51 protein-coding genes and 1 pseudogene (2 of these 52 running past the window's edge) are annotated in these 56262 nt (G+C 66.2%); 29 read left to right on the forward strand and 23 right to left on the reverse strand.

Annotated features, from left to right (window positions below):
• The 4 genes in view from AC1DW9_RS04060 to AC1DW9_RS04075 are tightly spaced (at most 12 nt apart) and all read left to right on the forward strand, a layout consistent with a single transcriptional unit that may run on beyond the window.
• Positions 1-667: the 3' portion of a carbohydrate ABC transporter permease gene (locus tag AC1DW9_RS04060; RefSeq protein ID WP_476775961.1), read on the forward strand. 209 nt of this gene lie to the left of the window's left edge; 667 of the gene's 876 nt are visible here — the last part of the coding sequence; its start codon lies beyond the left edge, outside the window; it ends in the stop codon at positions 665-667.
• Positions 664-1488: a carbohydrate ABC transporter permease gene (locus AC1DW9_RS04065; protein WP_476775962.1), complete on the forward strand. Its 825-nt coding sequence runs from the start codon at positions 664-666 to the stop codon at positions 1486-1488. The genes AC1DW9_RS04060 and AC1DW9_RS04065 overlap by 4 nt, the downstream gene beginning before the upstream one ends.
• Before the next feature lie 7 nt (positions 1489-1495).
• Positions 1496-2275 carry a metallophosphoesterase gene (locus tag AC1DW9_RS04070; protein ID WP_476775963.1) on the forward strand — a complete coding sequence of 260 codons (780 nt, stop codon included), beginning with the start codon at positions 1496-1498 and terminating at the stop codon, positions 2273-2275.
• Positions 2276-2287: 12 nt separating this feature from the next.
• Complete coding sequence (locus AC1DW9_RS04075; protein ID WP_476775964.1) at positions 2288-3058, forward strand: inositol monophosphatase family protein; 771 nt, start codon at positions 2288-2290, stop codon at positions 3056-3058.
• Between the two features lie 97 nt (positions 3059-3155).
• Here the strand turns inward: AC1DW9_RS04075 and AC1DW9_RS04080 are convergent, their stop codons facing one another.
• The 6 genes from AC1DW9_RS04080 to AC1DW9_RS04105 form a co-directional block, all read right to left on the reverse strand.
• Positions 3156-3875 (reverse strand): class II aldolase/adducin family protein, encoded by a 720-nt coding sequence (locus AC1DW9_RS04080; RefSeq protein ID WP_476775965.1) that lies wholly within the window; start codon positions 3873-3875, stop codon positions 3156-3158.
• Entirely contained in the window at positions 3868-5562 is a 1695-nt protein-coding gene (locus tag AC1DW9_RS04085; protein ID WP_476775966.1) for an ABC transporter permease, read from the reverse strand. Before AC1DW9_RS04085 ends, AC1DW9_RS04080 begins: the two co-directional genes overlap by 8 nt.
• On the reverse strand, positions 5562-6644 hold the full coding sequence (locus AC1DW9_RS04090) for an ABC transporter ATP-binding protein (protein ID WP_476775967.1): 1083 nt from the start codon (positions 6642-6644) through the stop codon (positions 5562-5564). Before AC1DW9_RS04090 ends, AC1DW9_RS04085 begins: the two co-directional genes overlap by 1 nt.
• An 82-nt stretch (positions 6645-6726) precedes the next feature.
• The gene (locus AC1DW9_RS04095; protein ID WP_476775968.1) at positions 6727-7737 is read right to left on the reverse strand and encodes an extracellular solute-binding protein; all 1011 of its coding nucleotides are present in this window, start codon (positions 7735-7737) and stop codon (positions 6727-6729) included.
• An 81-nt stretch (positions 7738-7818) separates the two neighbouring features.
• Positions 7819-9117 (reverse strand): L-rhamnose catabolism isomerase, encoded by a 1299-nt coding sequence (gene rhaI, locus AC1DW9_RS04100; RefSeq protein ID WP_476775969.1) that lies wholly within the window; start codon positions 9115-9117, stop codon positions 7819-7821.
• A gap of 3 nt (positions 9118-9120) precedes the next feature.
• On the reverse strand, positions 9121-11235 hold the full coding sequence (locus AC1DW9_RS04105; RefSeq protein ID WP_476775970.1) for a bifunctional rhamnulose-1-phosphate aldolase/short-chain dehydrogenase: 2115 nt from the start codon (positions 11233-11235) through the stop codon (positions 9121-9123).
• 227 nt (positions 11236-11462) lie between these two features.
• Between AC1DW9_RS04105 and AC1DW9_RS04110 the strand changes: the two genes are divergently transcribed.
• Positions 11463-12278 carry a DeoR/GlpR family DNA-binding transcription regulator gene (locus AC1DW9_RS04110; RefSeq protein WP_476775971.1) on the forward strand — a complete coding sequence of 272 codons (816 nt, stop codon included), beginning with the start codon at positions 11463-11465 and terminating at the stop codon, positions 12276-12278.
• Here the strand turns inward: AC1DW9_RS04110 and AC1DW9_RS04115 are convergent.
• Both AC1DW9_RS04115 and AC1DW9_RS04120 read right to left on the reverse strand, forming a co-directional pair.
• On the reverse strand, positions 12273-13640 hold the full coding sequence (locus tag AC1DW9_RS04115) for an FGGY-family carbohydrate kinase (RefSeq protein WP_476775972.1): 1368 nt from the start codon (positions 13638-13640) through the stop codon (positions 12273-12275). The genes AC1DW9_RS04110 and AC1DW9_RS04115 overlap by 6 nt on opposite strands.
• 296 nt (positions 13641-13936) lie before the next feature.
• Positions 13937-14842 carry a LysR family transcriptional regulator gene (locus AC1DW9_RS04120; RefSeq protein ID WP_476775973.1) on the reverse strand — a complete coding sequence of 302 codons (906 nt, stop codon included), beginning with the start codon at positions 14840-14842 and terminating at the stop codon, positions 13937-13939.
• 209 nt (positions 14843-15051) lie between these two features.
• Here AC1DW9_RS04120 and AC1DW9_RS04125 point away from each other — a divergent pair, with 209 nt between their 5' ends.
• The 6 genes from AC1DW9_RS04125 to AC1DW9_RS04150 all read left to right on the forward strand — a co-directional run bounded on the left by AC1DW9_RS04125 (position 15052) and on the right by AC1DW9_RS04150 (position 20942).
• Positions 15052-16647: an ABC transporter substrate-binding protein gene (locus AC1DW9_RS04125; protein ID WP_476775974.1), complete on the forward strand. Its 1596-nt coding sequence runs from the start codon at positions 15052-15054 to the stop codon at positions 16645-16647.
• A gap of 44 nt (positions 16648-16691) precedes the next feature.
• Positions 16692-17537, forward strand: coding sequence for an ABC transporter ATP-binding protein (locus tag AC1DW9_RS04130; RefSeq protein ID WP_476775975.1), 846 nt, complete (start codon positions 16692-16694; stop codon positions 17535-17537).
• A gap of 3 nt (positions 17538-17540) precedes the next feature.
• Entirely contained in the window at positions 17541-18512 is a 972-nt protein-coding gene (locus tag AC1DW9_RS04135) for an ABC transporter permease (RefSeq protein WP_476775976.1), read from the forward strand.
• Positions 18513-18514: 2 nt separating this feature from the next.
• Positions 18515-19378, forward strand: a complete 864-nt coding sequence (locus AC1DW9_RS04140; protein WP_476775977.1) for an ABC transporter permease — start codon at positions 18515-18517, stop codon at positions 19376-19378.
• Positions 19379-19382: 4 nt separating this feature from the next.
• A complete protein-coding gene (locus AC1DW9_RS04145) occupies positions 19383-20420 on the forward strand; it encodes an ABC transporter ATP-binding protein (protein ID WP_476775978.1) in 1038 nt (345 codons plus the stop codon).
• A gap of 78 nt (positions 20421-20498) precedes the next feature.
• The gene (locus AC1DW9_RS04150) at positions 20499-20942 is read left to right on the forward strand and encodes a gamma-glutamylcyclotransferase family protein (protein WP_476775979.1); all 444 of its coding nucleotides are present in this window, start codon (positions 20499-20501) and stop codon (positions 20940-20942) included.
• A gap of 144 nt (positions 20943-21086) precedes the next feature.
• On the opposite strand, the gene AC1DW9_RS04155 is transcribed toward AC1DW9_RS04150, so the two are convergent.
• From AC1DW9_RS04155 to AC1DW9_RS04180, 6 genes are read right to left on the reverse strand one after another with little or no spacing between them, the layout of a single operon-like run.
• A complete protein-coding gene (locus AC1DW9_RS04155; RefSeq protein ID WP_113511875.1) occupies positions 21087-21968 on the reverse strand; it encodes an ABC transporter permease in 882 nt (293 codons plus the stop codon).
• Between the two features lie 3 nt (positions 21969-21971).
• Positions 21972-22913 carry an ABC transporter permease gene (locus AC1DW9_RS04160; protein ID WP_476775980.1) on the reverse strand — a complete coding sequence of 314 codons (942 nt, stop codon included), beginning with the start codon at positions 22911-22913 and terminating at the stop codon, positions 21972-21974.
• A gap of 3 nt (positions 22914-22916) precedes the next feature.
• Complete coding sequence (locus AC1DW9_RS04165; protein WP_441507366.1) at positions 22917-24038, reverse strand: ABC transporter ATP-binding protein; 1122 nt, start codon at positions 24036-24038, stop codon at positions 22917-22919.
• Positions 24035-25051, reverse strand: coding sequence for an ABC transporter ATP-binding protein (locus AC1DW9_RS04170; RefSeq protein ID WP_441507365.1), 1017 nt, complete (start codon positions 25049-25051; stop codon positions 24035-24037). Before AC1DW9_RS04170 ends, AC1DW9_RS04165 begins: the two co-directional genes overlap by 4 nt.
• Positions 25052-25106: 55 nt before the next feature.
• Positions 25107-26627: an ABC transporter substrate-binding protein gene (locus AC1DW9_RS04175; RefSeq protein ID WP_476775981.1), complete on the reverse strand. Its 1521-nt coding sequence runs from the start codon at positions 26625-26627 to the stop codon at positions 25107-25109.
• Positions 26628-26684: 57 nt separating this feature from the next.
• Positions 26685-28517 (reverse strand): gamma-glutamyltransferase family protein, encoded by a 1833-nt coding sequence (locus tag AC1DW9_RS04180; protein WP_476775982.1) that lies wholly within the window; start codon positions 28515-28517, stop codon positions 26685-26687.
• A gap of 209 nt (positions 28518-28726) precedes the next feature.
• Between AC1DW9_RS04180 and AC1DW9_RS04185 the strand changes: the two genes are divergently transcribed.
• Positions 28727-29440, forward strand: a complete 714-nt coding sequence (locus AC1DW9_RS04185; RefSeq protein WP_441507362.1) for a GntR family transcriptional regulator — start codon at positions 28727-28729, stop codon at positions 29438-29440.
• A 24-nt stretch (positions 29441-29464) separates the two neighbouring features.
• Positions 29465-29881, forward strand: coding sequence for a nuclear transport factor 2 family protein (locus tag AC1DW9_RS04190; protein WP_476775983.1), 417 nt, complete (start codon positions 29465-29467; stop codon positions 29879-29881).
• A 72-nt stretch (positions 29882-29953) separates the two neighbouring features.
• Here the strand turns inward: AC1DW9_RS04190 and AC1DW9_RS04195 are convergent, their stop codons facing one another.
• Positions 29954-30655 carry a L,D-transpeptidase gene (locus AC1DW9_RS04195; protein WP_476775984.1) on the reverse strand — a complete coding sequence of 234 codons (702 nt, stop codon included), beginning with the start codon at positions 30653-30655 and terminating at the stop codon, positions 29954-29956.
• Positions 30656-30896: 241 nt separating this feature from the next.
• Between AC1DW9_RS04195 and AC1DW9_RS04200 the strand changes: the two genes are divergently transcribed.
• Genes AC1DW9_RS04200 through AC1DW9_RS04215 form a run of 4 tightly spaced genes read left to right on the forward strand, consistent with a single transcriptional unit; the run spans position 30897 to position 34639 of the window.
• Complete coding sequence (locus AC1DW9_RS04200; RefSeq protein WP_476775985.1) at positions 30897-31949, forward strand: ABC transporter substrate-binding protein; 1053 nt, start codon at positions 30897-30899, stop codon at positions 31947-31949.
• A 20-nt stretch (positions 31950-31969) separates the two neighbouring features.
• On the forward strand, positions 31970-32989 hold the full coding sequence (locus AC1DW9_RS04205) for a FecCD family ABC transporter permease (protein WP_476775986.1): 1020 nt from the start codon (positions 31970-31972) through the stop codon (positions 32987-32989).
• The gene (locus AC1DW9_RS04210; protein WP_476775987.1) at positions 32982-33848 is read left to right on the forward strand and encodes an ABC transporter ATP-binding protein; all 867 of its coding nucleotides are present in this window, start codon (positions 32982-32984) and stop codon (positions 33846-33848) included. Before AC1DW9_RS04205 ends, AC1DW9_RS04210 begins: the two co-directional genes overlap by 8 nt.
• A 29-nt stretch (positions 33849-33877) precedes the next feature.
• Positions 33878-34639: a substrate-binding domain-containing protein gene (locus tag AC1DW9_RS04215; protein ID WP_476775988.1), complete on the forward strand. Its 762-nt coding sequence runs from the start codon at positions 33878-33880 to the stop codon at positions 34637-34639.
• Positions 34640-35262: 623 nt separating this feature from the next.
• On the opposite strand, the gene AC1DW9_RS04220 is transcribed toward AC1DW9_RS04215, so the two are convergent.
• Positions 35263-35811, reverse strand: coding sequence for a GNAT family N-acetyltransferase (locus AC1DW9_RS04220; protein ID WP_476775989.1), 549 nt, complete (start codon positions 35809-35811; stop codon positions 35263-35265).
• 401 nt (positions 35812-36212) lie between these two features.
• Between AC1DW9_RS04220 and AC1DW9_RS04225 the strand changes: the two genes are divergently transcribed.
• The 6 genes and pseudogenes from AC1DW9_RS04225 to ltaE all read left to right on the forward strand — a co-directional run bounded on the left by AC1DW9_RS04225 (position 36213) and on the right by ltaE (position 43171).
• The gene (locus tag AC1DW9_RS04225; RefSeq protein ID WP_476775990.1) at positions 36213-36887 is read left to right on the forward strand and encodes an NAD(P)H-binding protein; all 675 of its coding nucleotides are present in this window, start codon (positions 36213-36215) and stop codon (positions 36885-36887) included.
• Positions 36888-37231: 344 nt separating this feature from the next.
• Positions 37232-37750, forward strand: a complete 519-nt coding sequence (locus tag AC1DW9_RS04230) for an alpha/beta hydrolase (RefSeq protein WP_476775991.1) — start codon at positions 37232-37234, stop codon at positions 37748-37750.
• 481 nt (positions 37751-38231) lie between these two features.
• Positions 38232-39464, forward strand: a complete 1233-nt coding sequence (locus tag AC1DW9_RS04235) for an HlyD family secretion protein (RefSeq protein ID WP_476775992.1) — start codon at positions 38232-38234, stop codon at positions 39462-39464.
• Between the two features lie 520 nt (positions 39465-39984).
• Complete coding sequence (locus AC1DW9_RS04240) at positions 39985-41637, forward strand: arylsulfatase (RefSeq protein ID WP_476775993.1); 1653 nt, start codon at positions 39985-39987, stop codon at positions 41635-41637.
• A gap of 177 nt (positions 41638-41814) precedes the next feature.
• Positions 41815-41965 (forward strand): annotated as a pseudogene (locus tag AC1DW9_RS04245) (L-serine ammonia-lyase); the annotation flags it as partial.
• Between the two features lie 159 nt (positions 41966-42124).
• Positions 42125-43171, forward strand: a complete 1047-nt coding sequence (ltaE, locus tag AC1DW9_RS04250; protein WP_476775994.1) for a low-specificity L-threonine aldolase — start codon at positions 42125-42127, stop codon at positions 43169-43171.
• A 523-nt stretch (positions 43172-43694) separates the two neighbouring features.
• On the opposite strand, the gene AC1DW9_RS04255 is transcribed toward ltaE, so the two are convergent.
• A complete protein-coding gene (locus AC1DW9_RS04255) occupies positions 43695-44165 on the reverse strand; it encodes an NUDIX hydrolase (RefSeq protein ID WP_441507349.1) in 471 nt (156 codons plus the stop codon).
• Positions 44166-44459: 294 nt separating this feature from the next.
• Between AC1DW9_RS04255 and AC1DW9_RS04260 the strand changes: the two genes are divergently transcribed.
• Both AC1DW9_RS04260 and AC1DW9_RS04265 read left to right on the forward strand, forming a co-directional pair.
• Positions 44460-45368, forward strand: a complete 909-nt coding sequence (locus tag AC1DW9_RS04260; RefSeq protein WP_476775995.1) for a universal stress protein — start codon at positions 44460-44462, stop codon at positions 45366-45368.
• A gap of 100 nt (positions 45369-45468) precedes the next feature.
• A complete protein-coding gene (locus AC1DW9_RS04265) occupies positions 45469-46329 on the forward strand; it encodes an ABC transporter ATP-binding protein (RefSeq protein WP_476775996.1) in 861 nt (286 codons plus the stop codon).
• Between the two features lie 167 nt (positions 46330-46496).
• Here AC1DW9_RS04265 and AC1DW9_RS04270 read toward each other — a convergent pair whose 3' ends face one another.
• From AC1DW9_RS04270 to AC1DW9_RS04295, 6 genes are all read right to left on the reverse strand, one after another.
• Positions 46497-47174: an N-acetyltransferase family protein gene (locus tag AC1DW9_RS04270; protein WP_476775997.1), complete on the reverse strand. Its 678-nt coding sequence runs from the start codon at positions 47172-47174 to the stop codon at positions 46497-46499.
• Positions 47175-47699: 525 nt separating this feature from the next.
• A complete protein-coding gene (locus AC1DW9_RS04275; protein ID WP_441507345.1) occupies positions 47700-48239 on the reverse strand; it encodes a GNAT family N-acetyltransferase in 540 nt (179 codons plus the stop codon).
• A 499-nt stretch (positions 48240-48738) separates the two neighbouring features.
• Positions 48739-50316, reverse strand: coding sequence for a bifunctional aminoglycoside phosphotransferase/ATP-binding protein (locus tag AC1DW9_RS04280; RefSeq protein ID WP_476775999.1), 1578 nt, complete (start codon positions 50314-50316; stop codon positions 48739-48741).
• Positions 50317-50823: 507 nt separating this feature from the next.
• Positions 50824-51519, reverse strand: coding sequence for an RES family NAD+ phosphorylase (locus AC1DW9_RS04285; protein WP_441507343.1), 696 nt, complete (start codon positions 51517-51519; stop codon positions 50824-50826).
• Positions 51513-51923 carry an MbcA/ParS/Xre antitoxin family protein gene (locus tag AC1DW9_RS04290; protein WP_441507342.1) on the reverse strand — a complete coding sequence of 137 codons (411 nt, stop codon included), beginning with the start codon at positions 51921-51923 and terminating at the stop codon, positions 51513-51515. Before AC1DW9_RS04290 ends, AC1DW9_RS04285 begins: the two co-directional genes overlap by 7 nt.
• A gap of 115 nt (positions 51924-52038) precedes the next feature.
• Positions 52039-53058, reverse strand: coding sequence for a GlxA family transcriptional regulator (locus AC1DW9_RS04295; protein ID WP_476776000.1), 1020 nt, complete (start codon positions 53056-53058; stop codon positions 52039-52041).
• A gap of 105 nt (positions 53059-53163) precedes the next feature.
• Here AC1DW9_RS04295 and AC1DW9_RS04300 point away from each other — a divergent pair, with 105 nt between their 5' ends.
• The 4 genes in view from AC1DW9_RS04300 to AC1DW9_RS04315 are tightly spaced (at most 46 nt apart) and all read left to right on the forward strand, a layout consistent with a single transcriptional unit that may run on beyond the window.
• Complete coding sequence (locus AC1DW9_RS04300; RefSeq protein WP_476776001.1) at positions 53164-54207, forward strand: ABC transporter substrate-binding protein; 1044 nt, start codon at positions 53164-53166, stop codon at positions 54205-54207.
• Positions 54208-54253: 46 nt separating this feature from the next.
• Positions 54254-55312 (forward strand): ABC transporter ATP-binding protein, encoded by a 1059-nt coding sequence (locus tag AC1DW9_RS04305; protein ID WP_476776002.1) that lies wholly within the window; start codon positions 54254-54256, stop codon positions 55310-55312.
• Positions 55312-56145, forward strand: coding sequence for an ABC transporter permease (locus AC1DW9_RS04310; protein WP_441491285.1), 834 nt, complete (start codon positions 55312-55314; stop codon positions 56143-56145). The genes AC1DW9_RS04305 and AC1DW9_RS04310 overlap by 1 nt, the downstream gene beginning before the upstream one ends.
• A gap of 1 nt (position 56146) precedes the next feature.
• Positions 56147-56262, forward strand: partial view of an ABC transporter permease gene (locus tag AC1DW9_RS04315; protein ID WP_441507337.1) — the 5' end (the start) only. Its footprint extends 670 nt past the window's final position; 116 of the gene's 786 nt are visible here — the first part of the coding sequence; its start codon is at positions 56147-56149; the stop codon falls past the right edge of the window.

The raw sequence follows: 56262 nt of genomic DNA on the forward strand, positions 1-56262 counted from the left end.
CAATGCGATCTATGCGCTGACGACGATCCCGCTCTCGATGGCGCTCGCGCTGGCGATGGCGCTGTTCGTCAATGCCAATCTGCGCGGCCAGGGCCTGGTCCGGATGGCCTATTTCACCCCGACCGTGCTGCCGATGGTCGCCGTCGCCAATATCTGGATGTTCTTCTACGCCCCCGACTATGGGCTGGTCGACCAGGTGCTCGACCTGGTCGGGGCTGGGGGCAACAATTTGCTCGGCAGCAAGGAGACCGCGCTCGGCGCCCTGATCGTCATCACGATCTGGAAGGAGGCCGGGTTCTTCATGATCTTCTACCTCGCCGCCCTGCAGCAGATCTCGCCGACGCTGATCGAGGCGGCCGAGCTCGAAGGCGCCAGCCGCAGCCAGATCTTCCGGCGGGTCACGCTGCCACTGCTGATGCCGACGACGCTGTTCATTTCGATCAACGCCGTCATCGGCGCCGTGCGGCTCGTCGACCATGTCATCGCCATGACCAAGGGCGGCCCCGACAACGCAACGGTGCTCCTGCTGTTCTACGTCTACCAGGTCGGCTTCGCCTTCTGGGACACCGGCTATGCCGCGGCGCTGACGGCGGTCCTGCTCGTCATGCTGGCGCTGATCGCGCTCTTCCAGTTCGGCTATGCCGACAAGCGGGTCCACTATCGATGAGCCTGCAGCATCGCACCCCCTCACTGACGCTGCTGGTGACGCTTGGCGCCTGGCTGCTCGCCATCCTCTGGGTCTCGCCTCTGCTCTATGCGGTCTGGACGGCGTTCCATCCGCCGGCCTACGCGGCGCGCTTCGAGCTGTTCGCGCCGCTGACGCTCGACAATTTCGCCCGCGTCTGGAACGCGGCGCCGTTCGCGCACTATTTCCTCAACACCTTCATGCTGGTGACGCTGATCCTCGTCTGCCAGTTCGTGGTCTGCACGATGGCCGCCTACGCCTTCGTCTGCTTCCCGTTCCGCGGCTCGAACGTGCTGTTCATGGTCGTGCTGCTGCAGCTGATGATCATGCCGGAAGTGCTGCTGGTCGAGAACTACCGCACGCTCTCCAAGCTCGGCCTGCTCGACACCATCACGGGCATGGCCCTGCCCTATCTCGCCTCGGCTTTCGGCATCTTCCTGTTCCGCCAGACCTTCAAGAGCGTGCCGAAGGAGCTGGAGGAAGCCGCGAGGCTGGAAGGCGCCGCCCCGATCCAGATCCTGCTGCGCGTCTTCGTCCCGATCGCCAAGCCGACCTATGTCGCCTACGGCCTGGTGACAGTGAGCTACCACTGGAACAACTTCCTCTGGCCCCTCGTCGTCTCCAACTCCGTGCAGACCCGCCCGATCACGGTCGGCCTCCAGGTCTTCGCCACCGTCGAGCAAGGCATCGACTGGAGCCTGGTGACAGCGGCGACGATGCTCTCGGTCGCGCCGCTCCTTATCGCCTTCCTGATCTTCCAGCGCCAATTCGTGCAGAGCTTCGTGCGCGCGGGCATTCGTTGAGGACACCATGCTGATCGCGCATATCTCTGACCTTCATGTCTTCGCCGACAGCAAGGAAACCTCGCTGGTCCGCGACGATGCCGAACGGACGGCGCGCGCCGTGATCGCCGACATCGCGGCGCTGCCGGTGCGGCTCGATGCCGTGGTGATCAGCGGCGATCTGGCCGATGGCGGCTCGGAGCGCGATTATGCGCTGCTGCGCCAGATTCTTGCGCCGCTGTCGATGCCCCTTGTCGTCTCGCCCGGCAATCACGACAAGCGCCAGACCATGCGCGCCGCTTTCGGCGACATCGTGCCCTTCGAGCCCGGGCCCTATCTCCACTACGAGACCATGATCGCGGGCCTGCGCGTGCTGGCGCTCGACACGCTGTACGACGGCCATGTCGCCGGCAGGCTCTGCCCCGCGCGCCAGGCCTACGCGCGCGACCGGCTGTCGCGCCGGCTGGACGAGCCGCTGCTCCTGACCATGCACCACCCGCCCTTCGCCTCGGGCATGACCGCGCTCGACGACAACGCGCTGGTCGAGGGCCGCGAGCTGCTGGGCGAGCTCGTCGGCCAGCGCCGCGCACCGACCCGTATCCTGTGCGGCCATATCCACCGGCCCTACCAGTCGCTCTGGCATGGCGCGCTCGCCGCGGTCGGCGGCAGCCCGGCCTTCCAGGTCGGCCTGGAGCTGACGGGCGCCCATCACGAGCCCGGGCTCGTCAGCGAACCCTATGCTTACTTCATCCACCGCATCGAAGCGCAGGGCGGCGGCGCCGTACACACGCGCTACGTCTCACTCTGAGGACATGAAGCCATGCAACGCGACATCAAGGCCCTCGCCGAAGAGGCGGGCGAGATCGCATTACGCCATTTCAAGGAACTCAGCCCCAATGCGGTCGAGACCAAGGGTCATCTCGACCTCGTCACCGCCGCCGACCGTGAGGTCGAGCATTTCCTGACCGAGCGGCTGCACGCGCTCTATCCGGACGATGGCATCTTCGGCGAGGAAGGTGCGGCGATCGAGGGGCGCTCTGGCCGGCTCTGGGTGATCGATCCGATCGACGGCACCTTCAACTTCGTGCGCGGCGGCGACCAGTGGGCGATCTCGATCGGGTTGTTCGAAAACCGGCAACCGCGCTTCGGCGTCGTCAATGCGCCAGTGCGCCGGCAGATGCTGGTCGGCGGCGACGGGGTTGCGCCCACCATGAACGAGGCGCTGCTCGAACGCGGACCCCGTTTCGACCTGAAGCGTGGCTGCATCGGCGTCGGGCTGCATCCTGCGGTCTCGCCGGGGGATCAGCACGCGGTGCTGGATTTCATCATGGCGCAGCGCATGGTGTTCCGGTGCTGCGGTTCCTCGACGATCTCGCTGATCGAACTCGCCCTTGGCCATGTCGACGGCTATATCGGCCTCGGCGAGGCAAGCTGGGACGTGATGGCGTGCCTGCCGATCCTGAGCGCGCTCGGGATCGAGAATACGGTCGACTGGCGCAGTGCCAAGCTCGACGAGAAGCTTCGCTATGCGGCGGGGTCGCCGGCGTTCCTCGCCCTGCTCGAGCCGGATCTGCTCATGGCGGATGCCTGACGGCTGCGCCTGCGGTCGAAGGCCGTTCGGCCTCAGGTTCCGCCGGCGTGCCGGAACCTGACACGCCCGCATCTCGGCGGAGACGCGCCCGCCCCTCCTAGAGAGTTGCCGTTTCCGGCAGGCGTTCGTCCATGCGCGAAAGCTCGTCATCGGGGAAGTCGGGCGTGCCGTAGCTGGCGAACAGGCCGAGCACGCCCGCCATCTCGTCCTCGTCCAGCGTCCCCGGGGAGCCGGCAGAGCGTGCGAGCAGGTAGGTGGCGGCCAGTTCCTCCACTTCTCGGGCGAGGACGAGGGCCTTTTCCGGCGTCGCGGCCAGCACGATCATGCCGTGATGGGCGAGCAGGCAGGCCTTGCGCGCGTCGAGGGCTTCGAGCGCCAGGTCCGAGAGAGCCTTGGTTCCGAAGCGCGCATAGGGCGCGCAGCGGATCGACGAGCCGCCTGCGACCGCAACCATGTAGTGAAAGGCCGGGATACCTTCGCCGAGGCAGGCCAATGCGGTCGCGTGGCGCGAATGCGTGTGCAGGATCGCGCCGGCATCGGGCCTGGCCCGCAGGATGTCGGCATGGAAGCGCCATTCGCTGGACGGTCGCAGCGGCCCGCGCCAGCGCCCGTCTTGCGCCAGGATGGCGATGTCGGCAGGCGCCATCGCGTCATAGGCGACGCCGGACGGCGTGATCAGGCAATGGTCTTGGTCGAGCCGGACACTGAGATTGCCGGAGGTGCCACGGTTGAGGCCGCCCGTATTCATCGCCCGGCAGGCTGCGACCATGCGCAGCCGCATATCATGTTCGAAGGGGGCGGCCCACGGATCAGACAAGGGCTTCATCCTTTTTCCCGAGCAGCGTGAACAGCACGACCAGCGGCAGGAAGGTCAGCAGGATGAGCACGGTGCCCAGCGCCGATGCCACGCCGAAATTGCCATTCACGACCTCGTTGAAGATCTCGATCGCGACCGTCGCCGTCGTCCCCGACTGCAGGATCAGCGTCGCGCTGAGCTCGCGGATCGTGTTCGACCAGGTCAGGAGCGCGCCCGACAGGATCGCGGTGGCCAGCAGAGGCACGGTGATCTTGACGAAGGTCCGCCCCGGACCGGCGCCCAGATTGATCGAGGCATCCTCGGTATCGCGCGAGACCTGCTGCAGCATGCTCACCGAGGACCGGACCGAGAAGGGCAGCCGGCGGATGAAATAGGCCAGGATGAGGATGGTCGCGGTGCCGGTCAGGGCGAAGGGCGGCTCGTGATAGGTCACCACCAGGCCCACGCCCAGGACGATGCCCGGAACCGCGTAGGAGAACATCACCACCGTATCGAGCACGCTCGAGACCGGCCCGGGACGGCGCACGATGATATAGGCGACCGCGGTTCCGACGACCGCGCAGAGCAGCGTGGCGACCGTGGTGTAGAACAGCGTGTTCCACAGCGGCAGCGAGATGCGGTCCATGATGCGGGCGTAGTTGTCCAGCGTGAAGCTTGCGACCAGCACCGGGCCGTTCGACTTCAGGAAGGACGAGACGACGATGTTGACGAGCGGCAGCAGAGAAAAGCCAATCAGCAGGAAGACGAAGGCCGTCGCGGCGATGCGCTTGCCGAGCGGCTGTTCCTGGACCTGCAGCGGGCGGATCGCGGCGGTCGCATAGGAAAACCGCGCCGAGAGCCAACGCTGGAGCAGCAGCGCTCCCGTGGTGACGAGCAGGAGCAGCACGGAAAGCGCGCTGGCGAGGACCGGCCGGCCGCCGAACTCGTTGACGAACTCGCCATAGATCAACACGGGCAGGACGCGGAAGCGCTCGCCCAGGATGATCGGCGTCCCCAGGTCGGTGAAGGACGCGACGAAGACGAGCAGCGCGCCCGTCGTGATCGAAGGCACCAGAAGCGGCGCGATCGCGGTGCGGAAAGTGCGGAACTCGCCGGAGCCGAGATTGCGCGCGGCGTCCTCGACGCTCTGGTCGATCGATTTCAGGCCCGACGAGACGAGCAGGAAAACGAAGGGGAAGAACTGCAGCGTGAAGACGAAGATGATGCCCGGCGCACCGTAGATCGAGGGCAGCGGCACGCCGATGGAGTTGAACAACTGGGTCAGGACGCCGCTGCGCCCGAACAGGACGACCCAGGAATAGGAGCCGATGAAGGGCGGCGAGACGAAGGTCAGCACCACGGCGGCGCGCACGAAACCGCGTCCCCAGATATCGTAGCGGTTGACGAAATAGGCCGCGGGGACGCCGAGGCAGACGGCGAAGATCATCGCCCAGATGCTGACCCAGAAGCTGTTCAGCAGCGTCTGGTAGTAGAAGCGTTCCGAGAAGAAATTGACGTAGCTCTCGAAGATGCTGCCGGTCTTGGCCCCGGCCGAGAGGCTGACGCCGACGATATTGCCGACGGGCACCAGCAGGAGCCCGACGATCAGCACGAGCACGATGCCCGTGACCACCGGCCAGAAGCCGAAATGGCGGGAGAACCCGGAGCCGCGCCGCGGCGGGCCGGCTGTCACGGTGATGGCGCTCATCAGGCGGCCTCGGGCGCGAACAGGGCGATGGCCGCCGGCGACACGCCGAGACGATGGCGCGTTCCGATTTCGGGAAGCGTAACGCCGGTGCGGCTCGAGCCCGCGACCTGGACGAGATGCCCACCCCCGAGATCGATGGCGTAGCGCACGGTGCCGCCGAGGAACTGGATGTCGGTCAGGGTTCCGACAAGCCCGTCGCCCTCCCCGTCGAGCGGCCGCAGTTCGATATCCTGCGGCCGGAAGGCAGCGTCCATCGCGCCGCCCGGCATCTCGCCGCGCAGCTTGACGGTGAACTGACCGCCGGGCAGTTCGATCCGGACATGGCCGGGATCGGCATGGCCACGATGCACCGCCGGCAAGAAGTTGTTCTCGCCGATGAAGCTCGCCACGAAGCGCGTGCTCGGCTTGTTGTAGATGTCGTGCGGGCTGGCCACCTGCTCCAGCCGGCCGCCGCGCATCACCGCGATCCGGTCCGACATCAGCAGCGCCTCCTCCTGATCGTGCGTGACATAGATCGTGGTGACGCCGATCTTGCGCTGCAGGGCGCGGATCTCGGTGCGCAGGTGCATCCGCATCTCGGTGTCGAGATTGGACAAAGGCTCGTCCATGAGCAGCACGTCGGGCTCGATCACCATGGCGCGCGCCAGCACGACGCGCTGCTGCTGGCCGCCGGACAATTCGCGCGGCTTGCGGTGGCCCAGATGCGAGAGGCGCGTCAGCGCCAGATAGGTATCGACCTTGTGCTTGACCTCGGCCGCCTTCAGGCCGCGCGCCCGCAAGCCATAGGCGATGTTGTCGACCACGCTGAGATGCGGAAAGATCGCATAGCTCTGGAACACCATGCCCGTATTGCGGTGCTGCGGCGCCAGATCGTCGATGCAGGCATCGCCGAACAGGATGCGCCCGCTCGTCTGCTTCAGGAAGCCGGCGATGATGCGCAGCAGGGTCGTCTTCCCGCAGCCCGACGAGCCGAGCAGCGTGAAGAACTCGCCCTGGGCGATGTCGAGGGAGACACCGTCGACGGCGACGGAATCGCCATAGCGTTTCGTCACCGTATCGATACGGACGGAAGTGGAGGCCATCTGGAAACCCGGTCGCTCGAGCATGTCACGGGAGACGGGCGAGGCGTTGCGCCCTCGCCCGTCATCGGCTGAGCAGCAGCGGTTACTGCTGCGTCTTGACGATGATCTTCTGCATCCTGTCGAGCACTTCGGCGCGGCTGGAGGCGGCCCATTTCGAGTCGTAGTCGATGACCTTGAGATCGCCGGCGGCCTTCATCTCGGGATGCGTCTGGACGCCCATGCGGGTCGGGCGGCGGCCCGGGAACTTGGCGGTGAGTTCCTTCTGGGCCTCGGCCGAGAGCAGGAAATCCGCGAAGAGCTTCGAGGCCTTCGGATTCGGAGCGCCCTTGACGATGAACATGCCCTCCGGCTCCAGCAATGTGCCGTCGGCCGGGTAGACGATGCCGGCAGTGCCGGCGAGCACGTAGTTGATCGCGCCCTCCTCGTAGGTCACGCCGATCGGATATTCACCGCGGCCGACCTGCTGGAACACCAGGCTCGATTTGAGGATGATGTTCATATTTTTGGTCATGTCCTCGACCAGCGTCCACGCCTTCTCGTCGCGRCCGTAGATCAGTAGCCAGGTGTTGAGTGCAGCCAGCGCCGAGCTCGACTTGGACGGGTCGGCATGGACAATCTTGCCCTTCCATTCAGGCTTGGCGAGGTCGGCCCAGGTCTTCGGCGCCTGCTCCGGCTTCACCTGGCTCTTGTTGTACATGATGACCATGGTGCTGGCGGCGAACGGCGTGTTGTACCCGCTGGCATCGAGCATCTTGGGTTCGACATTGGCGAGCTCGGGCGAGCTGTACTTGTCGAACAGATCGGGCGCCGACCCGCCGGTATCGGAGAAGCCGCCCCACATGATGTCGGCGGCCGGACGGTTGCGCTCGGCGCGGATGCGGTTCAGCAGCTCGCCGGTGCCGGCCTTCACGGTGGTGACGCGAATGCCGTATTTGTCACCGAACATCTTGGTGAAATGGTCGACCATCTCGGACGGATGGGACGCGTAGACGACGAGCTTGCCCTCGGTGGCCGGGGCCTGCGCCAGTGCGGCCGCGCCCATCGCAAACGAGGCCATGGCTGCCGTGATGATCGACTTGAAGATCGGCTTCATTATTTCCCTCCGCTTACGTTCGTTTTTGAGTGGTGCGCCTGCCGGCCGAACGATCCGGCGGCGCTTCGGGTTCGATAGATCTCAGACGATGCCGCCGCCGCTCCCCGTGCTCTGCGGGCGCCGCGCGGCTGCGGCCTTGCGGTAGCCGGACAGGCGATAGGCGCCGACGGGGTCGATCGCGCCGCCCGCCCGGCGGCGGGCCTCGGCGAGAAGCGGCGTCACATCGGTGCGGAAGGCGACGCGCAGGGTTTCCGCCGCCATCGCGACGTCGTTCTGCGCCTGATAGTGCGAAAGCTGCTCCCGATCGACCAGGAGCGCCTGGGCATGGGCGCGCCTTGCGGCATCGGCGCTGAGCATCAGGCTCTCGATCGGGTCGGTGACGTTGTGCGACTGGTCGAGCATCAGCGCCGGCGCCTCGTCCCAGGCATGGCGCTGCTCGGCATCGACCAGCTCGTTGAAGACCAGGAAGAGCCGGAACGGATCGACCGAGCCGGCGTCGAGATCGTCGTCGCCGAAACGGGAATCGTTGAGGTGGAAGCCACCGAGCTTTCCCGCCGCGATCAACCGGGCGACGATCATCTCGATATTGGTCGAGGGGGCGTGATGGCCGAGATCGACCAGGCAGCGCGCGCGCGGGCCGACCGCCTGGGCCGCGAGCAGGCAGGACCCCCAGTCCTGCACCACGGTCGCGTAGAAGGCCGGCTCGAAATTCTTGTATTCGAGCAGCAGCAGCCAGCTGTCGTCGGGAAGAGCGGCCTCGATCTCGGCCACGGAGGCGATATAGCGTTCGAAGGCCCGCGCGAGATGGGACTGGCCGGCGAAGTTGCTGCCATCGGCGAGCCAGATCGTCAGTGCGCGCGCCCCCAGCGCCTGCCCCTTGCGGATGCAGTCGATATTATGCGCAACGGCCTGCGCCCGCACGGCCGCATCGGCATGGGAGAGAGAGCCGAACTTGTAGGAGAGCGCCTGGCCGGGCTGGTCCTGGAAGGTGTTGGAATTCACCGCATCGAAGCCGAGCCCGAGCGCCTCTCCGCGCGCCCTCACAGTCGCCATGTCGGCGACCGCGTCCCAGGGGAAATGCACCGAGACGCGCGGCGTCGCGCGGCCCAACTGCTGGATGACGGCGCAATCGTCGAGCTTGTCGAAGATATCGGCCGGCTCGCCCGGGCCGGGGAAGCGCGCGAAGCGCGTTCCGCCCGTGCCGACGCCCCATGACGGCACCGCGATGTCCAGCGCCGAGACGCGGGCCAGGATCGCTTCGCCATCGATGCCGCGCCGCGAAAGGGAGCGCGACAGCGCCTCGTAATCCTGCGCGAGCGCTTCACCGGCTCGCCGGTTATGCGCTTCGACGAGCGCGGGATCGATCAGGGGCTCAGCCATCGCCTATCTCGTGAAGGCGGGCGCATGCCCGGCATCGACATTGAGGATATTGCCGGTGGATTTCGCCGAGAGGTCGGAGGCGAAGAAATACACCGCTTCGGCGATATCCTCCGGGAAGACGTTGAGCTTCAGCATGCTGCGCTGCCGATAGACCTCGTCCAGATCGTCGGGAGCGACGTTGTAGGCGCCGGCGCGCTGCGCGCGCCATTCGCCCTCCCAGATCCGCGAGCCGCGCAAGACGGCGTCGGGGTTGACCACATTGGCGCGGATGCCGTGTGGGGCGCCTTCGAGGGCGAGGCAGCGGGCAAGCTGGATCTCGGCAGCTTTCGCTGTGCAATAGGCCGAGGCGTTGGGAGAGGCGACCAGCGCGTTCTTCGACGCGATGAAGACGATGGAACCGCCGCGCGCCTGCACCTTCATGAGCCGGAACGCCTCGCGCGAGACCAGGAAATAGCCGGTGGCGAGAATGTCGATATTGCGCTGCCAGAGGGCGAGGCTGGTGTCCTCGAGCGGTGCGGCCGAAGCGATGCCCGCATTGGAGACCAGGATGTCGAGCCCGCCGAACGCAAGCGCGGCCTCGCTGAACAGGGCGATGACGGTCTGCTCGTCGGTCACGTCGACCGGGAAGGCAGCGACACGGTCGCGGCCATGGCTCCCGACCAGAGCCGTCTCGGCCTCGCCCAACGCGGACCTGTCGATGTCGCAGATCACGACGCAGGCGCCTTCGCCGAGCAGCCTTTTCGCGGTGGCCAGGCCGATGCCGCCGGCCCCACCGGTGACTAGAGCGACGCGGCCCTCGAGCGGCTTGCCCTTGGGCAGGCGCTGCAGCTTGGCCTCCTCGAGCAACCAGTACTCGATGTCGAAGGCCTCCTGCTCGAGCAGGCCGACATAGGTCGACGCGGCGGAGGCGCCGCGCATGACATTGATGGCGTTGACGTAGAACTCGCCGGCGATGCGGGCCGTGGCCTTGTCGGCGGCGAAGGTGAACATGCCGATGCCGGGAACCAGGATCACGACCGGGTTGGTGTCGCGCACCGGCGGCGAATCCGAGCGCCTGCAACGCTGGTAATAGCCGAGGTAATCGGCCCGGTAGGCTGCGATGGCCTGCCGGAGCGCCGGGACGAGATCGTCGGCATCCAGGCGCGAGGCATCGATGTCCAGCACCAGCGGGCGGATCTTCGTGCGCAGGAAATGGTCGGGACAGGAGGTGCCGAGCGGCGCCAGCGCGGCGAGATCCCGGCTGCAGACGAAGTCGAGCACCGCGGCCTGGTCGTCGAAATGGCCGATTTTGGCCCGCCCTTCCGAGACGAGCCCCCGCAGGATCGGCATCAGCCGGGCAGCCGCCGCGCGCCGCTGCTCCGGCGCGCACGCCTCGACCGCTGCGCCGCCGAAGGCCGGCTTTCCGGCCTCGCGCCCGGCCAGCCAGGAGATCGCGCGGTTGATCACCTCGACGGTCGTCTCGTAGCAGCCGCGCTGCGTGTCGCCCCAGGTGAACAGGCCGTGGCTGCCAAGAATCACCCCGCGCGCGGCCGGATTGCGGCGCACGAAGCCCTCCAGCATCAGCCCAAGTTCGAAGCCCGGCCGCCGCCAGGGCAGCCAGCCGATATCGTCGCCGAAGATCTCGCGGGTGATCGCCTCGCCATCGACGGCCGCGGCGATGGCGATGATCGCGTCGGGATGGACATGGTCGACATGGGGACGGTCAATCAGTCCGTGAAGCGGGGTATCGATGCTGGCGGCGCGCGGATTCAGGCCGAAGGTGCAATGCGGATAGAGCGCAACGACATCGTCCTCCATCGCCGGCCCGGTATAGCCCTGCCGGACGCTGCGGAAGCGGGCCATATCGAGGGTCGCGAAACCGTCGCGCCGGATCGAGCCGAGATCACCGCCGGAGCCCTTGACCCACAGCACGTCGACCGGGGCGCCGGTCAGCGGGTCCGCCATCTCCAGCTTGGACGAGGTGTTGCCGCCGCCGAAATTGGTGATCCGCTTGTCGGCCCCGAGCAGGTTGGAGCGGTAGACCAGCAGGTCCTGCGGCGACAGCGTCTCCGCCAGCCTCTGGTCCCAGGCACTGGCAAGCAGACGCGACGAACCGCCCGCGATGGCGTGATCGGCCATGATATCCTCGACTTCGACGTTTCCTGCAGATGGCTCGTTTCGGCCACCTTGCGACGATCTGACCGCAAACGATCAACAAATGTCAAGTTCGATCAAATTCCGCCATATGCTTGCAAGCATCATTGAAATGCGCGCGAAAAAATGGAGGATGCGTCTGGTATGGCCAGCGCCAACGCCAAGAGGATCTCCGAGAATCGGTCGGGGACAGGTGCCAGGAAACGAGAACGATGCTCGAGCGCGAACGGCACAGGCTGATCGTCAAGCTGACCAATGAGCGCTCGATCATCGCGCTCTCCGATCTCGTCGACATGCTCGATGCCTCGGAGGCGACGATCCGGCGCGATATCGCGGCGCTCGACCGCAATGGCGAGCTGCGCCGGGTTCGCGGCGGCGCCGAAGCGCTGCGGCCGCGTCACCAGCACCATCTCGCCGGCGTCCCCTTCGCCATGAGCCGCGACGTCAATGTCGCGCAAAAGGAGGCGATTGCGCGCGAGGCGGCCAGGCTGGTCGAGGACGGCATGAGCGTGATCCTCAATGCCGGCACGACAACGTTCGAACTGGCGCGCCTGCTGCGCGGACGCAGCCTGGACGTGCTGACGAATTCCTTCTCGATCGCGGGGGAACTGCTCTCGGTGCGTCCGGGCTGCCGCGTGACGATTCCGAGCGGCACGGTCTATCCCGAGCACAACATCATCCTGAGTTCCTTCGAGCATGACGGCACCGAGAGCTTCGCCGGCGATGTGCTGTTCATGAGCTGCTACGGGCTCGGCCGCGCCGGAGCGACCGAGATGGACCCGCTGGTCGCGCGTGCCGCGCAAAAGCTGGCGCGCAGGGCCGAGCGCGTCGTGGTGCTGGCCGACAGCGCCAAGCTCAAGGTGCGCTCCTCGATGGTCGTCGCCCCGCTCGAGGCTATCGATGTCATCATCACCGATAGCGGCGCCGGCGCCTCCGAGATCGAACTGCTGCGCAGCCTTTGCCCCGATGTGCGGATCGTCGAGCCGGTCAGTACCAGCGAGCCGCCGGTGCTTCGTTCCGCCTCATGACGCCGGCTGCTCCGTGATCATTTCACGCCAGGTCTGGCGATAGGGTTCAAGGTCGAGGTCGAGCGGCGCGATATCCTGCACTGCGAGCGCATAGTCCGGCAGTTGCCCGCTCTCCGCCGGCCAATGGGCGAGCAGCGCCGCGCCGACGCCCGTGCCATGCTCGGCATGCGAGGCCTGCACGCGTACGTCCGGCAGGAGCGTGGCGAGCGCCCCGAGATAAAGCACATTCCTGGCGAAAGGGCCGTCGACATAGAGCCTGCGAACGGGGCCGGTGAGCGCGAGGCATTCGCAGGTCATCAGCGCGCAGTAGAGCGCAGCCAGCGCCGCACTCTGCGCCTCGCCTGAAGGCGCACCCAGAATGACGCCCTTGCTTCCGGGAAACGGGCCGCCGGCCGCGAAGGACGGCAGCGCGACAATCCCGGCAGCCACGAGCGCACGCAGATCCGCGATGCCGGCTTGCGCGCCCAATCCCGCCGCCCCGGCGATCTCGGCATAGTCCCGCCCGCCCATAAAACGGGCCGATGCGACGGGCCGGCCGAGCACGTCGACATTCGCCAGCGTGTCGCGCGTGGCCGAAAGGCCTTGGAGATGCCCTGCCGTATTGAAGCAGACGAACCAGGTGCCGGTGCTGACCAGCGCGAAAGGGTCTCGCGATCCGGCGAGATAGCGCACGAATGAGGCGTTGCTGTCATGGACGCCGGTCAGGATCCGGCACGAGCCGGGCAGGCCGAGCGCCGGCGTCGCCTCGCCCAGCGTGCTCCAGGCGGGCGCGACCGGCGGCATCAGGCGGTCCCAGCCCATCGCGGCGGAGAGCGAAGACGGGGCCGCTTTCAACGGAGCCCAGAGATCGGTGTGGCAGCCGAGCGACGAGACTTCCGAGGCCATCTCGCCGCCGAGCTTCCAGGCCCAGTATTGCGGATAGGCGATCAGCGCCTGCGCTTGGCCGAAGAGATGCGGGACGGCACGATCGAGCGCGAAGAGCTGCCGCCCGGCATTGAGTCCCAGCGGCAGGTTCGGCGAAAAACTCTCCGCGAAATCCGGCCGCAGCCTGTCATATTCTGCCGAAACGGCGTCGGGAACAGGCTGTTCGTAGTCGACGATCGCGTGGGCGAGCCCGCCTTTCCCGATGACGGCGAAGGCCGCGCCATGCGTGGTCGGGACGATCGCGGACAGGCCGAACCGCGCCGCGATCTCCTTCAGACTCGCCAGGACGAACTCCCAGCAGCGCGCCGTGTCGAGGCGCCCGCCAGCGCTGGTCGAGGCCATGCCATGGGCAGCGACGAGGGTGAGATCGGGGGCGAAGGCCAGGACCTTGCTGTTGGTCTTGCCGATATCCAGCACTGCTGTGACGCCGGAGCGCATGATCACTGTCCCCCACGGCATCAGGCCGGCTATCGCACTCTGTCCCACGCACCGTTCTGCTTGCGAATCGGGGCTTGCGAAGACCGACCATCGCGCATATCGCAGCCGATTCTCGAGGCTCCATCGGCACTTATCCGCGCCACGGGATCATTGCAGCGATTGTGACGGCGCAAATATACGCTCGTCAACGGCGGGGACATCGGCCAGGGGCCACCCCCAACGACGTGCGCAGAGCAGCCCTCCCCTGATCTGCGCTGGCCCGCATCCGACGTCGGTTCGTCGTCGCCCCCGCGCGCTCAGGTCGCCCCATCGTTGTAGACGCCGGCTTCGTCGCGGATCCACTCGACGAAGGCCTGAACGTTGACGTTCTCGTCGAAGCGCTTGGGGTAGACGACGAAATAGGCGTCCTCGCAGCGCATCCTGTGCGGACTGGCGACCACGAGCGCGCCCGACTGGATTTCCTCCCGCACCAGGAAGTCCGGAAGGATCGCGACGCCGATCCCGGCGATCGCGGCCTGGATGACCAGCGAGTAATATTCGAATTTCGGCCCGGCGATGCCGTTGACGCCGCTGGCTCCGGCATCGGCCAGCCAGTCACGCCAGAGATAGGGGCGCGTGGTGTGCTGCAGCAGCGGCAGCCGGGCAAAGCCCTCGGGGCTCGCCAGGGCCCTCCCCCCGATCAGCGTGGGCGCACAGACCGGGATCACATGCTCGTCCATCAGGTGGTGGATGCGGGCGCCTGGCCAGGTCGGGCTGCCGAAATGGATCGCGGCATGCGCCTTCTCCTCCTCGAAGCTGAACGGCCTGATCTTCGAGATCAGGTTGATGTCGACGGTCGGATGCTGGGCGATGAACCGGGCCAGCCGTGGCACCAGCCAGCGCGAGCCGAAGGTCGGCAGGCAGGCGACGGTAAGCACGCCGCCCTTGCGCCCATGCGACAGGAGCCGCGTGGTCGCGACTTCGACCCGGTTCAACAGGCTGCGCAGCTCCTCGGCATATTCCTCGGCTGCAACGGTCGGGGTGAGCCGCTGCTTGTCGCGCAGGAACAGATTTTGGCCGAGCAGCTCTTCGAGCGCGGCCAGCCGGCGGCTGACGGCGCTCTGGGTCAGGTTGAGCTCGGCTGCGGCGCGCGTCACGCTGCGATGGCGCGCGACGGCTTCGAAACAGGCGAGATCCCGGGTCGGCGGCAATGTCCTGCGCAAGGTCTCTCTCCGGATCGCTCATTCCAATTTGGAATGATCTGCATCGGAAAACAGCAATGGGCAAGCTGTGCGACCGGCCCTAGCCTTCCCCTAATGGAATGCAGCAGCGCCGACACCCACGCCCCCAGAACGGCGTGGGGCTGCTTGCAGGTGAAACAAGAACGAGGGGGAAAGACGATGAGGCTGGCGACGGCATTCGCAGGCAGCTGATGGGGCTCGGCGGTCTCCTGGTCACCGGCACGACAGCGGCCCTGGCACAAGGGCAGCCGGTTCCCGAGATCAAGCTGCTGACCTGGCCCGCCGCCAAGTACCAGCACTATTTCGAGACCTCGAACTATGTCGCCGAGGGCTGGCGCAAGCTCGGCCTCAAGGTCACGCTCAACCCGCAGCCCTTTCCCAGCCCGATGCTGTCGAAATGGTTCAAGGAGCATGATTTCGACGTGGTGATGTCGGTGCTGTCCGGCTCGCCGCAGCGTTCGGAGCCGGACTTCTTCACCAACGCCCAGTTCAATTCGCGCAACAGCGCGCCAGGCGATTCCAATGTCGGCTCCTTCTCCAGCGCGAAGGTCGACGAGCTCGGCGCCAGGCAGCTCGCGCTCTATGACGCACAGGAGCGCCGCAAGGTGATCCATGAAATGCAGCGCGTCCTGGCCGACGAGCAGCCCGAGGCGGTGGTCGCCTATGTCGTCAACACCTTCGCCATGAATGCGGCCAAGGTCGACATCCCCGGCTACGAGGACACCTCCGACGGCCCGCGCTCGCTCTGGAACATGCTGCGCCTGACCTCCAAGTCCGGCGCGGCGGTCAGGATCGGCCGGACGATCGATCAGGGCACCTTCAACCCGCTGGCGGCGACGATCGTCGAGGACTTCAACACGCTGAGCCTGGTCTACGACAAGCTCGTCGAGCTCGGCCCCGACGGCTCGCCGCGCATGTGGCTGGCGCAGTCGCTCGCGGTGGTCGATCCGACCACCGTGGTGGTGAAGCTCCGGCAGGGCCACAGCTTCAGCGACGGCAAGCCGGTCACCGCCGAGGACGTGAAGTTCTCCTTCGACTACTTGAAGCGCTGGGATGCGGTCTATTTCAAGAAGTACCTGGAGAAGCTCGCCTCGGTCGAGATCGTCGATCCGGAGACGCTGCGCTTCACGCTGACCGAAGCCTATGCGCCCTTCATCATCAACACGCTCGGCCAGGTGCCGGTCCTGCCGAAGCATGTCTGGGCGGACGTGGTCGAGAAGACCGGCATCGCCAAGCCGCAGGACTTCCGCAACATGCCGCTCGTCGGCAGCGGTCCCTATGTGCTGCGCTACTGGCGCGAGGGCCAGGAAATCTCGCTGCAGCGCCGCGCCGACCACTTCGCCAAGCCGGCTTCCGACCTGCTGATCATCGTCTTCGGCTCGGCCGAGCTCGTCGGCGCCTCTCTGAAGAAGGGCGATATCGACGTCTCCTTCCAGCCGATCGTGCCGACGGTGGTCAAGGAGTTCGCGGCCGAGAAGAACATCAAGCTCATCCAGGCGCGTTCGAACGGCCATATGTCGATGCGCTACAACACGGCGCGCCCGGCCCTCGCCAACCGGGCGCTGCGCCAGGCCATGGCGCATGCCATCCCCTATGAGGCGATCATCGAGGACGTGCTGGGCGGCGATGCCGGCCGCAGCGCCACGCCGATCGTGCCGGTCAACGCCTTCTGGCATGACAGCTCGATCCCGCTGCCCGCCTATGACATCGACAAGGCGAAGGCGATCCTGAAGGCGGCCGGCTTCAGCTGGGGGCCGGACGGCGCCCTGCGCATGCCCGCCAAGTGATGCGGCCGACTGACACGACAGCCGGATCCGTGAGCCTTCCCGCGATGATCGACGTCAGGGACCTGACCAAGCATTACGCTGCGGCCGCCGGCCTGCGCTCGCTGCTGCCCGGCCGGGGCCGCGAGGTCACCCCGGCGGTCGAGGGCGTCAGCTTCGCGATCGGCGCCGGCGAGGTGCTCGGCCTCGTCGGGGAATCCGGCAGCGGCAAGTCGACCACCGGTCGCCTGCTGGTCGGGCTGGAGACGCCGACCTCGGGCTCGATGCGGATCGACGGCAGCGACAGCGCCGCCGCCCGCGCCCGCGACAAGAAGGCCTTCCACCGCCAGGTCCAGATGATCTTCCAGGACCCGTATGGCGCCCTCAACCCGCAGCATACCGTCGAGGACCTGGTCGGGCGGCCGCTGCTCTATCAAGGGGTGCGCGATCGCGCCGCCATCGCGGCCAGCGTTCGCGCCGTCCTCGCCGAGGTCGGTCTTACCCCGGTGGAGAGCTATCTCGGCAAGCACCCGCACCAGCTCAGCGGCGGCCAGCGCCAGCGCGTCTGCATCGCCAGGGCCATCATCCTGGAGCCGCGCCTCCTGGTCGCCGACGAACCGGTCTCGATGCTCGACGTCTCGATCAAATGGGACATCGTGCGCCTGCTGAAGCGCCTCGCCCGCCAGCGCGGCATCGCGATGCTCTACATCACCCATGACCTCGCCACCGTCGGCGCCGTCTGCGACCGGCTCGCGATCATGTATCGCGGCCGCATCGTCGAGACCGGCCCGGTCGAGCAGGTGATGGCCGCACCGGTCGATCCCTATACGCGCACCCTGATCGCCGCGATCCCCTCCGCCGATCCCGATGCCGTGCGGGTGCCGCGCCCCATCCTCGTGCAAGGGCTGGGTTGAACCATGGCCGGCTATCTCCTGCGCCGCTTCTGGCACATGGTCCTGACGCTGTTCGCCATGGCGACGCTGATGTTCTTCCTGTTCCGGCTCCTGCCCGGCGACCCGACCGCGACGGTGATAAGCCCGTCGCTCTATCCCAAGGCGCAGGAGGCGATGCGCCAGCAATTCGGGCTCGATCGGCCGCTCTTCGAGCAATACCTGCTTTATCTGCGCAATCTCCTGGTCCTCGATTTCGGCTTCTCGTTCCAGACCAACCGGCCGGTCTTCGAGATGATCCAGGGCCGGCTGCTCAATACGCTGCTGCTGATCCTGCCCTCCATGCTCGCGGCCTATGTGCTCGGCGCGGTCGTCGGCGCCATCGCAGCCTGGAAGCGCGGCAGCGCCGGGGAGGTCAGCCTCGTCTTTACCGCGACCGCACTGCAATCGGCCCCGCTGTTCTGGCTCGGCATGCTCGCGATCCTGCTGTTCTCGATCAAGCTCGACCTCTTCCCGATCGGCCATATCGTCACGCCTGGCCTGTTTCCCGAGCAGGACTGGCGGATGTATCTCTCGGCCGACTTCCTGCATCACCTGATGCTGCCCTTCCTCGTCAATACGCTCTACCAGCTCTGCTTCCCGCTGCTGCTGATGCGCTCGACGATGCTGTCGACCATCGGCGAGGACTATATCGAACTCGCCCGCATGAAGGGGCTGAGCGAGCGCCGCGTGCTCTTCGGCCATGCCGCCCGCAACGCCTTGCTGCCGCTGGCGACGACGCTGCCGATGATCCTCGGCTGGGCGGTCGCGGGCTCGGTGGTGATCGAGACGGTGTTCTCCTGGCCGGGGCTGGGCCTCTTGATGGTCGAGGCGATCAGCCGCGCCGATTATCCGGTGGCGCAGGCCGCCTTCCTGCTCATCGCGGTTTTAACCGTGTTCGGCACCTTCATCGCCGACCTGCTCTGCGGTCTGCTCGATCCACGCATCGTCTACACCTGATCATGCCGACCATCATCCTCGACTTCTTTCGCGCCGTCTGGCGCGGCCCCTTCGGCCCCACGGGCCTGGTGATCCTCGGGATCTGCCTCGCGCTCGCCATCCTGGGGCCGACGATCGCGCCCTATGATCCGGTCGCGCGCAATTACGACGCCGCCGGCAAGCTGCTGCGCCTGGCCTCGCCCTCCTGGCAGCACTGGCTCGGCACCACCCTGCTCGGCCGCGACGTGCTCAGCCAGATGCTGGTCGGCGCCCGTCCGGCGCTGCTCGTCGGCGGGCTGACGGCGCTCGGCACCGTTCTCATCGGGGTCAATATCGGCCTGATCGCCGGCTATTTCGGTGGTCGCATCGACTCCTTCCTGATGCGGCTGACCGACATGTTCCTCGGCCTGCCCTTCCTGCCCTTCATCATCATCGTGCTCTCGCTCACCGGCCGCAGCCTGACGACGATGGTCATCGCCATGACACTGGTGATGTGGCGCTCGACGGCGCGGGTGGTGCGCGCCCAGGTGCTCTCGCTGCGCGAGATGCCCTTCATCGCCGCCGCCCGGATCACCGGCGCCAGCGATCTCGCCATCATCTACCGCGAGATCGCGCCCAATATCATGCCGATCGCGCTGGTCAGCGTCGCCTTCGCGCTCGCCTGGGCGATCATCACCGAGGCCAGCATCGGCTTCCTTGGATTCAGCGATCCCTCGGTCGTGAGCTGGGGCTCGATCGTCTATGACGCCTACGCCTCGCAGATGATGTATCGCGCGCCCTGGTGGGTCGTGCCGCCGGGCATCGCGATCATGGTGCTGGTCTCGGCGGTCTATTTCGTCGGCCGAGCCTATGAGCAGGTCATCAATCCGCGCCTGAGGACGGGCTGACGCCATGCTGCCGAGCGACACCCATCCCTTGCTGTCGATCGCCGGTCTTGCGGTGAGCTACGGCACGCCACGCGGCCCGGCCAGCGCCATTGCCGACCTCAGCCTGGAGATCGGCAAGGGCGAGAATCTGGGCCTGATCGGCGAATCCGGCTGCGGCAAAAGCACATTGCTCAAGGCGGTTATGGGCGTGATGCCCGACAATGCGCGGATCGTCGCCGGCCGCATCGCGTTTCAGGGCCGCGATCTCGTCGCCGGCAGCGACCGGTTCCGGCGCTCCGTGCGCTGGGCCGGCATCTCGATGGTCACGCAGAGCGCCCTCAATGCGCTCAATCCCGTTCTGCGTGTCGGCGATCAGATCGCCGAGGCGATCCTCGCCCATCGCGATGTCTCCCGGGCCGAAGCCTGGCGCCGGACCGAAGCGCTGCTGACCATGGTCGGCGTCGCTCCGGAGCGGGCGCGCGACTATCCACACCAGTTCTCGGGCGGCATGCGCCAGCGCGCGATCATCGCCATGGCGCTGGCGCTCGAGCCGCCGCTGGTGCTGGCCGACGAGCCGACCACGGCTCTCGACGTCGTCGTCCAGGGCCAGATCTTCCAGAGCCTGCGCGCACTCCAGCAGCGGCTCGGCTTCTCCCTGCTGCTGGTGACGCACGACCTCGCGTTGGTCATCGAGAATTGCGAGCGCGTCGCGGTGATGTATGCCGGCATGATCGTCGAGACCGGGCCGACGCGGGATGTCATCCGCCGGCCGATGCACCCCTATACGCTCGGGCTCAAGAACGCACTGCCGCGGCTCGGCAGCCGCTACGAACCGATCGCGATCCCGGGCGGCCCGCCGGACCTGACCGATCCTCCGCCGGGCTGCCGCTTCGCCGCGCGCTGCCCCTTCGCCCTGCCGCTGTGCCGGACCGAGCCGCCCGCGCTCTCGACCGTCGCGCCGGGTCGGCAGGCGCGCTGCCACCGCGCCGCGGAGATCGACGAACTCGCCCCCCTCGCCGCGCTCCCGCAGACCTGGGACGCGCTCGCCGCCGCGCCGCGATGACCTTCCCGATGATCTGCCCGCAACGCGGGCAGATCATGGATTCCCGGAAGCAACCCCAAACCTGAAACGGAGATCGAAGTGAACTACTTCGCCTATGCCAATCTTATGGACATCAATTGCATCCACGGGGTCGCCCCGTCCGCGAAGGCGCTCACCATTGCCTGCCTGAAGGATTACGAGCTGACCTTCGGAAAAACCACGGACGGTTCGTATAACGGCGCGCGGCTCGCCCCCTCCAAGGGAGCCGAAACCTGGGGCGTTCACTACGAACTCTCCGAAAGCGACATGGCGGCCATGGACAAGTCGGCCGGCACGGATCAGGGCCACTGGGCTCACAAATCCGTGGTGCTCCATATGCCCGACGGCCAGCTCGTGAATTCGACGACCTACGACATACCCAATCCGTCAGGACCGTCTGGAGCACCGGCGCATTATATCGAGCCGTTGCTCAAGGGCGCGCGCGCCAACAACCTCCCCCCGGCCTATATCGAAAAGCTGGAAAGGCTCCTGAAGGGCGCTTGATCCGCTCGGCCGGTTCACGAGGCGAGGCTCCGTGGCGCACACCGCTCAAACGGACCCTTCGCCAGTCGACGCGCTGCCGGCCCCGACCTGGCGGGATCGTCAGCTCGCGCTCCCGCATGCCGCAAGAGCGGTGCAGCGCGCTGGTCAGCGCGCCCGCGGGTCGAGGGCGTCGCGCAGGCCATCGCCGAGCAGGTTGAACGACAGCACGGTTGCGAAGATGGCGATGCCGGGCCAGAGCGCCATCCAGGGCGCATTGCTCAGGAAGCGCTGGGCCGAATTCAGCATCGAGCCCCAGGAGGGCGCCGGCGGCTGCAGGCCGAGGCCGAGGAAGGACATGCTCGCTTCCGCAATGATCGCGGCTGCGATCGTCAGTGTCGCCTGGACCATGAGCTGCGGCAGGATGTTCGGCAGGATGTGGCGCACCGCGATGCGCCATTGCGGATTGCCGACCGCGCTTGCCGCTTCGACATAGTCCTCAGCCTTGATCGAGAGCACCTGGCCGCGCGTCAGGCGGATGAAGAGCGGCATGGCGGTGATGCCGATCGCCAGCATCGCATTGGTCAGGCTGGGCCCGAGGAAGGCCGCGAGCGCGATCGCGAGGATGAGGAACGGGCAGGCCAGCATCGCATCGGTGAAGCGGCTGATCAGGCCGTCGACCAGGCCGCCGAGAAAGCCGGCTGCGAGCCCGAGCGGCACGCCGATCGCCATGGCGATGCCGACCGAGGTCAGGCCTGCCAGCAGCGAGGCCCTGGCGCCCCAGATGATGCGCGAAAGCATGTCGCGGCCGGCCTCATCAGTGCCGAACCAGTGCGCGGCGGAGGGTGCCTTGCGCACCGCGGTCCAGCTCTGCGCCGCCGGGTCGTAGGGCGCCAGAAGCGGCGCGAAGACGGCGACGAAGACCATGAGCAGCACGACGGCGAGACCGACCAGCGCGCTCTTGCGCTTCGACAGGCGCCGCCATACGCGGCCGCGGAAGAAGTTCGCGACGGGATTGGCCGAAGGCTTGGGTTCCGAGATCGTCAGCACAGCTCAGCTTCTCAGTCTTGGGTTGACGAGGATGTATCCGATGTCGGCCAACAGGTTGAGGACGATGTAGAAGAGCGAGGTCACGAGCACGACGCCCTGCACCACGGGATAATCGCGGGTGAAGACGGCATCGACGATCAGCTTGCCGAAGCCCGGGATCGTGAAGATCTGCTCGGTCAGGACCGCGCCGGAAAGCAGCGCTCCGAACTCAAGCGCACCAAGAGTGATGATCGGCGTCAGCGCATTGCGCATCGCATGCTTGAACACGACGACCCATTCGCTGAGGCCCTTGGCGCGCGCGGTGCGAACGTAATCGCTTTCGAGCGCCTGGAGCATCGCGCTGCGGGTGTGGCGCATGATGACGCCGGCGATCGCGGTGCCGAGCACGCAGGCGGGCATGATCGTCGTCGAGAGGTTCATCCTGAGGTCCTCCCAGGGGCTGACGAAGCCCGAGGCCGGCAGCCAGCCGAGATGGACCGAGAAGAACATGATCAGCATGATGCCGAGCCAGAAATTCGGCACCGAGATGCCGGCAAGCGACGCGACATTGGTGGTGTAGTCGATGGCGCTGTTGGGGCGCAGAGCCGAAATGACGCCCGCCGTGATGCCGACCACGAGCGCGATCAGGATGCCCATGACCGCGAGCTGCAGCGTCACCGGCAGCTTGAGCAGGATCAGCTCGAGGACGGGGCGGTTATGGCGCATGGATTCGCCGAGATCGCCGGTCACCACGCCCTTCAGCCAGTAGAGATACTGGACGATCAGGGGCTGATCGAGGTGATACTGGGCGCGGATCGCGGCCAGCGTCGCCTCATCGGGATTTTCGCCGGCGAGCACCAGCGCCGGATCGCCCGGCAGGAGATGCTGCAGCGAGAAGATGATCATCGACAGAAGGATGACCGTCGGGACGAGCTGCAGAAGGCGGCGTCCAAGAAGCGAAGACATGGGTCAGCCCTCCGTCACGGTCTGGGCCGGCCGCGCAGCCATGGCTTCAAAGGCCGCGAACAGCTTTTCGAGCTTCGGGTTGCGCGGTTCACGCGCAATCTCGGCTGCATCCTGTGCCGGCAGTTCGCGCCAGAAGGCGCAGGCATTGGCATGGCCGCCCGCTTCGACCTCGAGCACCATGCTCACGCTCTTGCAGGCCGGTCGCGCATGCGGGCAGCGTGTATGCAGCCGGCATCCTTCGGGCGGGGACAGCGGGCTCGGCAGATCGCCATGGAGTCTCGCCGCGCGCGAGCGCTGGTGGCTCGGCGGCGCCGCGACCGGAATGGCCGAGAGCAGCGCCCGCGTATAGGGGTGGCGCGGCGCGGCGAAGATCTCGTCGGAGGTGCCCATCTCGACGACCTTGCCGAGATACATCACGGCGACGCGATCGGCGATGTGCTTCACGACACCGAGGTCGTGCGAGATGAAGACGAAGGCAATGCCGAGCCGCTTCTGCAGGTTCTTCAACAGGTTGAGGACCTGCGCCTGGATCGAGACGTCGAGGGCCGACACCGCCTCGTCGCAGATGATCGCCTTCGGCTCGGAGGCGAGCGCCCGGGCGATGACCACGCGCTGGCGCTGGCCGCCGGAGAATTCATGCGGATAGCGGTCCGCCTGTTCCGGGCGCAGGCCGACCATGTCGAGAAGCTCCGCGACGCGCCTGGCGCGCTGCCCGGCCGGCACGATGTCGTGCAGCATCAGCGGCTCGGCGATCGTCTGGGCGATCGTCATGCGCGGGTTGAGCGAGGCATAGGGGTCCTGGAAGATCAGCTGCACATGCCGGCGCTGTGCGCGCACGGCCGCGTGGCTGGCGTGGGTGACGTCCTGCCCGTCGATGAAGACCTCGCCGGAGCTGGGCTCGATCAGGCGCATCAGCAGGCGGCCGAGCGTCGACTTGCCGCAACCGGATTCGCCGACGATGGCGAGCGTTTCGCCGGGCATCAGCGACAGGGTCACGTCATCGACCGCGCCGACGGACGCGAGCGGGCGGCCAAACAGCGAGCGCTTGACGACGAAGCTCTTGCCGAGGCCGCGGGCTTCGAGGATCGGCTTGGCCGCGGGGGAGCTGGAGGCGCTCTGGATCATGGGACGAGGTCCTGCATGGGCGCACGCCAGCAGCGGCTGAAATGGCCGGCCGTGACCTCGATGAGGTCCGGCATCTCGGCGCAGCGCGCGACGCGGAAGGGGCAGCGCGCCTGGAAGCGGCAGCCCGAGGGCGGATTGGCCATATCGGGCACGGTGCCGGTGATGGCGACCAGCTGCTCGCGCTTTTCGTCGAGACGCGGTAGCGAGCCGAGCAGGCCGACCGTGTAGGGGTGCTGCGGGAAGGTGAAGAGATCCTCGACCGAGCACTGCTCGACGACCTGGCCGGCATACATGACGATGACGTCGTCGCAGGATTCCGCGACCACGCCGAGATCATGGGTGATGAGGATGATGGCGGTGCCGGTCTTCTGCTGCAGCTCGCGCATCAGCTCGAGCACCTGCGCCTGGATCGTGACGTCGAGCGCAGTCGTCGGCTCGTCGGCGATCAGCAGCTCGGGATCGCAGGCGAGCGCCATGGCGATCATCACGCGCTGACGCATGCCGCCCGAGAGATTGTGCGGATATTGATGGTAGCGGGTCTCGGGCGACGGAATGCGCACCAGCTTCAGCATGGCGATGGCGCGTTCGGTCGCCTCCTTCTTCGAGATCGGGCGGTGGCGCAAGATGACTTCGTTGATCTGCTCGCCGACCGTATAGGACGGGTTGAGCGAGGTCATCGGCTCCTGGAAGATCATCGCCAGCCGGTTGCCGCGCAGGCTGCGCATGCCTGATTTGCTCTCGTCGAGCAGCTCGCGGCCATCGAAATTGACGCGGCCGGAAATGCGCGCGCTGTGCTCGGGCAGAAGCCGCATCACGGCGAGCGAGGTCACGCTCTTGCCGCTGCCGGATTCGCCGACGATCGCCAGCGTGCGCCCCTTCCGGACCGAGAAGCTGACGCCATCGACCGCAGTCACGGTGCGCGTGTCGCCTTCGAAGGCGACACGCAGGTTGTTGACGTCGAGGACGGACGCGGATGCGTCATCAGCCCGAACGGATCGGAGTGGGGTGCTCATCGCGTCCTTGGTACCGGTTCAGTTCTCGGTTCCGGCTCAGTTCCCGGGTGCCGGCTCAGTTCTTGCGGCTGACGTCAGCCAGGCGGATGATGCCATCCGGAGCGGGCTTGAGGCCGGTGATCTTGGAGCTGTGCGCGAAGATCCACTGCGAGTGGTAGAGATAGACGATCGGCAGGTCCTTGAGCAGGATCGCGACCGCCTTGGCGTATTCGGCCTGGCGCGCAGCGGGGTCCCCGAGCGAGCGGGCCTTGGCGAGGATCGCGTCGAGCGCCTCGTTGCAATACTTGGCGTCGTTCGTCGCGGCGCCGCAGGAGAGCATCGGGGTGACGTTCAGGTCGGGATCGACGCGGCCGCTCCAGCCGACGAGATGCGACTGGAACTTGCCCTGGCGGGCGACGTCGAGCAGCGTCATCAGTTCGGTCGGCTTGATCGAGACCTTGATGCCGATGTCCTGGACCATCGCCTGGATAAGCTGGGCGACCTGCTGGCGCTCGGCATCGGTGGGAACGAGCAGTTCCAGATTGACCGACTTCACACCGGCCTCGGCCATCTTCTTCTTGGCGGCGTCGAGGTCACGGGCCGGAACCGGGAAGCTCTTGTCGTAGAACGGGCTCGACGGCGGGAACGGCTGGTTGCCGATGCTGGCCTGGCCGTCGAAGACGACATTGCTGATGGCCTGACGATCGATCGCGAGGCTGAAGGCTTCGCGGATCGCGGCCTTCTTGCCGGCATCGAGATTGGCGCCATCGCCACCGATGCTGAAGGTGATGCCGTAATAGCCAAGGCCGACGACGGGATCGACGGCGAGCGCCTTGTCGGCCTTGACGGCGTCCACGTCGGTCGCTGCCAGACGCTCGATCAGGTCGAGCTGGCCCGAGCGCAGGTTCAGCAGGCGGACGTTGGAATCCGGCATGCCGCGATAGATCAGGCGATCGAACTTGTACTTCGCCGCATCGTAATATTGCGGGAATTTCTCGAGGACGATGCGGTCCTGGACCACGCGCTCGAGGAATTTGTAGGGACCGGAGCAGACCGGCGCATCGGTGAACTTGTCGCCGAGCTTTGCACCAGCCGCTGGGCTGATGATCATGCCGGCGCGGTCGCTGAGCGCGGCGAGCAGCGGAACCGAAGGCTCCTTGAGGCTGATCTTGACGGTGGTCGGATCGACGGCTTCGACGCCCTTGATCGCGCTGATTTCAGCCTTGCGCCGCGAGATGCCCGAGGTGAGCGCGCGCTCCAGATTGTACTTGATCGCCGCGGCGTCGACCTTGGTCCCGTCGTGGAAGACGGCATCGCTGCGCAGCGTCAGGGTCAGCACGGTGCTGTCTGCGCTCCATTCCCAGCTGGCCGCCAGCATCGGGATGATTTTGCCGTTCTGGTCGATGTCGACGATCTTGTCGCAGAGCGACTGCAGCACGTGGCGGCCGACGAAGCTCCAGTTGGACACGGGGTCGAGCGTATCAGGATCGTCCTGCAGGCCGATCTTGAGAACGGTCTGGGCGGCGGCGGGCGCCACCGTCACGGCCATGGCGCCGAGCGTCAGGCTGGCTGCGAGTGCAAGATAAGTCGGTTTCATCGATAGTCCCCTCTCCTGTTCCGGAATGCTTGTCTCATTGGGGTCAGCGGGTCGGGATCAGCGGGCGACCGCATAACCCTGGACGCCGCGCGGGTTGGCGCCGGCCTTCACCAGCTGCACATCGCCATCCATCTCGCGGGCGACCGCCGAGAGGCGTCCTTCGGACCAGGCGTCGCCGACGGTGATCTTGTGGCCCCGCGCCGCCAGATCGTCGCGGACCGCCTGCGGGAAGCGGTCTTCGAGCGTGACCGCGCCGAAGCTGATCTCGCGCGGCCAGAAGGAGCTCGCGAGATGGTCGGTATGGAAGGACGGGGCGTCGATCGCTTCCTGCAGGTTCATGCCCTTGTGGAGATGGCGCAGCAGCATGATCAGCTGCCATTGATCCTGCTGGTCGCCGCCCGGCGTGCCGAAGGCCATGTAGGGCTGGCCGTCCCGGTAGACGGTGGACGGGGTCAGCGTCGTGCGCGGCCGCTTCGACGGCGCGAGCGTGGAGTTCAGGCCCTCTTCGAGCCAAAACATCTGCGCACGGGTCGTCAGGCTGAAGCCGAGACCGGGAATGACCGGGCTCGACTGGAACCAGCCGCCCGACGGCGTCGCGGACACCATATTGCCCCAGCGGTCGACGGCGCTGACCTGCACGGTGTCGCCGCGCTGGGCGCCTTCGCGGGTCAGTGCCGGTTCGCCCTGCCTGTCATTCGGCAATTTGGCTTCGCGGGCGACCGTCGGCTCGCCGCCGCCAAGGCCGGGCTGTGCAATGGTGCCAACCGTGCGCAGCGGCGGCAGATTGGGATTGCGCCCCTCAGGGGTGCCGGGGAGGACGTCCATCGACGCCTTACCCGTGATCAGCGCGCGGCGGATATCGGCATAGCCGGAGGAGAGCAGCGCCTTGATCGGTACATCGGAGCTGTCGCCGTACCAGGAATCGCGGTCGGCCATCGCGAGCTTGGCCGTCTCGACGACGAGATGCACGAAATCGGCGCTTGTCGGATCGAGATCGGCGATATCCGTGCCCTTGAGGATCTGCAGCATCTGCAGCAGGACCGGTCCCTGCGACCACGGCCCACATTTGAAGACCTCGCAGTCGCCATAGGTCACGGAGACCGGCTTTTCGATCTGCGGCTGATAGTCGGCCATGTCCTGGGCGGTGATCAGGCCCTTGTGGCGGCGGCCCGAGACGTCCCAGACCTCTTGCGTGGCGCAGAATTCCTCGATCCGCTCGGCGACCGGGCCGCGATACCAGAAGTCGAGCGCCGCATTGATGCGTGCCTCGCGATTCCCGGCCGATTTCGCGTGGTCGAGGATTTGCTGGTAGAGCGCGGCGATCTGCGGATTGCGGAAGAGCTTGCCGGACTGAGGCGCCACGCCGCCCGGCAGGTAAATCTCCGCGGAACTCGGCCAGTGGGTCTCGAACAGCTCGCGCATCGAGGCGATCGTCCGGGCGATGCGCGGCACCAGCGGATGGCCGGTCCTGGCATAGTAGATCGCTGGCGCCAGCACGTCCTCGAGCTCGGCCGTGCCGTAGTCGCGCAGCAGCGTCAGCCAGGCGCCGAACGCGCCGGGAATGCAGGCGGCGAGCAGGCCGGTGCCCGGAATGATATCGAGGCCGAGATCCTTGAAATGCTTGATGGTCGCCTTCGCAGGGGACGGCCCCTGCCCGCAGATGACGATCGGCTGATCGGCTCCGGCCGGGGTCACGATGATCGGCACCTCGCCGGCGGGGCCGTTGAGATGGGGCTCGACGATCTGCAGGACGAAACCGGTGGCGACCGCGGCGTCAAAGGCGGTGTGGCCCTTTTCCAGGATGGACATGCCGACGGTCGAGGCAAGCCAATGCGTCGAGGAAACGGCTCCGAATGTGCCCCTGAGTTCCGGTCGCGTCGTAAAAGTCATGGCAATTCCTCATTTCCAGCCATCCGCGACCGCCTGAGGAAGGCTGTCGACAAGGCCGGAGATCCACGCGGGGATGTTAGACAAGCCTCAGGATTTTGTGCCGCTGCTCATGCGGGAGCGGCTCGTTTTGTATATTTTTTGTCTACATTGCAATAGGATTGTGTACTCATCGGGATCAGCCGAGATGGTCAACTCAGGGGATGGCGAGCTTGGGAATTGAAGATCGCGCGATGCTGGACGTGCCGGCCGCCACCAAGAAAAGTCGCAGTGATTTCATCGCCGAACAGCTCGAAGAGGCTGTGATCAACGGCGAATTTCCGGCGGGCTCCCGGCTCGATGAAGCCTCCATCGCCCTGCAGTTCGGCGTCTCCCGCACGCCCGTCCGGGAAGCACTGCATATCCTGTGCGGCCGCGGACTGGCCGAGCGCGAGCCCTATAAGGGCGTGGTCGTGACGCAGATTTCCACGGAGCGCATCGACGAGATGTTCGAGGCGATGGCCGAGCTCGAGGCGACCTGCGGCCGGCTCTCCTCACACCGGATGACGATGCGGGAGCGGGCCGAACTCGAAAGCCTGCACCGCCAGATGAATGCGCTGGCCGACGATGGCGACCTCGATGGCTACACCGAGCTCAACACGCAGTTTCACAGCCTGCTCTTCCAGGGCAGCCATAACAGCGACCTGATCGCGGTTGCCCAGACGCTACGGCTGAAGCTCGCGCCCTTCCGCAAATTCCAGCTCAAGGACAAGGGACGCATCAAGCGCTCCTGCCGCGAGCATCAGCAGATCGTCGACGCGATCCTGGATCAGGACGCCAAGACTGCGGAAAACGCGCTGCGCCGCCATCTCGTCTCGGCGGCCCAGGAAGTCCTGATCAAACGGCAGCGGCAGGAAGACGAGGCCGTCGCCAAGAATGCGCTCTGACGCGCTCTGAAAGGTACGTTCCAAATGACTGATAGCATTGAGAAAGAGGCGATCCGTGCGGTGATCGCCACGATGCAGGCGGCCTGGAACCGCGGCGATTTCGCGGGCTATATGGCTGGCTTCGCCAATCCCGATGTGATCTTCGTCTCGCGCGGCCGCATCCAGAAGGACTGGCAGGGAACGCTCGACCATTACATCGCCGATTATGGCGGCGGGCCGGGTTCGCAGGGCGAGCTCGCCTTTTCGAACATCCGCATCGAGATGCTGGGGCCCGATGCCGCCCAGTTGATCAGCGACTACAAGCTGGTGCGCGCGGCGGGTAACCAGACCGGCGTCAACACCCGCCTGATGCGCAAGCGCGACAATGGATGGGTCATCGCCCTCAACCACGTCTCTCAGATCGAAAGCAACACGCAGGCGGGAAAGGCCCCTGGGAACTAACCCGGATGCGGCCGACCGTCGGAGCCGAGCACGGGTCGCGGCGTGAACAGCGCCGCGCCGCCCAGCCGAGTGTCACGCAGCCAGTACGGTAACAGGCGTTCCGGGGGCGACGCGTGCGTAGAGATGCACGATATCCTGATTGATCATCCGGATGCAGCCCGACGAGACGTTGGTGCCAACACTGTAGGGCTCCAGAGTGCCGTGAATTCGGTAGCCAAGATCCCGACCTTCCCCGAAAAGATACAGGGTACGCGCGCCCAGCGGACTATTGGGGCCACCGCGCACGCCAAGGCCCCTCGGCGTCTTCTCGAGCTGGGCCTTGATGGCTGGCTCACGCTCAATCATTTCGCGGGGCGGAACCCAATCGGGCCAGTCCCGCTTCATGTTGACCCGCGCCAAGCCGGACCAGGCGAAGCCCTCACGTCCAACACCGACGCCGTAGCGGGTCGCAACGCGGGGCGTTTCGACGAAATAGAGATGGTAAGAGGCCGGATCGACGATGATCGAGCCCGGGGCCTCCTCTCGCGTAAGCTCGACGGTCTGGCGCAGATAGGCCGGATCAACCTTTCGATAATCCACCGTCCGGACCGCAAACCGCTCACCTGGATAACCCGTATAGACTTCGGCGTAGTTCGGCCGCGCCAATGTACGCGTCGGGCTCGCTCTGGCTGGGGAAACAGCCGGCAGGCCGACGCTGCTTCTCGTGCCGCATCCCGCGAGCCCGGCAGCGGCAAAGGTCAAGGCAGACATGGTAAAGCAACGGCGGGTCGGCATGGATGTCTCTCAGGCAAGGCTTTGGAGAAACATGGACTTAGATCGTTAGGGCGACGTTAAGCCGACTCAGGAGGGCGAAGCCGCTGTGGAGCGAGGAGGCGGAAGCTGAAGAACCAAGCCTCCAGCCAGCTTGCCGCCCAAGGCATCGCACGCTATTCCCGGTTGAATACAGCGCCTCGATGCCGATCCGGCATCCCGGCATTGCACGTCCGACGCTTCATCGGCTTGCGGGAGGATAGTCATGAGATCGCGCGTCCCGGCTCTTCTCCTCGCCTTGTTGCTTGCGCCGCTGATGGCGACGTCCGGCCATGCCGAGCGGATCCTCACGGACCAGCTCGGGCGGACGGTGACGCTGCCCGACACTGTCTCGCGGGCCGTCGTGCTCCAGCACCAGACGCTCAATCTCGTCGTCCAGATGAACGCGACCGGCAAGCTCGCCGGCATCCTCGACCAGTGGAAGCAGCAGCTCGGCGCGAACTATGTTCGCCTTGCTCCCGAGCTCGCAAAATTGCCGATGCCGGGCGGCCTGACCAAGCTCAATATCGAGGCCCTGCTGCAGCTGAAGCCCGACGCGGTCTTCGTCACCAACTACGCGCCGGCGGAGATGATCGGCCAGATCGAGAAGGCCGGCATTCCCGTCATCGCGATCTCGCTGCTGAGCGCACCGCCGGGCGAGGCGACCAAGGTCAGCCCCGTCGTCGCCGATGAGCAGGCGGCCTATGAGAGCGGTTTCGCCGAGGGCGTCAGGCTGGTCGGTACCGTGCTCGACCGCAAGGACGAGGCCGAGGCGCTGGTCGCCTATGCCCAGGCCAAGCGCAAGCTGGTCGCAGAGCGGCTCGCTTCGGTCGCGCCGGGGCAGCGCGTCAGCGCCTATATGGCCAATCCCGACCTCAACACCTATGGCTCGGGCAAATATACCGGCATCATGATGAACCGTGCCGGCGCGGCCAATGTCGCCGCCGCCTTGCAGGGCTTCAAGCAGGTGACGATGGAGGATGTCCTGAAATGGAATCCCGCCGTCATCTTCGTGCAGGAGCGCTATCCTGAGGTGGTCGAGGAGATCCGGCGCGCCCCGGCCTGGCAGCCGATCGAGGCGGTCAAGGCGGGCCGCATCTACCTGATGCCGGAATATGCCAAGGCCTGGGGCTATCCCATGCCCGAGGCGATGGCGCTGGGCGAGCTCTGGATGGCCAAGAAGCTCTATCCCGACCGCTTCGCCGATATCGACATGCAGGCCGAGGCGGACGCCTATTACAGGCGCTTCTACCGCACCGGCTACGATTCTTTCCATTGACGGCGGGGGCCGACCGCCGCGTGGCGCGCACAAGACGTCGCGCCGCCCCCGGCCTTGTTCTGGCGCTTCTTGCAGGCGCGCTCGTGCTCGTCCTGCTGGTCTCGCTCGGCATAGGCCGCTACGGCATTTCACCGGCCCGTGTCGGGCAGATCCTGCTCGCATTCGACGGCACGGATGCGATCGAGCGCCATGTCGTGCTGACGGTCAGGCTGCCGCGCGTCCTGACCGCGCTTGCGGCCGGGGCGGGGCTGGCCCTGTGCGGGGCGGCGCTGCAAGGGGTGTTCCGCAACCCGCTGGTCGGCCCGCATATCATCGGCGTCTCGACCGGGGCGGCCTTCGGCGGCACGCTCGCGATCCTGCTGAGCGGGCCGCGCGGGCTCCTGCTGCTGCTCGCCTTTCTCTTCGGCATGCTGGCCCTGCTGATGGTCTACGCGCTGAACGCGCTGGTGGCGCGGCGCAACATGCTGGTCCTGGTGCTGGCGGGCGTCGTCGTCAGCGGCTTCTTCGGCGCCCTGGTGAGCCTGGTGCAATATCTCGCCGACGCCGAGGAGAAGCTGCCGCGCATCGTGTTCTGGCTGCTCGGCTCCTTCGCCACCGCCGATTACGACAAGCTCGCGCTGATGCTGGGGCTGCTTGCGCCGGGCGCCGTCCTGCTACTGCTGCTGCGCTGGCGCATCAACATCCTGTCGCTGGGTGAGGAGGAGGCACGGGCGCTCGGCGTCCGGACCGAGCCGACACGCTGGCTCGTGCTGACGCTGATCGGGCTGATCGTCTCGGCCCAGGTCGCGGTCAGCGGCGTGATCGGCTGGATCGGCCTCGTCATCCCGCATCTGGCGCGGATGCTGGTCGGCCCCGACCATCGCGTCCTCCTGCCGGCGGCGATGCTTGCCGGCGGGCTCTTCATGGTGCTGGTCGACGATGTCGCGCGCAGCTTGAGCCAGAGCGAGATCCCGCTCGGCATCCTGACGGCGCTGATCGGCGCGCCGGTCTTCGCCCTCGTCTTCCTGCGCGCCACCGGCTCGGAGCGCGGCCATGGCTGAACCGCGCATCCGGGCCGAGCAGGCCGGCCATTCCTATGACGGCCGACGCTGGCAGTTCCGCGCGCTCGATCTGACGGTTTCTGCGGGCGAGATCGTCGCGGTGCTCGGCCCCAACGGGCGCGGAAAATCCACGCTGCTGCGCGCCATCGCCGGGCTGATCGCGCCCAATGCCGGCCGCATCGCGGTCGCGGACGCCGTCGGCTTCGTGCCGCAGGCCTTCATGCCGGCCTTTTCCTACAGCGCGTTCGAGATCGTGCTGATGGGGCGCACCCGGCACATCCCGCTGCTGCGGGCGCCCGGCCGACGCGACCGCGAGATCGCGGCCGCCTGCCTCGCCGAACTCGGCATCGCGGCGCTGGCGCAACGCGCCTTCGCGTCGCTCTCCGGCGGCGAGCGGCAGCTCGTCCTGATTGCCCAGGCGCTCGCCGGCGAAACACCGATCCTGCTGCTCGACGAGCCCGCCGCCGCGCTCGACCTGCACCATCAGGACGAGGTCATGGCGCTGATCCGCACCATCTGCGACGACCGGCAGCTCGCAGTGCTGTTCACGACGCATCATCCCGACCACGCCCTCGCCATCGCCGACCGGGTGCTGCTGATGGGCGACGACGAGCGGCATCTGATCGGCCCCACGGCCGGGACGATGACGGAGGCCCATCTCGCGGACCTCTACAAGGTGCCGGTGCGCCTTCTGCGCTTTGCGGCCGAAGGCCGGGAACTGACCGCCTTCGCCCCGATTTTCCGTAGCCAGGTGTTGCGCAGTCCTGACTTGCGTAGCCCGGTCTTGCACGATGAGGCTTCGTGCGGCCAAATCCTGGGTGGCGGCAAACCGGGTTCTGGAGACAGCCATGCCAAGTGAGGTCGCCGCGGCCGATCCCGTCAGGATCTATGCCGCGGGCAGCCTGCGCCGCGCTTTCGGAGAGATTCTGCCGCGAGCAGGCCCACGCGATCCGTGTGGAGGCGCTCTTCGGCCCGGCCGGACTGCTGCGCCAGCGCATCGAAGCCGGCGCGGCGCCCGATGTCTTCGCATCAGCCAATCTGGACCATCCCCGCCGATTGTTCGAAGCTGGTCTGTTCGACGAGCCGATCTGCTTTGCCCGCAATCCGTTCTGTGCGGTCGTCCGCCGCAATCTCGGCATCCAATCCGCCGGGCTGATCGACGCCATGCTCAACCCGGCGCTCATGCTCGCGACCTCGACGCCGGGCGCCGACCCATCGGGCGATTATGCCGAGTTGGTCTTCGCGCGGATCGACCGGCTGCGGCCGGGCGCCGGCGCGCTGCTTGCCGCCAAGGCTCGCCGGCTGCTCGGCGCCGGCTTTGCGTCAGAGGTTCCGGCCGGGCGCGCGCCGGCCGCATGGCTGATCGAGACGGGACAAGCCGATATCGCCCTCGGCTACCAAACCGGCACATGGGGGCTTGATCCCTCCGGCCCCTGCGCGCCCGTCGATCTGCCCCAGGGCTGCGCGGTGACGGCGTCCTATGGTCTGGCCGTCGCGCGCGGGACCGCGCAGCGCGGGTATGGGCTTGCTGCCTTCCTGACAGGCGGTGAGGCCGGGGCGCTGCTCTATCGCAATGGCTTCATCGCCCCCAACCACGTTTCGCAGAGCCAGACCATCCATGCCGGTGCGAAGGCACCGGCTCGCGAGTGAAAGGATGAGCCGGAGCATGTCTCACCGCACCACCCTGCCCTGTCGCCATTGATACGCCGCGGCGCCCGCGACAGGTCGCGGCCAGGGTCGGGCAAGGGCCAGCCTCGCACGAGCGGGAAGCGTTTTTTCACGCGCTGAAAGCCGGCCCCTATCAGACCCAATGGCAGCGGCGGATCCGCCTGCCAAAGCTGTCGCGATGCACACGGCAGAGCTGGCGCCGATGGCGGCGGTGATGTCTGCGATGCTGCGGCGGGCGGTGATGCCGGCGATCCCAATCCGAACCACGCTGTTGGGCCCAATCCAATGGCGTTCCGTCCGGAAGCGTCAGATCAGACAGATCTGCGTTTGGCGCCTCGGGCGCCTGGAGCCGTGGGGCGGCCTGCGCGCCCTGGGGCCGCAAAGCGAGGGCCAGGCCAAGACTCATGCCCAGAAATCCAGTGAGGAATGCCCGGCGTTCCATGGTTTCGCCTCCTGCTGCGAGCCAGTGGCCTCACACAGTGCCATTGAGCTCGAGGCGGCCTGATCTGCCGCGTCCTCGGGAACGCGTGGGGAACACGTGGCCGCCCGATTTGTTCGGCACTGAGGCTCACGAAGACGATGCGGTCAAACCATAAGAGCCTTGTTCACGTTGATGGCGCAGCGGTCTCAACCGTGCTCATGGCGTGTCGGTATGTGTCCAGCTGCAGCGTCATGTCCACGCGGTCCATGCCGGGCGCAAAGCCGTCCGGTACGCGGGTGGTTTCGACGAAGCCATAATGCGCGAAGAACCCGCAACTATACTGAGTGGTCTCGATGATCACCGTCTCGAATACCGGTTCCGCGGCGATCTGCGCCAGGCGCTCGCTCAGCAGGCGCTGGCCCAGCCGTCGACCGTGCAGGTCGCCCCGCACCATGCCCCAGCATAGGAAGGCGACCGAGGGGTCTTCGCCCCCGCCGGCATAGCCGCCGCAGCCCAGCGCCTCGCCGTCCATCGACTCCAGCATGAAATAGGGCCCCGGCATGTCGTCGAGAAAGGTGAGGAAATCGGCCCTCTCGGCCGCTGCGAAGTAGCGGGGCACATTGCTCTCGAACAGCGCCAGCCCGAGTTCACGGTCCTCCATCCGCCACGGGCGCAGGCGCACCCTGGCGCCCGGTGCGTTCGGGTTCAATTGGGCGTGACGGATCCTGGACATGAGCAAACCTCAACCGTGAAGACAGGCCTCGCCGCGCACTGACACCCGTGGACGGCGAAATCGTACAGGGCCAGTCGATCATGGCGCGTGTTTGTCGGCCGCATCGCTCAACTCATCCTGCCCCACAGCTATTGCAGGCCTCCCGAAAACGGGGCCCCGAGAATCGCCCATCCGGCCGGCCGAGGGATTGATGGTGGCGATGATGCCGGTGTCGCCGATCTCGGCAGACAGGAGCGACCGAGGTGGCGTAGCTTGGTCCGCCTCTGGCTGGGTCGCACTCCGCCAGGCCCCAAGCCCCGCCCGCCGCCGCCCTCTTTCTTCCTGACCGGCACTCAGACCAATGGCACGGTCGCCGTGAGCGAGGAGCCCCCGCACATGCCCCCTGTCCATCCTCCCTGCCCATGACCCAGCACGTCCTCCTCGCCGGCAGCACCGGGCTGGTCGGCAGCCTTGTCCGGGCCCGGCTCGCCGCCCGTCCCGAGATCGATCTCGTCAGCCTCGTGCGCCGGAGAGCATCCGTGTCCGGGCATGAGGTCGATTTCGAGCAGCTCTACGAAACGCCCGGGGCGGTCCTGAAGCCTCTTGCGCCCGACGGCATCGACGTCGCGATATCCTGTCTCGGCACGACCATCCGCACCGCGGGGTCGCAGCCGGCCATGTTCCGCGTCGACCATGATTATGTGCTCGCCGTCGCCCGGGCTGCGCGAGCGCTCGGGGCCCGGCAGTTCATTCTGGTGACCGCCGTGGGCGCCGGCGGCCCCGGCTTCTACCTGCAGACCAAGGGCGCCATCGAGCGGGCGGTCACCGATCTCGGCTTCGAGCGGGTCGACCTGATCCGGCCCGGTTTCCTTCTCGGCGGGCGCGCGGAGCGGCGCGTCTGGGAGGCGATCGGCCAGCGCATCTTCGCGGCGCTCACCCCGATCATGCTCGGCCCGCTGTCGCGCTACGGGGCCATTCCTGCGGAGACGGTGGCGGACGCAATCGTCACGCTCATCGACAATGCCGCGCCCGGCCGGCACCTGCACGAGAACGCCGAGATGCGTCGGCTTTCCCAGGCGACGCGAGTCAGCGGATAGAGGGCGGGCCACGCCCGCCCCGTGAACGCCATCCGGGTCGCCCCCGCGGCAGTGTCAGCAACTGCCGCAATGTCGGAGATGGCTGCGAGGCTGACACGCCATCGTCATGCTTGTCGGCTCTTAGAGCATCGGCCCGAAAAGTGGATTGTGGTTTTCGGAAAAGCCGATGCAAAGACAAAGGGTTAGATCATCAGACTGGATACGATATCCGGTCCGATGATCTAACCGATCCACTCCACAGGTCGAAGCCCGCTGACCCCATGCAATTCAGTTTCGTTGAGCCCAGCGATCCATCGGCGCCGCCACTGATCCTGCTCCACGGCTCCGGGGGCAACGAAACGGACATGCTTCCCGTCGCGGCAGCTGCAGCTCCGAGCGCGGCTGCATTCTCGCTGCGCGGGGCGGTCGCATGGGAGGGCGGCCATGCATTCTTCAGGCGCCTGCCCGATCGAAGCATCGACGAAGACAGCATCCGGGCCGAAGCGCCGGCTCTCGGAGCCTTCATGGCAGAGATCGTCGCAAGGCATCCTGGCCGGAGCAAACCGATCCTGGTCGGGTTCTCTAACGGCGCGATCATGACTGCCGCCCTGGTGATGCTCTTTCCCGATCTGGTCAGGGGAGCCGCGCTGCTGCGCCCGCTTTCGCCGTTCGCGACGCCAGGGGAAACACGATTGCCGGCCACGCCGGTGCTCGTCGTCGATGCGACCCATGATGCTCGCAGGCGGGCGGAAGACGGTATCGAGATGGCGGCGCAACTGCGTCGCGCAGGGGCGATTGTCGATCACCAGAGCCTGAATTCCAGCCACGCCCTGACCGGTGATGATCTCGCACTGCTGCGCGGCTGGTTGGCGAAGGTCGTTTGACGTCCGCTAAGGGGCCGAAAGTCCCCGTTGGCCTCCGTGGCCGGAGACGCTGGCCGATCGGCTCCAGACACTGCCCCCTTGAGGTCCTGGCCAAGACCCTGTCCGGTTCGAGCGCAGAAACCGCCGGCACTGGCTGCCCGCAAGCGCCCTCCCCAGCCGACCTGATTACCAAGAACTGGCGCACGCTCGTTCGCGCCGGAGAGAAGATCCGTTCCGACGAGGACGGGCGCCGCTCGGAGATCGGCGCGGCAGTGCTGGCCGGCTGCTTGCAAGCGCGAAACGTCTGGAGTGAGTGATTGCTGACGCTGTCGAGAAGCACTAGCCTCTTGCGACGTCGTCCAGCGTTCGTGGAAATGAAGTGCCAGCAGTCACCATCACCGCGGCGATGGCCCACCGGTTGAGCCACTTCGTCGGTTGAATCCCTCGTAGACGCACGCCGATCGCGCGTCGAAGCGCGACGCCGAGCAGAAGGAGCCCTCCCATGCTTGAGCTCTTGTTCTGCTCGCTTCTGACGATCCTGCCCGACTACCTGTTTCGCCGCTACGGTCAGGGCCGTCGGATCGGCAAGGAGATCACGCTCTTCTCGGTCTGGTTCGAATTGCGCTGGGGCATCACGGCTTGCGCGATGCTGACCGTCGGGTTGATCACGGTGGTCTTCTACAATCACCCCTCGACCACGAACGCGACCCTGTTCTTCAGGGCCGTGCCGATCATGCCGGAGAACAGGGGAAAGGTCGCCGAGGTCTTTGTCGGGCTTAGTGGCAGGGTCGAAAAGGGCGCGCCGATCTTCCGTCTCGACAGCAGCGCGCAGGAAGCGGCAGCCGAGACCGCCCGCCGCAGGATTGCCGAGACCGAGGCAGCGCTTGTTGTCGCCCGGTCCGACCTCGCCTCGAGTGAATCCAAGATCCAGGAGGCGAGGAGCGACCTCCAGCAGGCACAGGACGAACTGCGGACCAAGCAGGAATTGATGCGACGGAACGCGAATGTCGTTGCGCAGCGTGAGATCGAGAGGCTGGAGGTCCGCGTCGCCGGGCGGGAAGCCGCTGTGAACTCGGCGACCTCGGCGCGCGATACCGCGCAGATCCGGATCTCGACGCAGCTTCCGGCAGAGAGGGATAGTGCCCAGGCGGACCTGGCTTTGGCCCAGATCGATATCGACAAGACGGTGATCCGGGCCGGCTTCACCGGCCGTGTCGAACAATTTGCGCTTCGTGCCGGCGATCTCGTCAACCCGAACATGCGCGCGGGCGGCGTCCTGATCCCCGAGGAGGCCGGGCGCTCCTCCCTGCAGGCCGGCTTTTCCCAGATCGAGGCGCAGATCATGAAGGTCGGCATGGTTGCCGAGGCCACCTGCGTCTCAAAGCCCTGGGTCATCATTCCGATGGTCGTGACCGGGCTGCAGGATTTTATCGCAGCCGGGCAGTTTCGCGGCGGCGAGCAGCTGATCGATGTTCAGCAAATTGCCAAGCCCGGCACGATCCTGACATTTCTCGAGCCGCTCTATCCCGATGGGCTCGATGGCGTGACGCCGGGCAGCAGCTGTATCGTCGATGCCTATTCGAGCAACCATGATCGCATCGAGGCGAAGGACACCGGCTCCGTCAAAAGGGTCGCTCTGCATGCGGTCGACGCGGTCGGGCTCGTTCATGCCATGATCCTGAGGATCCAGGCGCTGCTGCTGCCGATTCAGACACTGGTTTTCTCCGGACACTGATCCGGGAGCGCAGACCGCCGATCGGCGCCCTTGACGGTTTCCGTCGAGAGGACATCAGAAGCTCTCGGCGCCCGGCAGGTGGAAACGCCGCGGCGCAGCATGGATCCGGATTTCCGCGCGTGAGGGCCGCTGAGTGATACTCGCGCCTGTACCTGTTGGGCGTGCATTGGAGCTTTGCCCGAAAGCTGACATTCCTGATCGGGCGGGGTGACTGCTGCTCCCGACCCAACAGAGACGTTTGCGGCGAGGCCGGTGACGGACGAAGTTTGGCTAGGCCCGACCCTCAGAATGTCCCTTCCTGGGGCATCGAAGCGCCAATGGATCCGTTCGCTACTGCCCCAAGGTACAGTAGCACGCAGCCCTGCTGTCCCGGTAAATCGGGGCGGCCGCCATTTTGAATAAATTCTTAAGGTGCCCGCGGAGGCCCGTGGGCACCAGGTACGGCCACAAGCATCATCCGGGAGGGTCGGACATGAAGATTGGTCGACGCGAATGGCTTGGTCTCTCTGCGAGTATCGCCATGCTGACCGGGGCGAGCCTCCCTGCGATAGCGCAGCAACCTCAGCCCCAGCAGCAACAGCGGCCTAACATACTCGTGATCATGGGCGACGACGTAGGCTGGTTCAATGTCGGGGCCTACCACCGGGGGATGATGTCCGGGAAGACGCCCAACCTCGACAGGCTGGCGGCGCAGGGAATGATGTTCACGGATTACTATGCCGAAGCCAGTTGTACCGCCGGCAGGGCAAGTTTCATCACCGGCGAAATCCCCTTGCGCACGGGTTTGACCACCGTTGGACAAGCGGGTGCGGATGTCGGCATGCCGGCCCAGGCAGCGACGATCGCCAGCGCTCTGAAAACTCAAGGATATGCCACCGGCCAGTTCGGAAAGAACCATCTGGGCGACCTGAACAAGTTCCTGCCGACACTGCACGGCTTCGACGAGTTCTTCGGCTACCTCTACCACCTCGACGCGATGTCCGATCCGTTCTGGTATTCGTTCCCGGACGAGCAGTCCTATCGCGACAAGGTCGGCCCCCGCAACTTGGTGCATACCTTTGCCACAACCGTGGACGACGCGACCGAGATGCCGCGCTGGGGCAAGGTCGGCAAGCAGAGGATCGTGGACGAGGGACCTCTGGCGCCCTACCCCAACATGGCCAACGTGCCAAACATGCACGACATCACGCCGAAGGCTAAATACGACATGACGACCTTCGACGAAATACTGGTCAAGTCGTCATGTGACTTCATGGACAAGGCCAAGGCTGACAAGAAGCCGTACTTTGTCTGGCACAACACGACGCGCATGCATGTCTGGACCTTCCTGTCGCCGAAATATCAGTCGCTGATGAACAGCAATACCAATTACGGCCTTGAAGAGGCGGGCATGGCGCAGCTCGATGACGGCGTCGGCGCCCTTTTGAAATGCGTGGAGGATTCAGGCCAGGCGGACAACACGATCGTCATCTTCACCACCGACAACGGTGCCGAAGTCTTCACTTGGCCCGATGGCGGGATGACCCCGTTCAAGGGGACCAAGGGAACGGTCATGGAAGGCGGCTTCCGGGCGCCCGCGATCATTCGCTGGCCGGGCAAGGTCAAGTCTGGCACGGTCGAAAACGGGATCTTTTCGGCGCTGGACTGGTTCCCGACGCTCCTGGCTGCGGCCGGCAATAGCGACATCACCGGCCAGCTCCTGAAGGGCGTGGCGTTGGGCGAGAGGACCTACAAGAACCATCTCGACGGCTACAACCAGATCGATCTGCTCCAAGGCAACGGTCCGTCCGCACGGCATGAGTTCTTCTATTTCGGCGGTCCGCAACTCGGCGCCGTTCGGATCGACAACTTCAAGTACCAGTTCTTCCAGCAGCCGCAGGGTTGGCCCGGCGCGAAGGTCACCACCGACATGCCGACCATGGTCAATATCCGCCAGGACCCGTTCGAACGAACCCCGTCGATCGGCGGGCAGAGCCTCAATGACCTGGGTGGCGGCTATATGAACGACTTCTACGCCCGGGAGTTCTGGCGGTTCGTCTCCGTTCAGGACGAAGTCGCCAAACTGGCTCGTACTGCGATTGACTACCCACCGATGCAGGACCCGGCCTCGTTCAATCTGGAAGCCGTAAAACGGCAAATCGATCAGGCGATCAAGAACAAGCCCGGGAACTAAAGCATCGGCCCGAAAGTGGATTGCGGTTTTCGGGGCAAAGCCGACGCAAAGACAAAGGGTTAGATCATCGGACCCGATACGATATCCGGTCCGATGATCCAAGGAAACGCGAAGCAAGTGGCGGGCAGCTCCGAGCGAGCCGCCCGTCTTTTTTGCGGTCGCGGCCGGTAGCCACCGGTGCTGGGCGGATCGCCCGCGCAGATCGGGGATGCCGTGGAGATTGCCCTCGAACATCATCTCGGCCTGGAGATTTGCATCGAAGCCATGCGGCAGACGGGCGAAGCCATGATCGCGCTTCAAGCAGACCAGCCTCGGCGGCCTGGAGTGAACCGGCCGAAGGGCCGCGCCTGATGCCGCGTCAAGTGCTTATCGTGAGGTGCCGGAGGTCCAAGGCAGGGCTGGCTCCAACGAAGGGCTTGCGTCATTTTCCATGCAGTAGCCGGTGCGCCCTCGCGGGGCACGTTCACGCTCAACCAGGATCTGATCGATGCTAGTGGATGACTTCCGTTCGGATACGGTCACACGCCCCGATGAGGGGATGCGGGCTGCCATGGCTACGGCCGAGGTTGGCGACGCCGTCTATGACGACTGCCCGACCACCAGTCGCCTGGAAGCGATGGTCGCCGAGCGATTGGGAAAGGAAGCCGCCCTTTTCTTCCCCACCGGCACGCAAGCGAACCTCGCCGGGCTGATGGCCCATTGCGGCCGCGGCGATGAATATCTCGTTGGCCAGATGGCTCACACCTATCGGCTCGAGGGCGGCGGCGCCGCAGTCCTCGGCTCGATCCAGCCGCAGCCCTTGCCCAACGAGGCTGATGGGACGATCGCGCTGGACGCCATTGCGAACGCGATCAAGCCGGACGACTTTCACTTCGCGGTCACGCGGCTGCTGGCGCTGGAAAACACCTTCAACGGCCTGGTCCTGCCCGACGCCTACCTGCAGGCCGCAACGCACCTCGCCCGCTCGCGCGGGCTTGCGACGCATCTGGACGGCGCCCGACTGATGAATGCCGCGGCGGCGAGCGGTCGGGACGCGGCCTGGATCGCGGCGCAGTTCGACACCCTGTCCCTGTGTCTCTCCAAAGGGCTGGGCGCGCCGGTCGGCTCCGTCCTCGTCGGCCCCAGAGACTTCATCGAAAAGTCCCGCCGGATCAGGAAAATGCTGGGCGGCGGCATGCGTCAGACCGGCGTGCTCGCCGCGGCCGCGATCTACGCCCTGGAGCACAATGTCACGCGGCTTACTGACGATCATCGGCGCGCCGCAGCTCTTGCGACCGTGCTGGCGCGTTTTCCCGAGCTTGGCGCGGGACCGTCACGCACGAACATGGTGTTCATGACCCCCAAGGGGCTCGACACCAGCGCTTTCGTCGCCTTTCTGCGCGGTCGCGGCATCGCCGTCGGCGGGCGCTACGGAACGCTGCGTTGGGTGACCCATCTCGATGTGGATGACGCGTCCGTCGCGCGGGTTGCCGAGGCCTGCGAGGTCTTCTTCGACAGGCAAAGCGCGCCTGCCGGCTTGAGAGCTCAGGCCTGAGGGTCAGGCGCCGGTCGCAGGATTGCGGGCGGCGTCAAGCTGACCTGCCACGCAGGGTCGCGATCGACGCTGTCGTCAGCGAACGAGACGAGCCGCATTCCAGGACCATTCGCCCAAAAAGAGACCCGCCATGGCGGCGGGTCCAGATTGGGAGGGTGTGCGACCTTACCGTGAGCGCCTGCCGGTCCGTCTGTGACCGAAGTCACAGAGCCGGCGATTGCCGGGTTGCTTGACCTGCTCGATGCTGATGCGGACGGGTTGCACTTCCTTGCCATGCCGGTGAAGCAGATGCTGCGCATCATCCCTTATGACGCGCCGCTGGGTGTTTGGGTTGGGGCTCTGATCTGCTCTTGCGTGTACTTTCGCGAAGCGGCTGCGCTTTACGTTCTGGCCCTGCGAGAACGGACTTCAAGCTGGATTGGAAGCGACGGCCAAGGTCAGAGCCACCGCGGACGAGACCCCGGCGAGATAGTGGGTGCATGCTCGCGATCCAGGCAAGGCCGGTGCGAAAGGGACAGCCGGCCTAGCTCTTGTTGGCCAGCCTGTCCTCGAGGCGGTCGAGCAACTCGCCCTGAGCGGCCAGGATGCGCAACCGCGCCTCGGGAAGGGGAAACCAGGCCGCCCGGTCGATTTCGGGGAAGCGCTGGATCAGGCCACTGCCGCGCGGCCACTCGATCTCGACAAGGCTGCTGCAACGAACATCCCCCGGTGTCAGGTCGCCCCGCAGCGCGAAGGCCTCGACCACCTTCCCCGCCCTTTGCCGAATGCGCCCAAGCGGCACGAGGGCGCCTGTCGGCGGGATTCCGAGTTCCTCCTCGAATTCGCGCTGCGCCGTTTCGGCCGGGCTCTCGCCCTGCCCCAGCTCGCCTTTCGGTATCGACCACGCCCCATTATCCTTGTGCCGCCAGAACGGCCCGCCGGGATGGACGAGAAGGACTTCGACCTCCGCGCCCGTGAGGCGATACATCAGAATGCCGGCGCTTTGGGAGGACATGAGCCGCGACACCAAAGAAGGTCAGTCGGCGGCCACATTCGTGTTCTGTCAAGGACGGGCGACGCACCCCGTCGACATTCCGATCCACAGAAGGCGCCGGCGCAGAGGCCGGGGCGGCGCCAGCCATCCTTGGCCCGGTCAAGGACAGCCCCGGGCCTCACCCCTGCGCTTGTGTCGCCGAAACCGGATCGGACGTGCGCAGCGCCGCCGGACTTGACCAGAATCAATGCGCGAATACCGCAACTGCCGCTTCATCATCGCTGCGCGGCCAACGCGACGCATCAGGAGGTCGAGATGAGCGACAGCGCCTTATCTTCCAAGCCCGCTGCCTCCTTCCAGCCCGCTGCAGCGTTGCGGCCCGCCCCGGGCAACGTCTTCAGGGATATCGCCGTTCATCTCGACGGCATGCCGGAAGACGAGCTGCGCCTGGCCCATGCCGAAGCGCTCGCGACGCGCTGTGACGCGCGACTGACCGGCCTCTACACCAACCTTCTCCCCGACCCGGCACTCTATGCCGGTGAGTTCGGGATCACGGCGATCGGACAATTGACCGAGGCGATGATCGAGGACGGCAACAGCGTCGAGCGGCGCCTCAGGAAGCGCCTGGCTCGTCTCGGGCCGACGCATGAGCTGAGGCGCATCGACGCCTTCCCCGGGATGCTGGCACAGGCCGTCGCGACGGAGGCGCGATGGAACGACCTCTTCGTCGCCACCTGCCCCCGCGAAGACGGGCTGACGCGCTGGAACGCGCTGATCGAAAGCGTGATGTTCGATGGCGGGCGCGGTCTCTACCTGCTGCCCCCTGGAACGATGCCGAGACAGGCGATCCACACGATCCTGATCGGTTGGGTTGACAGCCGGCAGAGCGCCCGCGCCATCGCCGAAGCCATGCCTTTGCTCGGCGAGGCGACGCAGGTCCATATCGTCACGGTCAGCGAAGAAGCCCACGGGCGGATGGGCGGGGCGGAGGCGCTTGCCGATGTCACCGCCCATCTCGCCCGACACGGCGTCGGTGCCACGGCAAGCGTCCTGCGCAATGACATATCGCCAGCCGAAAGCCTACTGGCCGAGGCGGGCAGGATTTCTGCCGACCTCATCGTTGCCGGCGCCTATGGCCACTCGCGCTTCAGGGAGTGGATTCTGGGCGGCGTCACACAGGACCTGCTCGCCGCCTCCCCCGTGCCGCTGCTTCTCGCGCATTAGCCCGGAAGTTGCCCGGGACGCCGCCGACCCGACGGGCGGGCCGAACCGGCGATCGGGATGACGGCGAGCGCGGAGCGCTCGCCGTGGGGAAGAGGCTGTTATGGCCGAGCTCGGACATGGCGCAGCGACACGAGAGGCGGACGCGATCATCAGCGCCCGCGGGGTCGTGGTCGCCTTCGACAGCAAGATCGTGCTGAACCATCTCGATCTCGAGATCATGAGCGGCGAGATTCTCGGAGTGATCGGCGCCTCCGGGTCAGGCAAATCGGTCCTGGCCCGCACCATTCTTGGGCTCCTCCCCAAGAAGGAGGGGGTCATCGAGATTTTCGGGAGGGATGTCGATGCCCTTTCGGAGGGCGAACGTCGCATGCTGCAACAACGCTGCGGCGTCATGTTCCAGCAGGGCGCCCTGTTCTCATCATTGACGATCGCAGACAATATCCAGCTGCCGATGCGGGAAACCCTGCATCTCTCGCCAGGTCTTGCCGACGAGATGACCATGCTGAAGCTCGAGATGGTGGGCCTGCCACGCGATGCAGCGAAGAAGCATCCGGCGCAGCTATCAGGCGGCATGACCAAGCGGGCAGCTCTGGCGCGCGCTCTCGCCCTCGACCCCGAGATCCTGTTTCTCGACGAGCCGACTTCGGGCCTCGATCCCATCGCCGCTGATACCTTCGATCAATTGCTGCTGGCCCTGAAGGCCAGCTTGAACCTGACGGTGATGATGATCACGCACGACCTGAGCAGCCTTCATGCGACCTGCGACAGGATTGCGGCAATCGCACGGGGCAAAGTCATCGCGATCGGAACGCTGCAGGATCTGCTGGCCCACGATGACCCATGGCTCAGGGACTATTTCGCGGGCGAGCGCGGCAGGACCATCTTTGCGGATGAGACGATCGGACCCAATGCATCCTTCGACCGCGATCACCAGGGGCCGATGGCGCTGGGCGCCCGCTGAACGACATAGGCGCCGCCGTGCACGGGTGGCAAGCGTGTTCGCCGCGGAGCACCGCCCCGACCTTGCGCTTCGGCCTTCAAGACGCGAAGTGCCGGAGCGGGATTTTGCCTGCTGACACTGGCCGGCCGCCGTGATGGCCACGGGGCAGCAGCATGGGCAGATCGTCTTCAGGTCTTTCCAATGGTCTTTCTCAAGATCACAAGGTTGGGATCCTCCGGATGGTCGCCCATCTCAAAGCCTTGCTCCCGTTCAATATCAATCGCTTCGCGGTTTTGGCGGCTCTCGAGCGACTCGACGACCTTGACCCCCTTCGCCTCGGCAAATCTGCAGATATGGCCGAGCAGCTCCCACCCGACACCGCGGTGCTTGTCCTCCCTGCGGATCGAGATCGCGACCTCCCCCTTTTGGAGAGCGGCATCGCAAGCCAGCATAGCCGTGGCGATGATCGATTTTCCGTCGTCCGCAAGCGCCACGAAGCTCTCGGTCTGGCGATGATCGATTTGCGTCATCGCAACGAGCCGATCATGGCTCACCTCCCGGATCGTGCTGAGAAAGCGGAAGCGCAAATCCTCAGGCGTCACATGCCTGAAGAACTCCGCCAGTCCCGCCTCATCATCGGGCCGCGCGGGCCGGACATGAAACCTGAAGCCCGTTCGCGTGGTCAGTACCCGGTTCGATTCATCCATCGCCATGCGATTGTCCTCCCAATTGCCACGCCCCCGCCCCCTATTTCTACAGCCTGCTGCTGTTGTTACCCGTTCGCGGGACGGCGTTCCTTGTTCTGGCTCAATTATGCCGAACCCGCCTGCTCGCCAGGAAACAATGGGCCCTGATCCTTGAGCCACCGCTCGCCCCCCGCTCCGCTCGGTCGTACCTGTCGTTGTCGGCTATCCCTGGCGACTGCTCTTGCCCTCACGCCGAGGCTTGCACGGACACGCGATTGAGAGCCTCGGCCGTCGACATGATCGTGCGCAACATTCCCGACGGTTTCCAATTGTCACCGATGTCATCGACCGGGTGCTGAAGTGCGGGGGGAACGCCGTCTCTGCCAAGCAGGCGATCTGCGACAAGCTGATCGAGCCCGCATGCTCGCTCCGCGAGTGCGGGATCACCATTCCGGTAGCGAGCGCCTGACGCCGGCCCGCGAAGGAGTGAGAGCGGGTACGCGCTCCCTCCGGCCCGCCCGAGAACCGCGGACAGCTGCATGAGGACGAGAGCCAGGTCCTTCGCGCCCGAGGCGCCTGCCAGCATGCGGTGGCATCGGCGCGTCCTTCCAACCGGGCCGCGGATGACAGGGACCTGCGCAGCATCGCCCGGCGGGACCGCGATCTGGCCCCGGGGGCGGCTTCGCAGCCGCCGGCCGTTGCAGGTCAGATGTCGTATTTCATCACGATCTCACCGTCGATGACATCGCCAGTGATGCGAAATCCAACGCCTTCATAAAGCCTGCGCGCCTGCTTGTTCTCCGGTTTCACACCTAGAATGACGCATGGGCAGTCCGGCAACTCTGCAAGGGTATTGAGGATCTGCGTGAGAGCAGCCCGCCCGTAACCCTTGCCCTGAAAGCGCTCGTCGACCATGAGGCGATAGATCCAGTATTTTCCATCGTCCTCATCCAAAGCGTACATGGCAAAACCAACCGGTTCACCCGCCGCTCGAATAATGAGCGGCACGCAGGCAGGATTGTCTTCTGCCTCTTCGAGTGAATCACTATTGCTGGCTACGAACGACGCCTGGTTGGCGTGCACGCGCAATGAAAGAACACAGTCGTGTTCCTCAACGCAAAGCTTCTCTACGGCGACAGAACGCATTTCGGCAGCGAAATGCTGCCTTTCTTCTTTCAACATGGCATATTCCTGCGATGCACTTAGATTCGCACCCATCTTGAGATGGTGGATATGGGTGGCCAACGATGCGCCAGAGCGCAGATGTGGTGTTGGCGACACGATCCCGGCGATGCTCGCCGCGGCAGGAATTAGCGCTTGAAGCGAATCCCGACACCAGCGAGCGCTGATTTAGCAAACAGTCTGACCATCGCGCGCCTCCCTGATAATCGCTGAACAGGCTGCCGCGTACACGGCTCTTCGATCTCTGACAACTGGATCACTGACAATTGTCGACGACGCTGCCAGGGGACGCTCGCAGAGCACTTTTATTCAGATCCGTCGCGAGCTTCGGGCGTCCTGTCTGCAGGCGAGGAGCCTGGCACGCCTCGGGCCCGGTCACTTGCTCAGCCCTTGGAGGCCTTTGCGACCGTCTGCCTGATCGTCGCGACGTGGTGCCCGGCCGCATCGGTCCCTGCCGCATAGCCTGCCGTCTGCGCTCGCAGTGACGTCCAGGCGCAGAGTCCGGGAGCCCCGGCACGATGGCGATGGATTTCGCCATGGCAGTCCCCTGTCTCGATCCTGTTCACTTGACCTGGCCCCTCTCCTGCCGGCTGAAGCCCGCAGCCGGCCAGATCGCCTGCGCCACGGCTTGCGAGCCGATCGCGGTCAGAGCGGCAGCAGTGACGACGCCGGTGTCTTCCCCGGCGGCAATTCTCGTCCAGTCGCTCGCAGCACCCCGCCGCGCGAGCTGGGCCATGACGACCTCCGGCGTGGCATCCGATACGTCGCCGCGCCGCGCCGCGACACGCTCGACCAGCATCTGGGCCGGAGCATCAAGCCAGAGCCCCCGAAACGGCACACCGACATGTCGCGCCGTCTCCTCGATCCGCTCCCGTTCGACCCGACGGTCGAAGACGGCGTCGGCGATCGCGGCATGGCCCTGCACAATCATGCTCCCGGCAAGCTCCGCCATCGCGCGATAGGTCCGGGTGGAGACGTCATCGGCATAGGCGCTGGAGGGCAACCGCGTCTCGGGCGCGACGCCGTGCATGTGTTTCCGGATGCGGTCGCTCGCAGCGATGCGAGCGCCCGGAACGGGCCCGAGGCTCGATGCGAGCCTGGCGGCGAGCGTCGATTTCCCCGAGCCCGAATAGCCGCCGATCGCGACGAGGATGGCCGGCCTTGGCTTCAGGAGGTCGCGGCAAAGCTGGAGATAGGCCTGGGCTTCGGACATCCTCGCGGCGGCCGCCTTGCCGCTGTCGATCGCGGTGACATGAGCCCGAACGGCCGCTCTCACCGCCATCAGGAAGGGCAGCAGGCGCAGGCCGGTTTCATCGCCAATCGTGTCGAGATAGCGATTGAACAGGACATTGGCGAGGCTTTCGAGCTTGCGGTGCCAGAGATCCATCAGAACGAAGGCGAGGTCGTAGAGGATATCCGCCGTGGCGAGATCCTCGTCGAACTCCAGACAATCGAAGAGCAGCGGCTTTCCGTCGATCAGGCAGATATTGCGCAGGTGCAGATCGCCATGCCCACGCCGGACCTTGCCATCGCCCGCCCTCTGGTCGAGCAATCCGGCATGGCGCGCCAACGCCTCGCGGCAGGCTGCGGTGACCGCCTCGACCTCGCGGCAAGGCAGGATGTCCGCGCTGGCGAAGGCACGCTCGTTGACCGCGAGCACGCGCTCCATCCGCCTGGCGCCCTCGCCATCCGTCGAGACGGGCGCCGAGCGGTGGAACCGGGCGATGTCGCCGCCGAGATCGGCCGAGATGGCCGCGGTGAGCCCTCCTCTCTCGGCCATGCGGTCGAACAGGAAGCTGTCGTCGAAGCGTTTCATCTCCACGACCGCGTCGACCAGTTCTCCCTGGCCGTTCAAGGCCAGGCTTCCGTCAGGCTCGCGGGTGACGCGATGAACCATGCGATACAGATCCGGCGCCGTCCGGCGGTTCAGCACCAGCTCATGCTCGCACATCGCCAGCCGCAATTGCGGCGTCGACAGATCGATATAGGGCAGTTTGACGGAGCGCTTCAGCTTGAGGGCCCGCGAGCCGATCAGCAGAACGAACGAGATATGGGTGGAAACCATCTCCGCCGCCTCGCAGCCGAAGGCATTCGGCGACGTCAGAAAGGAGATCGTCTCGTTCTGACCGGGGGTCTGCATGGTTGAGGCTCCGAACCCTGGACGCCATCATCCTCCTGTTTCGCAACACAGCATTGATTTCCATCAAGTTTTCCTGCCCGCCGCGCGCGCAGTCTCGGGCGATTCTTGGAATGGCGCCGAACGGACCTGCGGGCGCCGACCTCGGCCGGCCCCAGCCCTGTCGGCGTTCGACTTGATCCGGATCAAGGACAGCTGATGGTTTTGCGCCATTCTGCGGACCGAAGCTCATATCGCGCAGAACCGCCGCCATGACCGAAGGAAGCGTGTCCCGCTGGAATGCCAGGTTGAGGTCCTTCTGGCGGGCCCTTCGCAGGGATCCTGCAACCCAGGTCGCAGCCGAGCTGGACCGGAAGCCCACCATCGCGTTCTGGCTGCATCTTCGGGGCTTCGTCAGCCTTGTTCGCGAAATCATCTCGCGCTGACGCGAACGCCGCCGGCGACCATTCCGTGATCGATCCTCTCGGAAAGAAAGCGTGACCGGCCAAGGACTTGAGTCCGCTTCTTCGGCTACAGCGCCAGGATCGTCCCTGTCCGGCAGTTCCGCACCCTGTCAACGCGGGCGCCGTCCCAGTGGAAGTCGTAATGGTCGCCCTGCACCGGGATCGGGATCAGGTCGGGCCAGAAGATCGCGATGCACTCTGCGCCGGGGCAGCGCACGCTCAGGTACAAAAACCCGTTCGATCCCGCCGCCCGCATCTGCCGCGCGAGGGCCTGGGAGGCGGAATAGTCGTCCGCGTCGTGCAACTCGCTCCGGGCCCGGACATCATGCAGGTCGAGATCGACCTGGTTGATCAGCACGCGGAACTGTGAGGTCCAGCCGCTCTCCTCCCGGCTCGCCGCCATCGCCCGGCCATGGTGATGCGCGACCTCGCGGATCGCGACTTCATCGCTCTGGCCGGCGGAATAGACGCCCCAGGTGCCGTCGGTGAACCGGCCTGGCCGATCCGTGCTGATATGGACGAAGGGCGCCATCAGGTAGCTCGCCCCATGTCCAGCGACACGTCGCGCCGGCGGAACGAGATCGAGCCGGCCGATCTGCTCCCAGATCCGTGGGTTGGTCTTCGACTCGATCGAGGCCAGCGCCTCCCAGTCGCTCGGGTCGGCGATGTCCTCGAACAGGTCGATCGGCGGATAGATCGAGCGGATGATCCGGTAGGCCCTGAGCCAGTGGACGCGGATGACGGGCGCGGCCTCGCTCACCAACCACCACGCTCGGCATCGAGATAGGAGCGCACCCGGGCCAGCGAGAAGATGTCGCCCTGCGCCATGATCTCGACCGGGGCCCGGCCGCCAAAGGCGTCGTTCGGCTTGCCGACCCAGGCATAGCCGCGCTCAGGGTCGGTGAAGAGCGTGCGCAGGCCCTTGTGGATGCCCATCAGCAGGGACAGGCGGGTGGCCAGGTCCCGGTCGATCCGGCCATGGTCCCCTGCCTTCCAGCGGGCATAGGTCCGGGCGGAAAGCCCGCCCAGGATCTCGCGCGCGACGGCGTCGGTCAGGCCCCATTTTTCGAAGAGCCTGATCACCGCCCGGGCGGCCGCGGCAGCCTCCTCGACCGTAATCTCCGGCACCGCCGGGGTCGCAACAGTCCGGGGGATCTCGACAAGCATGGCGCACCTCACTTCGGCATAAAATAAGGATACTTATGCCAAATGGCAATATCCGCCCCGCTTCGGCCGCTGATGCTGCCTCAGGTCTGAAGACGACAGGTACCGGTCGGCCGCGCTAGCCCTTCTGCCGGAGCGTGCGCGGCGATTCCCCGAAGCTCGCCTTGAAGTCGCGCGAGAGATGGGCGCTGTCGGCAAAGCCCGCGCCCATGGCGATGTCGGTGAGCGAGCGCTTGCTGTTCAGGATCAGCCAGCGCGCATAGTCCAGCCGCAGCTTGCGCTGGAACGCCGCGGGACTCTGGCCCAGCGACGTGCCGAACAGGCGCTCGAGCTGGCGCGGGCTGACGCCGACATAGCGCGCAACCGCGGCGATCGGCGGGGGATTGTCGAGGCGCTGTTCGATGAATTGCGCGGCCTGCTGAACCCGGACGTCGAGATGGGAGCCGATCTGCGCGTAGAAATGCGGCTGCGGCATCTCGGCCGGCCGCATGTCCTGCAGCATCATGTGGCGCATCGCCTGCTGGGCCTTGTCCCGGCCGCAATGGCGCGCGACGAGATAGAGGCCGAGATCGATCGCGGCCGTCGAGCCGGCGCAGGTGATCAGGTCGCCCTCGTCGATGAAAAGCCGTTCCACCCCTGCCGAAACCCTGGGAAAGCGCTGCTTGAAGGCATCCAGCACGTTCCAGTGCACGCAGACCCGGCGCGGACCGACCAGCCCTGCCCTGGCGATCGCAAACGTGCCGGTGCAGATGCCCAGCAGGCGCGCGCCCGACGCCGCCGCCCGCCTGAGATAGTCGAGCAGGCTCTCGGGCAAGGCGTCGTTGAGATAGTCGTTGCCGCCGCAGACGGCGACATAGTCGAACCCGGCCGGATCGAGCAGGGCCGCATTCGGTGCAACCGAGACACCGCAGCTCGAGCGTCGCGGCTCTCCGTCGAGGCTCATCACGGTCCAGCTCGCATGCAGCTGGCGACTGCGGCCGCCATGGTCCGCCGCCAGCCGCAGCACATCGATCAGGCCGGAGAAAGCGGCGAGCGTGAACTGGTCGAGCAGGACGAAGCCGATCCGCAGGCGCGAAACGGGAATGGGCGCGGATTGCGGCCGCTCGCTTGCCGATGGCGGAAACTGCGCTGTGTTCATGTCGTGATTATTCAAATTTCCGGCCGGCGAATTCTAGTGCCTTTCGTGCGCCGCGCCCACCATGATCGTAGAAGCGCGAAGACGCTCAGGCAGAGGAGAACGACGATGAACAGACCCGTCCGGCTGGCGAGCGCCATGCTCGCGACCACCCTGCTGACCGCGCCGGCGCTGGCCCAGCAACCCGCCTCGATCACCGTCGCCTGGTATGGCGGCAACTGGGGTGACGCCTTCCGCGCCTGCGTCGCCGAACCCTTCACCAAGGCGACCGGCATCGCCGTGAAGGCGGAGATCGGCACCTCGACCGTCACCCTGTCGAAGCTGCAGCAGCAGAAGGCGGCTCCCACCATCGACGTCGCCTGGATGGATGGCGGCATCAGCGAGCTGGCGCTCGCCGCGGAGGTGACCGACACACTCGACGCCGCAGCGATCCCCAATCTCGCCAACACGCTGCCCGAGGCCATCTACAAGAGCGGTTCGACCACCTATGCAGTCGGCACCGGCTATTACTCGCTCGGGCTCACCTACAACACCCAGAAGGTCAAGGCCGCCCCGACATCGTGGAACGACCTCTGGAAGCCGGAATTCGAGGATGCCGTCACCATCCCCTCCCCCGCGAATTCGGCGGGCGTGCCCTTCGTCATGTTCCTCTCGAAGATCTGGGGTGGCACTCCCGGCGACCTCGCCCCGACCTTCAAGAAGATCAAGGAGCTCAAGGCCGCCCTGTTCTTCGATTCCTCGGGCGCCGCGACCAATGCCTACCAGAGCGGCGAAGCGATCATCGGCGCGCATTTCAACGTCGGCGCCTGGGACCTTGCCGACAAGGGCCTGCCTATCGGCTTCGTCGTGCCCAAGGAAGGCGCCTGGGCAACCGATGCCCGGCTCCATCTGGTGAAGGGCACGCCGAAGAAGGACGCGGCTGCGAAATTCATCAACCAGGCGCTGACGCCCGAAGCCTCCGGCTGCCTCGCCGAGAAGCTCTATCTCGGCCCGTCCGTGAAGAACGTCGTCGTCAAGCCCGAGACCGCGCGCAAGCTGCCCTGGGGCGAGACCGGCTCGGTCAAGACCCTGCAGCTCTTCGACTGGACGGAGATCAACGCGCTGCGTTCAGGCGTCGTCGACGCCTGGAACCGCGAGATCGCGCGCAAGTGAACGACCTGCGCGCGAACGACCGGGCACGAGCACCACGAGCCGCAGCATGAGCACCCCCATCCTTGCCATCGACGGCCTGTCCAAGCATTTCGGCGGGCACGCGGCCCTGACGGAGATCGACCTCTCTGTCGAGCAGGGCGAGTTCATCGCGCTGCTCGGCCCGTCGGGTTGCGGCAAGACCACGCTGCTGCGCTGCATCGCCGGCTTCCTGACGCCGGAGGCCGGCACGGTCAGGCTCGCCGGCGAGGATGTGACACGGCTGCCGCCCTATCGCCGCCCGCTCAACACGGTGTTCCAGAACTACGCGCTCTTCCCGCATATGAGCGTCCTGGAAAATGTCGCCTATGGGCCGCGCCGGCAGGGCACGCCGAAGGGCGAGGCAACCCAGCGCAGCACCGAGGCGCTGGAGCTCGTCGGCCTCGCCGGCTTCGGCGAGCGCCTGCCGGCCCAGCTCTCCGGCGGCCAGCAGCAGCGCGTGGCGCTGGCGCGCGCCATCGTCAACCGGCCTCAGCTGCTGCTGCTCGACGAGCCGCTGAGCGCGCTCGACCTGAAGCTGCGCAAGAAGGTCCAGGGCGAGCTCAAGCAGATCCAGCACCGGCTCGGCATCGCCTTCCTGTTCGTGACGCATGACCAGGACGAGGCGATGAGCATGGCCGACCGGATCGTGCTGATGAACCGCGGCCGCATCGAGCAGATCGGCCGCGGCCAGGACATCTATGCCCGGCCGGCGAGCCGCTTCGCCGCCGACTTCATCGGCGATGCCAACCTGCTCCAGGTCGAGCGGCGCGGCGACGGCAGCCTGTCCCTTCTGGACGGCGCGATCATCCGTCCCGCCTGCGACGCTCCGCAAGGCGCGCTAACCGGCGTGCTGCGGCCCGAGGATATCCTCATTGCGCCGGAGCCCGTCGCCGATCGCCTCTCCCTGCCGGCCGTGCTCTCCGAGATCACCCATGTCGGCAGCCATGCCCTCGTCACGGTCTTGGTCGGCGGCACCGTCCTGACGGCCAGGCTCGCGCCGTCGGCGCTGGCGGGCCTCGCGCCGGGCCAGCCGGTCTTCGCCACGATCCGCCCCGGCGATCTCAGCCTCGTGCCGGTGGACGCGTGATGAGCGGGAGGCTGCGCACGGTCGTGCTGCTTTGCGCCCTGCCGGCGGCGTTCTTCGTCGCCTTCTTCCTGGCGCCGATGGCGGTCGTCCTGATCGCGAGCCTGACCACGCCGGATGGTCACCTGACCTTCGCGCATTACCTGCGCATCCTCGCCGACAGCTATCACTGGGACGTGCTGTGGGTGACCTTCCGGATCGGCGCGCTGACCACGCTCGTCTCAGTCGTGATCGGCTATCCGCTCGCCTGGTATCTCGTGCGCGTGGTGCGCTGGCGGCCCTGGCGCCGGTTCTGCGTCATCCTGCTCATCGTGCCGCTGTTCACCAGCAATATCGTGCGCTCCTTCGGCTGGATGGTGCTGCTCGGCCGCAACGGCCTCGTCAATGACGGCCTGATCGGGCTGGGCCTGATCGAGCGGCCGATGCGCTTCCTCGGCACCGAGCTCGGCATCCTGATCGGCCTCGTCTACATCCTGCTGCCCTTCATCGTGCTGGCGGTCGGCAACGCGCTCGCCAAGGTCGATCCGGCGCTCGAACACGCCTCCGCCGATCTCGGCGCGACGCCGGCCGGCACCTTCTGGACGATCACCTTCCCGCTCAGCCTGCCCGGGCTGATGGCCGGCGCGGTCATGGTCTTCATGCTGGCGGTCAGCGCTTATGTCACGCCGGCGCTGCTCAGCGGCGGGCGGATCACCGTCTTCTCCATGCTGATCTTCCAGCAATACAGCTCGGTCTTCGACTTCAACTATGGCGGCGCGCTCAGCATCACCATGCTGGTGCTGACGCTGGTGCTCGTCACGCTCGCCGGGCGCCTCAGCGAGCCGAGGAGAGCCTGAAATGGTCACGCACCTCGTCAGGATCATCTCCCTTGCGGCACTCGCCTATCTCGCCCTGCCGCTCGTCGTGCTGGTCGGCGCCTCGCTGACCACGACCAGCTTCCTCGCCTTCCCGCC

It is taken from the genome of Allobosea sp. P4_E12 (genome assembly GCF_056401655.1).

What these genes read in the sequence shown, in the direction of transcription:
- AC1DW9_RS04065 (WP_476775962.1), top strand. Translation starts at nt 664, where the DNA reads ATGAGCCTGCAGCATCGCACCCCCTCACTGACGCTGCTGGTGACGCTT.
- AC1DW9_RS04070 (WP_476775963.1), top strand. Translation starts at nt 1,496, where the DNA reads ATGCTGATCGCGCATATCTCTGACCTTCATGTCTTCGCCGACAGCAAG.
- AC1DW9_RS04075 (WP_476775964.1), top strand. Translation starts at nt 2,288, where the DNA reads ATGCAACGCGACATCAAGGCCCTCGCCGAAGAGGCGGGCGAGATCGCA.
- AC1DW9_RS04085 (WP_476775966.1), bottom strand. Translation starts at nt 5,562, where the DNA reads ATGAGCGCCATCACCGTGACAGCCGGCCCGCCGCGGCGCGGCTCCGGG.
- AC1DW9_RS04090 (WP_476775967.1), bottom strand. Translation starts at nt 6,644, where the DNA reads ATGGCCTCCACTTCCGTCCGTATCGATACGGTGACGAAACGCTATGGC.
- rhaI (WP_476775969.1), bottom strand. Translation starts at nt 9,117, where the DNA reads ATGGCTGAGCCCCTGATCGATCCCGCGCTCGTCGAAGCGCATAACCGG.
- AC1DW9_RS04105 (WP_476775970.1), bottom strand. Translation starts at nt 11,235, where the DNA reads ATGGCCGATCACGCCATCGCGGGCGGTTCGTCGCGTCTGCTTGCCAGT.
- AC1DW9_RS04110 (WP_476775971.1), top strand. Translation starts at nt 11,463, where the DNA reads ATGCTCGAGCGCGAACGGCACAGGCTGATCGTCAAGCTGACCAATGAG.
- AC1DW9_RS04115 (WP_476775972.1), bottom strand. Translation starts at nt 13,640, where the DNA reads ATGCGCTCCGGCGTCACAGCAGTGCTGGATATCGGCAAGACCAACAGC.
- AC1DW9_RS04125 (WP_476775974.1), top strand. Translation starts at nt 15,052, where the DNA reads ATGGGGCTCGGCGGTCTCCTGGTCACCGGCACGACAGCGGCCCTGGCA.
- AC1DW9_RS04130 (WP_476775975.1), top strand. Translation starts at nt 16,692, where the DNA reads ATGATCGACGTCAGGGACCTGACCAAGCATTACGCTGCGGCCGCCGGC.
- AC1DW9_RS04135 (WP_476775976.1), top strand. Translation starts at nt 17,541, where the DNA reads ATGGCCGGCTATCTCCTGCGCCGCTTCTGGCACATGGTCCTGACGCTG.
- AC1DW9_RS04140 (WP_476775977.1), top strand. Translation starts at nt 18,515, where the DNA reads ATGCCGACCATCATCCTCGACTTCTTTCGCGCCGTCTGGCGCGGCCCC.
- AC1DW9_RS04145 (WP_476775978.1), top strand. Translation starts at nt 19,383, where the DNA reads ATGCTGCCGAGCGACACCCATCCCTTGCTGTCGATCGCCGGTCTTGCG.
- AC1DW9_RS04160 (WP_476775980.1), bottom strand. Translation starts at nt 22,913, where the DNA reads ATGTCTTCGCTTCTTGGACGCCGCCTTCTGCAGCTCGTCCCGACGGTC.
- AC1DW9_RS04165 (WP_441507366.1), bottom strand. Translation starts at nt 24,038, where the DNA reads ATGATCCAGAGCGCCTCCAGCTCCCCCGCGGCCAAGCCGATCCTCGAA.
- AC1DW9_RS04170 (WP_441507365.1), bottom strand. Translation starts at nt 25,051, where the DNA reads ATGAGCACCCCACTCCGATCCGTTCGGGCTGATGACGCATCCGCGTCC.
- AC1DW9_RS04175 (WP_476775981.1), bottom strand. Translation starts at nt 26,627, where the DNA reads ATGAAACCGACTTATCTTGCACTCGCAGCCAGCCTGACGCTCGGCGCC.
- AC1DW9_RS04180 (WP_476775982.1), bottom strand. Translation starts at nt 28,517, where the DNA reads ATGACTTTTACGACGCGACCGGAACTCAGGGGCACATTCGGAGCCGTT.
- AC1DW9_RS04190 (WP_476775983.1), top strand. Translation starts at nt 29,465, where the DNA reads ATGACTGATAGCATTGAGAAAGAGGCGATCCGTGCGGTGATCGCCACG.
- AC1DW9_RS04195 (WP_476775984.1), bottom strand. Translation starts at nt 30,655, where the DNA reads ATGCCGACCCGCCGTTGCTTTACCATGTCTGCCTTGACCTTTGCCGCT.
- AC1DW9_RS04200 (WP_476775985.1), top strand. Translation starts at nt 30,897, where the DNA reads ATGAGATCGCGCGTCCCGGCTCTTCTCCTCGCCTTGTTGCTTGCGCCG.
- AC1DW9_RS04210 (WP_476775987.1), top strand. Translation starts at nt 32,982, where the DNA reads ATGGCTGAACCGCGCATCCGGGCCGAGCAGGCCGGCCATTCCTATGAC.
- AC1DW9_RS04215 (WP_476775988.1), top strand. Translation starts at nt 33,878, where the DNA reads ATGCCGCGGGCAGCCTGCGCCGCGCTTTCGGAGAGATTCTGCCGCGAG.
- AC1DW9_RS04220 (WP_476775989.1), bottom strand. Translation starts at nt 35,811, where the DNA reads ATGTCCAGGATCCGTCACGCCCAATTGAACCCGAACGCACCGGGCGCC.
- AC1DW9_RS04225 (WP_476775990.1), top strand. Translation starts at nt 36,213, where the DNA reads ATGACCCAGCACGTCCTCCTCGCCGGCAGCACCGGGCTGGTCGGCAGC.
- AC1DW9_RS04230 (WP_476775991.1), top strand. Translation starts at nt 37,232, where the DNA reads ATGCTTCCCGTCGCGGCAGCTGCAGCTCCGAGCGCGGCTGCATTCTCG.
- AC1DW9_RS04235 (WP_476775992.1), top strand. Translation starts at nt 38,232, where the DNA reads ATGCTTGAGCTCTTGTTCTGCTCGCTTCTGACGATCCTGCCCGACTAC.
- AC1DW9_RS04240 (WP_476775993.1), top strand. Translation starts at nt 39,985, where the DNA reads ATGCTGACCGGGGCGAGCCTCCCTGCGATAGCGCAGCAACCTCAGCCC.
- ltaE (WP_476775994.1), top strand. Translation starts at nt 42,125, where the DNA reads ATGCTAGTGGATGACTTCCGTTCGGATACGGTCACACGCCCCGATGAG.
- AC1DW9_RS04255 (WP_441507349.1), bottom strand. Translation starts at nt 44,165, where the DNA reads ATGTCCTCCCAAAGCGCCGGCATTCTGATGTATCGCCTCACGGGCGCG.
- AC1DW9_RS04260 (WP_476775995.1), top strand. Translation starts at nt 44,460, where the DNA reads ATGAGCGACAGCGCCTTATCTTCCAAGCCCGCTGCCTCCTTCCAGCCC.
- AC1DW9_RS04265 (WP_476775996.1), top strand. Translation starts at nt 45,469, where the DNA reads ATGGCCGAGCTCGGACATGGCGCAGCGACACGAGAGGCGGACGCGATC.
- AC1DW9_RS04280 (WP_476775999.1), bottom strand. Translation starts at nt 50,316, where the DNA reads ATGCAGACCCCCGGTCAGAACGAGACGATCTCCTTTCTGACGTCGCCG.
- AC1DW9_RS04290 (WP_441507342.1), bottom strand. Translation starts at nt 51,923, where the DNA reads ATGCTTGTCGAGATCCCCCGGACTGTTGCGACCCCGGCGGTGCCGGAG.
- AC1DW9_RS04295 (WP_476776000.1), bottom strand. Translation starts at nt 53,058, where the DNA reads ATGAACACAGCGCAGTTTCCGCCATCGGCAAGCGAGCGGCCGCAATCC.
- AC1DW9_RS04300 (WP_476776001.1), top strand. Translation starts at nt 53,164, where the DNA reads ATGAACAGACCCGTCCGGCTGGCGAGCGCCATGCTCGCGACCACCCTG.
- AC1DW9_RS04305 (WP_476776002.1), top strand. Translation starts at nt 54,254, where the DNA reads ATGAGCACCCCCATCCTTGCCATCGACGGCCTGTCCAAGCATTTCGGC.
- AC1DW9_RS04310 (WP_441491285.1), top strand. Translation starts at nt 55,312, where the DNA reads ATGAGCGGGAGGCTGCGCACGGTCGTGCTGCTTTGCGCCCTGCCGGCG.